Here is a 56,169-nt window from a genome sequence, read left to right as displayed (position 1 = left end):
GCTGACGGGCGTGATGCGGTGTATCAAGGCGCGAGCGAGCCCTATGACGCGATCATTCTGGACCTTGGCCTGCCCGGGCTGCCTGGGCTTGAGGTTCTGGCACAGTGGCGTTCCGGCGGGCTGGCTACGCCTGTTCTGATCCTGACGGCCCGCGATTCCTGGGCTGAGCGTATTGAAGGGCTCAAGGCTGGAGCCGATGATTACCTGACCAAGCCTTTTCACCCCGAAGAACTGCAACTGCGCATTCAGTCGTTGTTGCGTCGTGCGCGTGGCCTGGCCAACCAGCCAAAGCTGGAGTCGGCGGGTTTGCACCTGGATGAAGGTCGCCAGTGCGTGACGCGCAATGGTGAAGACGTGCAACTGACGGCGGCTGAGTTTCGGTTGTTACGCTACTTTATGCTGCACCCTCAGCAGATCCTTTCGAAGAGCCACCTGGCTGAGCACCTCTACGATGGTGAAACCGAGCGCGACTCCAATGTTCTGGAGGTTCATGTCAATCACCTGCGTCGCAAGCTCGGTCGCAGTGTGATCGAAACCCGCCGTGGTCAAGGCTACCGCTTCGGTGGAGTGGGGCAGTGAAGTCGATTCAGGCGCGTTTGAGCCTCGGCCTGGTTGGCGTATTGGTCGTCGTGGGGTTGGTGCTGGCTCAGTTGAGTTTGTGGTTGTTCGAGGTCGGGCTGCAACGCTACCTGGAAACCGGATTGCGCAAAGAGAGTGAGAACCTTCTGGTTGCATTGGGGCGCGGCCAGTCCGGCCTGGAGCTGGATGAGCGACGGGTATCCTCTGCATACAAACGGCCATTTTCCGGCTATTACTTCCGCGTTGATTTCGAGGGCGGCAGTTGGCGGTCCCGGTCCCTGTGGGACATGGACATGCCCATGCCGAAAACCCCAGGCTTGCACGCGGGGCTTCAGCTTGGCCCTGAGGGGCAGCAGCTGCTGGTACTGCGGGCAGACTATCGACGCCTGGGCCAACTGATTTCCATCAGCGTGGCGCAAGACTACACCCCCGTACGCGATGGCTTTCGGCGCATGCAGCAGATCGGATTGGGAATGGGGCTGATAGCCCTGTTGCTGGTCCTGATACTTCAGCGAATAACCGTTACCCGATCCCTGCGGCCTCTGGAGCGTACGCGTGAACAGATTGCCCAGCTCCAGCAGGGCAAGCGCTCTCAGCTCGATACGCAAGTGCCGACAGAGCTGGAGCCTCTGGTTGCGCAGATCAACCACCTGCTGGCCCACACTGAAGACAGCCTCAGGCGTTCACGAAATGCCTTGGGAAACCTTGGGCATGCACTCAAGACGCCCCTCGCGGTGTTGCTCAGCCTGGCCTCCAGCGAGAAGCTCAACGATCACCCCGAAATCCGTGAACAGTTGCGTGAGCAACTTGAGCAGATTCAGCAACGGTTGGGGCGGGAACTGAACCGTGCGAGGTTGGCAGGTGATGCCTTGCCAGGGGCTCAGTTCGATTGTGATGCCGAACTGCCAGGGCTGCTTTCAACCTTGAACATGATTCATGGCCAGGCGCTTATCCTCAACCATGTCTCGGCGCCGGGCCTGCTCTTGCCCTGGGACCGTGAAGACTTGTTGGAGCTCCTCGGCAACCTTCTGGATAACGCCTGCAAGTGGGCTTTCGCAGAGGTGTGCGTCACTATTCAGGAGTGTGCCGAGGGTTATGTGCTGTGGGTCGACGACGATGGCCCGGGTATCGCGGAACATTTGCGTGATGAGGTGTTAAACCGCGGTGCTCGGTTGGACGAGCAGGTCGATGGTCATGGCCTGGGGTTGGGCATTGTGCGCGATATCGTCGACGCCTGGGGCGGGCGCATGAGCTTGCAGGACAGTCCCATGGGAGGATTGCGTGTCAGTATTGAGTTGCCACGCCAAGGCAAGCGGCAGGTCGCCCCGTAGCGGCTGGGCAGCCGCTACGGGGTAGGTTGTCACACCCGGAACTGATCCATCAGGCCTTGCTGCTGGTTGGCCAGGCTGTTGAGTGACTGGCTGACCCGTGCCGACTCATTGGCCTGACCGGCCAACGATTCGGTAACGTCGCGAATGGTTGCGACGTTGTTGTTGATCTCTTCGGCTACCGCACTTTGCTCCTCGGCCGCGCTGGCAATCTGCAGGTTCATGTCGGTGATGACCGTGACGGCATCACCGATCTGGCGCAGGGCGATGACGGCTTGGCTGACGTGTTCGACGCTGCCCTGGGCCTGGCGGTGGCTGCTGTCCATCGCGCCCACCACGTCGTGCGTACCGGCCTGGAGCTGTTCGATGACCTGACGGGTTTCTTCGACCGACTCCTGAGTACGTCGCGCCAGGTTGCGCACTTCATCAGCGACAACGGCGAAGCCACGACCGGCTTCACCCGCCCGGGCCGCCTCGATGGCCGCGTTCAGGGCCAGCAGGTTGGTCTGCTCGGCGATCGAGCGAATCACTTCCAGCACCGAGCCAATCTTTTCACTGTTTTCGGCCAGGCCTTCGACTTGGCGCATGGCAGAGCTCATATCGGCCGCCAGGGTGTCGATGCTGCTGGTTGTCAGGTCGATAACTGCCAGGCCCTGGCGGGTGGCCTGATCCGCCTCGCGGGCCGCTTGAGCGGCTTGTGCTGCGCTGCGAGCGACGTCCTGCGCGGTGGCACTCATCTCGTGGGAGGCGGTAGCCACCTGGTCGACCTGGCGGTACTGCTGTTCCATGCCGGCACTGGTCTGGCTGGCAATCGCCGAAGACTGGTCGGCAGTATTACGGGCTGCCTGAACCGACTGTTTGACCTCTGCAATGGTCGGCTGCAACTTGTCCAGGAAACGGTTGAACCAGCCGGCCAACTCACCCAGCTCATCACGTTTGTCGTAGTTCAGGCGGCGGGTCAGGTCGCCTTCGCCACTGGCAATGTCCTTGAGCATCGCTGCAACACCGAGGATAGGGCGGGTGACGCTGCGGGCCATCAACCAGACGAGTAGCAGGCCCACCAGTGCCGCCAGCAGGCCAAGCCCCAGCTCGATCAAGGTGCCGCTGGTGTTGCGTTGATCCAGCTCCGCTTTAAGTGCTTCGGCCGGGCCTGTCAGTGCGCTTTCAGGCACATCCAGTAATACGCCCCATGACTTGGCGCCTGGGATGGGGGCAAACGATGCCAGTACCTTCAAGCGGTTGTTGTGGTGGATGCTGTGCATGGCGCTGGTATCGGCCAGCAGGCGAACCAGTTCGGCGCCGTTGGCGCTGTCGACCTGTTCAAAGCGCTGGGCCAGTTTGCTCGCGTCAGGGCTGTAGCCTGCCAACAGGCCGACAGGGCTGAGGATCCCGACCTGGGTACGGCCTTCATACAGGCTGCGGCTGGCTTGCTGGCTGAGCCCTTGCAGGCTGTTGAGATTGATGTCGACTGAGAGAGAGGCAACGACCTTGTCGGCCACGATCAGCGGGTAGACGATGCTGGTCATCAGCACCTGTTGACCGTTGATCTCATAAAAGTACGGTTCAACCACGCACGGTTGGCGAGTGCTGCGTGGGCAGGCGAACCAGGTGTTGGCGGGTTCCCCGCTCGGGCCGACGCTGGTGTCGTTGATGTCATGTTCGGGCAATGCCATGGACACCAGATTGCCTGGTGTTGGCTGTGACCAGTACAGCGCAAAACGACCTGTTTCGTTACTGCCCAAGTCCTTCTGGCCAATGAACAGCGCGTCTTTGTTATCCAGTGCATTGGGGTCGAAGACGAGCGACAGGCCCAGCAGTTCGGGGTTTGCCTGCAATGCCGAGCGCACTTGGCGGGTCATGTCTTCACGCAGGTCGAACGCATCCAGGAAGCGCTTTTCGGACTGCTCGCGCAGGAACAGGACCTGGCGGGCGAAACCGGCACCGTACTGGTAGGCGTCCATGAATTGACGACGGATGCTTGAGGCCTGGACTTCGCCCTGAGACTCGATGCGAGCCTGGGCAGCTTCAGTCAGCATCTGCATGCTGCTGGCCTTGACCAGGTCGGAGTTGTGTTCCATGCGGTACAACGAAAGTCCTACCAGCAGGGTGACAATGCTCGCGAGGCAAAGTCCGGCCAGCAGGGTGATTTTCCATTGAATGGAAAGTTGTCTGAGCGACATGGCGAAGTCCTTTGAATCAAAAATGATTGAGGCTATCGACTGTAACGGCCGCCAATACTGTTTCTTTATTTAAACGCTCAATTGAAAAGCGTCATTTTCGGATGTTCAGGCGACCCCGTTCGGGGCCCCTGCTTTGACAAGGCGGGGTGTCTGCTTCAGAGTGTGCGCCCTCCATAAAAATACTAATTCGTTCGGCCGGGCCATCCCGTTGCCGAAGCGCACGCTTTTTGTCTGGTTTTCAAGAGGTCTCTGGAATGAATGCAGTAATTGCCGCGGTCGGCATCATGCTGATATTGAGCCTGTCCCGCGTGCATGTGGTGATTGCGCTGATCATCGGTGCCTTGGCCGGCGGGCTGGCAGGTGGTCTTGGTATCGAGGGCACCTTGAAGGCGTTCAACGGTGGCCTGGGCGGTGGTGCAACGGTAGCACTGTCCTATGCATTGCTCGGAGCCTTTGCCGTGGCCATTGCCAAGTCGGGGTTGGCGCACGCACTGGCAGACAGGGCGCTGGCAATGTTCGATCAACAGCGTGGCAATGAAGGCGGCAAGGTCAAATGGCTGCTGATTTCACTGCTACTGGTGGTGGCCATTTCTTCGCAGAATATTCTGCCGATCCATATCGCGTTTATTCCACTGCTGGTGCCGCCACTGTTGTATGTGCTGACCCGGTTATCGATTGATCGTCGGTTGGTGGCCTGCGTCATGACCTTTGGCTTGATCACGCCCTACATGTTCCTGCCTGTTGGTTTCGGCAACATTTTCCTTAATGAAATTCTGTTGGCGAATGTCAGCCGCAGCGGTGTGGATGTGAGTGGCGTCAACGTGACCCATGCCATGGCCATTCCGGCGGCGGGCATGCTTTTTGGCCTGTTGCTGGCGGTGTTCTTCAGCTATCGAAAAAAACGCGCCTATGACCTGGAAAAGATCGAGCAGGTCGAGCAGGTCGCAGTACGTTACAACCCGCTGACACTGCTGGTAGCCGGCTGTGCCATCGCTGCCGCGTTCATTATCCAGCTATGGCTGGACTCAATGATCATCGGTGCCATGGCCGGTTTCCTGATTTTCTCGCTGTCGGGCATTGTCCGCTGGAAGGAGACTGACGGCCTGTTTACCGAAGGCATGAAAATGATGGCCATGATTGGTTTCATCATGATTGCGGCGTCGGGTTTTGCCGAGGTAATGAAGGCCACAGGCGAGGTGAAAACACTGGTCGAGGCATCGGCGGTCTGGATCGATCACAGTAAAGGGGTCGGTGCATTGCTGATGCTGCTGGTTGGGCTGCTGGTCACCATGGGCATCGGCTCGTCGTTTTCGACCGTACCGATCCTGGCGGCGATCTTCGTCCCTCTGTGCGTGCAGTTGGGCTTCGATCCTGTGGCTACCGTGTGCATCGTTGGCACCGCTGGCGCGCTGGGTGATGCCGGTTCGCCGGCGTCGGATTCGACCTTGGGGCCAACCTCCGGGTTGAACGTCGATGGGCAGCATCACCATATCTGGGACACGGTGGTTCCAACCTTTATTCACTACAATTTGCCGCTGTTGGCCTTTGGCTGGGTGGCGGCCATGGTGCTGTAGGTCGAACGCGACGGACCATCATTCTTGCGCGTGATACAGCGGGCAATCAAATGGACGTCTCTTTCAGACAAGACAACGGGGCCTTGGTACCTGCGCACCAAGGCCCCGTTGGTGGCCCGCCTTAGAACTGCTCGGCGGACAGCGTGTAGAGCGTCGTGCTGCCAGCGCGAATGCTGGCGTGCAACGAGAGCACGCGTGGCAGCAGGCGCTCAAAGTAGAACGCTGCGGTGGCGAGCTTGGCCTGATAGAAGGCCGGATCCTGCGCACGGTTCTCGTGTGCGGTGGCTGCCATTCGCGACCACATGTAGGCGTAGGCCACATAGCCAAACATATGCAGGTATTCAACCGAAGCAGCACCCACCGCATTCGGGTCCTTGACGGCCTGCTGGCAAAGCCACTGGCTGGTACTTTCCAGTTGGGCCAAGGCTTGCAGCAATGGCTCGCTGAACGGTGCTGCGGTTTCGCAGAAGGCGCGGATTTCCCGGGCGAAGATCGCCAGCGACTGGCCGCCATCGGCAACTACCTTGCGACCGAGCAGGTCCAGTGCCTGGATGCCGTTGGTACCCTCGTAGATTTGTGCGATCCGCACATCACGTACCAGCTGTTCCTGGCCCCACTCGCGGATATAGCCGTGCCCACCAAACACTTGTTGGCCCAGCACGCAGCTTTCCAGGCCAGTGTCGGTGAAGAACGCTTTGGCTACGGGGGTCAGCAGTGCGACCAGGCGCTGTGCAGAATCACACTCGGCGGCGTCTTCACCGTATTTGCTGATGTCCAGTTGCTGGCCGACGTAGGTGGCGAAGGCGCGACCACCTTCGGTCAGTGCGCGCATGGTCAGCAGCATGCGCCGTACATCCGGGTGAACGATGATCGGGTCGGCAATCTTGTCTTTCGCCTGCGGGCCCCCGGCGGCGCGGCTTTGCAGGCGGTCGCGGGCGTAGGTGGCGGCATTCTGGTATGAGGCTTCGGCGCAGCCGATGCCCTGGATACCGATGGACAGACGCTCGTAGTTCATCATGGTGAACATGGCGGCCAGGCCACGGTTTTCTTCACCGACCAGGTAACCAATCGCGCCGTCGAAGTTCATGACGCAGGTCGCGGAGGCCTTGATGCCCATCTTGTGCTCTACCGAGCCACAACTGACGGCGTTGGTTGCACCCAGGCTGCCATCAGCGTTAACCAGGCGTTTGGGCACCAGGAACAGTGAGATGCCTTTTGGCCCAGCCGGGGCATCGGGCAACTTGGCCAGTACCAGGTGAACGATATTCTCGGTCAGGTCCTGATCGCCACCGGTGATGAAGATCTTGGTGCCGCTGATGGCGTAGCTGCCATCGGCCTGAGGTTCAGCCTTGCTGCGGATGATGCCCAGGTCAGTACCGGCGTGAGGCTCGGTCAGGCACATGGTGCCAGCCCATTCGCCGCTGTAGAGCGGCGGCAGGTAGGTGGCTTTCAGGGCTTCGCTGGCGTGAGCGTCAATGGCCAGGCAGCAACCGGCACTCAAGGCCGAGTAAAGGCTGAAACTGCAGTTGGCGGCATACAGCATTTCCTCAAACTGCACGGCCAGCATCTTTGGCATGCCCATGCCGCCATACGCCGGGTTCCCGGCCAGGCCTACCCAGCCGCCGTCGCGGTAGGTCTGCCAGGCTTCCTTGAAGCCTTGCGGTGTGGTCACAGCGCCTGCCTCGAAGCCGACACCCTCTTCATCGCCACTGCGGTTGAGCGGGGCAATCAACTGGCCGGTAATCTTCGCCGCCTCCTCAAGGATCGCATCGGCAGTCTCTGCATCGACCGCGCCGGCCAGTGCTGGCAGTCGGGCCCAAAGGGCAGGGCCCTGGAAAACCTCATGAAGGACGAAGCGCATGTCGCGCAGTGGTGCATTGAACTCAGGCATCGCGGGTCTCGCAGAAATCGGGTGGATAGGGATCAGAGCGCTTTTGCCCAGTCACGCAGCAAGTACTTTTGAATCTTGCCGGTTGAGGTCTTTGGCAGCTCACTGAAAATCACCGTCTTCGGCAATTTGAAACCGGCCAGGTGCTCGCGGCAGAAGGCGATGATCTCGTCTTCGGTGGTGTCCTGGCAGTGGCCTTTCAGCGTGATGTAGGCGCACGGGGTTTCACCCCATTTTTCATCGGGACGAGCGACCACCGCGGCTTCAAGTACCGATGGGTGGCGGTACAGCGTGTCTTCAACCTCGATGGTCGAGATGTTCTCGCCGCCTGAGATAATGATGTCTTTCAACCGGTCCTTGATCTCGACATAGCCGTCCGGGTGCCAGACAGCAAGGTCGCCGGTGTGGAACCAGTCGCCACGGAACGCTTCTGCAGTGGCAGTCGGGTTTTTCAGGTAGCCTTTCATGACGGTGTTACCGCGCATGAAGATCTCGCCGATGGTGTTGCCATCGCGCGGTACAGGCTCCAGGGTTTGTGGGTCGGCGACCATCAGGCCTTCAAGCGTGACGTAGCGAACGCCCTGGCGTGACTTGATGCGGGCGCGCTCATACAGTGGCTTTTCGTCCCACTCGCTATGCCAGGCACACACGGTGACCGGGCCATACACTTCAGTCAGGCCGTAGACGTGCGTCACCTTGATGCCCATTTCCTCGACCGCGCCAATCACCTTGGCCGGTGGCGCTGCGCCGGCAACCATGGCATTGACGGGGTGGTCAATGGCGGCTTTGGCCGTGTCGGGCATGTTGATCAGTGCGTTGAGCACAATGGGGGCACCGCACAGGTGAGTGACCTGATGCTCGCGAATCATGGTCAGGATTTTCTGTGGGTCTACCCGGCGCAGGAATACATGGGTGCCGGCCAGTGCAGTGACGATCCACGGATAGCACCAACCGTTGCAGTGGAACATCGGCAGGGTCCAGAGGTAGACCGGGTGGTTGCCCATTGCCCAGGTGATCTGGTTGCCCAGCGAGTTCAGGTAGGCGCCCCGATGGTGGTAAACCACGCCCTTGGGGTTGCCGGTAGTACCGGATGTGTAGTTGAGCGAGATGGCCTGCCATTCGTCTTCCGGCCAGGTCCAGTCGTAGTCCGGGTCGCCTTCAGCGAGGAAGGCCTCGTAATCCAGCGTACTGACCGCACAGCCTTCGCCATACTCCGGGTCATCAACGTCAATGACCAGTGGTGGATTCTTCAACAGGGCCAGTGCTGCAGTGATCACCGAGTGGAACTCGCGGTCGGTGATCAGTACCTTGGCTTCGCCATGCTCAAGCATGAACGCGATGGCCTCGTGATCCAGGCGCACGTTAAGGGTGTTCAGTACGGCGCCGATCATTGGCACGCCGAAGTGTGCCTCCAGCATTGCCGGAATGTTGGGCAGCATGACGGCAACGGTGTCGCCTTTTCCGATGCCACGGCCGGCCAGGGCGCTGGCAAGGCGTCGGCACCGGGCATACGTGTCTTGCCAGTTACGGCGGATCGAGCCATGGATGACGGCAGGATATTGCCCATAGACAGCGGCCGTGCGCTCGATGAAACTCAGGGGAGTAAGGGCAGTGTGATTGACAGAGGCGGGCGCGAGGCCTTGTTCGTAGATCGACATGACAGTGTCCTGTGCAGGAGGCAGCCGCGCTTGGCGAACTGAAACCCCCGTTGGCTGATTGTTAGCTCTGATCAGGTTTCTACAGCGAGATCGTGGCCCGCTGGGTGTCGCATTTTTTACTCGAAACGCCATAGTATATGGAAGCTAGACTATAGCAATATGGTACTTATACTATAAAAAACGGACCTATTCTTGACGCTATCGACGACTGCCTTGTTTGCCAAGGACCCGCAGCCTACGCTCATACTCGATGCGGCGGCGCGGCTGCTCAGCGCTAATCCGGCGTTTGAGGCGCTGGCCCTGGGGCGCTCCCCGGCGACGGTGCTGCCCTCCAACTACGCCGCCTTGATCCAGGCCTGCCTGTTTCAGGATCGGGCTATTGCCGAGGTAGAAGCGCAGGTTGGCGAGCGTATTCTGCTATGGACGCTGATCCCTTCAGATGATTGCCGTCAGGTGATCGCCCGCTGCCGTGACGCGACCGCCGAGCGCCAGAGTGTGCGCGATGCCAGCCAGGCTCGACGGCTCTATCGGCTGATTACCGAGAACACTACCGACCTGATTTCTCGGCACACGCCCGATGGGTGTTTCCTTGATGCGTCGCCGGCATCCTACCGTTTGCTCGGTTACTGGCCTGAAGAGCTGCGTGGTGTTGCCGTGCAGAGCCTGTTTCATCCTCATGACTGCTTGCAGTCGCTACCCCAGGCTGGCGAGGCACTGGAGCAGGATGGTTATCAGACCATGACCTGTCGTGTCCGCCACCGGGATGGCCATTACCGATGGTTTGAGATTGCCAGCCGGGCGATCCGGGAAACCTACACCGGCGCGGTGGTGGAAGTGATCAGTGTTTCCCGTGAGATTACCCTTCGGGTTGAGGCTCAGGAGAACTTGCGACGACTGGCCGAGGTGGTAGAAGCCAACACGGATCTGGTGTTGTTTACCGACCCGGCGGGGCAACTCACCTACCTTAATCGTTCGGCACGGCGTGCACTGGGGCTGGTTGAACAGCAGGCGGCACCGGGCCTTCGTGATGTGCTCGATGATGAGGCCGTGCAGCGCCTGGATGCTGAAGGTTGGCAACAGGCCGAACGCGAGGGCGTCTGGCAGTGCGAAGCGACCTTCAAGCCTTGCGGCGGCGGCAGCCTGTTTCCGGTGTCGCTGGTACTGTTGGCTCATCGTGCCAACGGCGGTGAGCGCTATTACTCGCTGGTGGCGCGGGACATGACGGAGCGCGAACTGCGCGAAGCTCAGCAGCGTCGACATCAGGACGAACTGGCGCATACTGCGCGCTTGGTCACCCTGGGTGAGCTGGCGTCGGGGATCGCCCATGAGATCAACCAGCCGCTGGCCGCCGTGGTGAATTACGCCAGTGCCAGTCAGCGCTATCTGCAGACACTGGAGCACGACCCCAAGGCTGTGCAGCGTGTAGCCCAGGGCTTGCAGCGGATCAATGAACAGGCCACTCATGCGGCTGAAGTGATCAAGCGCCTGCGTGCCTTTTTGCGCAAGGAGCCGCGCCGCCTGCAAGCCTTGCATATCGCCGAGGTTGCCCGTGAAGCCGTGCGCTTGTGTGCGTGGGAAGCCAATCAAGCACAGGTGACGATCGACCAGCGTATGGCGCACAATCTGCCGCCGGTTTACGCCGACCGCATCCTCCTTGAGCAGGTCTTGCTCAATCTGCTGCGCAATGCGTTCGAGGCTAACCGCGAGCAACAGCCCGGGCGGCCTTCTCGTGTGCTGCTGAGTGCTGTACTAGAGGCAGGGTGGTTGACGATCCGGGTGTGCGACCAGGGGCCGGGTGTGGCTGCGGAGCGGCTCGACGGCATCTTCACCCCGTTCAATACCAGCAAGCCGGAGGGGCTTGGCTTGGGTTTGAGCATGAGCCGCAGTATCGTCGAGGGTTTTGGTGGAACGCTGCAGGCCAGTCCGGGCGATGGCGGCGGATTGATTCTGTGTTGTCGGCTGGCGCCGGCAGCTACTGTCTGAACAAGAGGTCTTGATGCAGGAACCGAAGGTTTACGTGGTCGATGACGATCAGGGCATGCTCGATTCCACGGTCTGGCTGTTGGAGTCGGTGGGCCTTCAGGCATTGCCGTTCACCAGTGGCCAGGCCTTTCTGGATGCCTGTGACGCGTGTCTGCCAGCGTGTGTGCTGCTTGATGTGCGAATGCCAGGTATGGGCGGGCTAAGCGTGCAGGAAGCGTTGCGGGCGCGTGGGCTCGATTTGCCCATCATCTTTCTCAGCGGTCATGCCGATGTGCCGATTGTGGTACGAGCCTTCAAGGCCGGGGCCTGTGATTTCATCGAAAAGCCTTACAACGATCAGCTGTTGCTGGACAGCGTTCAAGATGCTCTGGGGCGTTCTCATCGTGCGCAGGCTGGCAGCAGCCAGCGTGATGCGGTGCAGGCACGCATTGACAGCCTTACCCCGCGTGAACGTGATGTGTTCCTGCCGTTGGTGCAAGGGTTTACCAACCGGGAAATTGCTGAGCAGTTGGCTGTCAGTGTGAAGACGGTCGACTTGTACCGCTCTCGGGTCATGAAGCGCATGCAGGCCGAACACCTGCCGGAGTTGGTGGGCATGGCGATTGCCTGTGCACAGGTCGACCCGCTGCAACTGCGCGGGCCCTGACGGTCGCGCAGTTGTTGCTTGCAGGCGTTAGCCGCGACGTCCCAGCAGCAGGCCGACGATCAGGCCGACCCCGGCCGAAATCGCTACGGTCTGCCAAGGGTGGCCACCGATGTAGGTTTCAGTCGCTTCGACGACCGGTTTCGCACGCTCACCGACAGCGTTCATCGCATGGCGCGCCTGCTTGAGTTTCTGGCCGACCTGGGTTCGCAAGGTCTCGGCCTCTTCGCCAACCAGCGTGGCGCTGTCTCTCAGCAGTTTTTCCGATTCTTCAATCAGCGCCTGCAACTCACTGAAGGCCTGATCCTTGATCTGCTCGGTATCGGCTTGCACAGTGATTTTCCTGGCCATGAACGCTTCCTCTATAGGGGTGAACATTGATCAATCGATGCTGGCGGCGCGTAAAGTTGCAGGGGTTTGGCCGACGCCAGCGGCTACAGTGTAAGATAACGCCCATTTTCAAGCGGTAGGAAGTCCTCATGAGTTTCAATCTGGCCAACAAGAGTTTTGCCGAACGGGCACAGATCGAAGACGAGAAGTCCCGGCTGTTCGAACTCTGGCAGACCAGCCTGGGCAAAGCCAAGGGCGAGGCTGCACGACTGATCGGCGAAAAGCCACGCCGCAAGGGCAAGTGGGCCGAGTGGGTGCGTACGGAGCTGGACGGCATGTCGCCGCCCGAATACGCCAACATGGTGCGCAGTGAAGTCAACAAGCTGATGGCTGCGTCACGCTGACGTTGGCGACAGCCGTATCTACAACCTTGCAAAGCCTGCGGCTACCAGACACTGCTTGTGGGTTCTGGCAGGTTCAGGCGCCCGCGGTTGGTAAAGCGCACGGTACCCTGTGGCCCGCTGGCCAGTTTGCCGCGTAACTCGTACGGCAGGCCATCGAGGCTGCGCGCCTGACCTAATCCATACGCCTGGCGCAGCATGGAAAAGGCGGTGATGCTTACCGGTACCACCAGTATGTCCTCGCTGTACCGAGCAACGCTGCCGCGCTGATTACTGACCCCGGCTGCCAGTGGTTGACCATTGACCTCAAGGTTCAGGGCGATGCCGTTGTAGTTGATAGGCGTTTCGTTGGGGTTCTGGATACGCAGCTTGACGGCCATGCGCAGTTCAAGCTCTTGTCCTGGTAGCGGTTCGATACCGATGACGCTGATGTTTACCGGGTCACGCCCCTGAAACAGCGCGCACGCGCTCAAGGCCAGGATCAGCAGCACGCTCAAGGTTTGACGCAAGGTACGGAACATGGGCAGTCCTCGGTAATAGGGCACAGGCTCAGTGTGGCAAATACACCGGGGTGGTGGTAGTCGATGTGAACAGCAAACCACAGGTTTGTCGCTGAACCTGTAGTGTTCCGAGCTATCCAACGATTGGGCGCAACGCGTTGTGGAGGTGATTCGATGAACACATCATGGCTAGGCGTGCAGGTGCTTGGCTTGAGTCTGTTGCTGGCGGCAACCGCGCAGGCGCAACCGGCTGCTCCGTTGTACCTGGCTGCGCAACCCGATAATCCTTATAACAGCCCGATCCGCAGAGCCAACCCGAACAGCCGACAAGGTAGCGTGCCGGCCACGCCGCCGGTCCCTGCACCGTCTACCCAGCCCAATCCGCGCCCGCCGACCCTGGAAAACCGGGGTATCGGTAATGGCGATAACCTGCGCCGGGAACAGCAGGTGCCGAATCTGGAGCCTTCGCGTCCGCCGCGCGACTCCATTCGTGCACCGTAACTGCACTGAGGGCAGGGGAAGGCTGGCGCTCAGGCACTGCCCGGCGGTAGGCTTGGCGTTTTGCCTGAGACGCTCCTGATGTCTGGCTTCAGCGAAGCTTCACCGTTGCAGTTCTACCAACAGGCGGTCGCCTGTAACGGCTTTGTCGCCGATGCAGCCCAACTGCAGGCGGCGACAGCCCTGCAAGCTTGTTTCGACGCTGTAGAGCAGGGTGCGTCAGCACGTGGCGTCTACCTGTGGGGCCCGGTGGGGCGTGGCAAAACCTGGCTGATGGACCAGTTTCATCGCAGCCTGAAGCAGCCGGCGCGGCGCCAGCATTTTCACCACTTCATGCGTTGGGTGCACCAGCGTCTGTTCCAGCTCAACGGTACGGCTGATCCGCTACGGGCCTTGGCGCGCGCTTTGGCTGACGAGATCCGGGTGCTCTGTTTCGACGAGTTGTTCGTCAACGATATTGGTGATGCGATCATTCTGGGCGGACTGTTCCAGGTGCTGTTCGATGAGGGGGTGGTTATCGTTGCCACCTCTAACCAGCCACCGCAGCAGCTCTACCATGATGGCTTCAACCGTGAGCGCTTTCTGCCGGCCATCGCGGCGATTGAGCAGCATATGCAGGTCGTCGCTGTGGATGGCGGCCAGGATCACCGCCTGCACCCTGGGGTGGCCAAACAGCGCTATTGGGTGCGCCAGCCTGGCGAGAGCAGTGTGCTGGGGGCGGTGTTTGCGAGCCTTTGTGGTGATGCCCAATGGTCAGCCGAACCCCTGCGCGTAGAGCACCGTAGCGTGCAGGTAGTGCAGCGCAGCGACCAGGTGCTCTGGTGTCGCTACGCCGACCTGTGCGAGCAGCCGATGGCCGCGCCGGAATTCATGGCCTTGTGCGACCGCTTCCAGGCGATTCTGCTTGGCGAGGTGCCTGCCCTCGGCGCGGCTCAGCGCCCGGCAAAAATTGCCCGGGGCACTGAGGACGGGGTTGAGCGGGTTGCTGCAGGTGACCGCGAGTTGCCACAGTTATCGGTGCAGGATGATGGTGTGCGGCGTTTCATTGCATTGGTCGATGAATGTTACGACCGTCGGGTGGCGTTGTACCTGGAGGCGCAGGTACCGCTGGAAGCGCTCTACACTCAAGGGTATCTCGAGTTCCCGTTCCGGCGTACGTTGAGTCGCTTGCGGGAGATGCAACTGCAACGCTTCTGTTGAGGAGCCGATCATGGCCGAGCCACTGTCGCACCACCTGCTGACCATGGCCTACAACAATGCCTGGGCCAATCACCGCTTGTACAAAGCCTGTCAGCAATTGACTCAGGATGATTTCGTCGCGCCACGCTGCGGTTTTTTTCCATCGATCAAGGCAACGCTTGAGCACATTCTGCAGGTCGACTCGTTCTACCTTCAGGCCTTGGAGCGTGAGCACCGTGGCGAGCCGCCGGACATCGAGGCAGAAGGGCTCTTCGAACCACTGGAGGCGTTTGAGAGCTGTGACCAGTTGCAGCGCGAGCAGGCGCAGGTCGATCATCGGCTGATCGCCTACTGCAGCCAGTTGCACGATCATCAATTGCAGCGTGAAGTCAGTATCGTGCGGCCTGATCGTGTGCAGTGTGAGCAGCGCTTGCGTCTGCTGGCGCACCTGTTTCAGCACCAGATCCACCACCGTGGCCAGGTGCACGCCATGCTTGCCGAAACCGAAGTGCCGCCGCCGCAACTCGATGAGTTTTTCTGTGCGCAGGAGTCTGAGCTAAGGGCTCAGGACTTTGCCGAACTGGGCTGGACAGAGGAGCAGATCTGGGGCTAGTGCGGTGCCAGTATCAACGGTGTATCCAGCCAAGGGTGAGCAGCGCAAGTATCAGGTAGCGACCACCCTTGGCCACACTGACGAGTAACAGGAAGCGCCAGAACGGCTCGCGCATTACCCCGGCAATCAGGGTTAGCGGGTCGCCGATCACCGGCATCCAGCTCAGCAACAGCGACCATTGACCGTAACGTTGGTAGCGCTGCTGGGCCTTGTCCAGTTGCTCGGGCTTGAACGGAAACCAGCGTTTGTCGCGTAGCTGTTCGATACCGCGGCCCAGCAACCAGTTGACGATCGAACCCAGCACATTACCGAGTGTGGCAATCAGTAGCAGGCTGAGCACCGCATCGGGCTCGCCAATCAGCAAACCCACCAATACGGCTTCGGACTGCATGGGCAGCAGCGTCGCTGCCGCAAAAGCACTGAGAAACAGCCCCCAGTGGCTGAGCATGAACACGCGATCAGTACGTAGCGACCACTTCGTCAGTGCCGTCCTTGGTCAGGCCGATGACCTGGTAGGCGTCTTTGTGGTCTCCCATTTCCATGCCGGGTGACCCCATTGGCATGCCTGGGACGGCCAGGCCTTTCAGGTCGGAGCGCTTGGCCAGCAGTTTGACCTGTTCGGCGGGTACGTGGCCCTCGACGAACTTGCCGTCGATCACACCGGTGTGGCATGAGGCCAGGCGGGGGGCAACGCCCAGGCGTTCCTTGACCGCGCTCATGTTCGGCTCGACATGGTCATTGACTGTGAAACCGTTGTCACGCAGGTGGCTGATCCATTCCTTGCAGCAACCGCAGTTGGGGTCGCGGTAGACATCAATGGTCTGGCCGGCTTGAGTCAGGGTGCTGAAGGCCAGCAGGCCAAACAGGGCGATTTTCTTGGTCAGCATGGTTAATCTCCAGATCCAGACGCTGGTGTGTCACGTGTGTTCGAGTGCCCAGCGGTTAGCCGGCAGAATAGCGGAATTGGCGTTCAGGTGCAGCGTGGCCTGTTGCCGCTGGCTCATCCCCCGGTGTGGCGAAGCGGGAGACAGCGATCACGCTGAGGGCTCGATTCTAGCCCGTTTGGCCTGTCAGAAAGCTGAGCGTTGGATTACAGGTTTGTAAGGTGTTGTCAGCGGCCTGATCGGGGCGTTAGCCTTAATTAAGCAAAGGTTATTTGGGCAAGGGGTTTTCATGCAGCAAGTCATCGTCATAACCGGCGCAAGCCGTGGCATCGGTGCCGCTACCGCACGTCTTGCGGCGCTTCAGGGCTATCGGGTTTGCATCAACTATCACGCCGACGATGAGGCCGCCGAGCGTGTGTTGGCTGAGGTCCGTGAGTTGGGTGCCGAGGCGATTGCCGTTCGCGCCGATGTCAGTGTCGAAGATGAAGTCATCCAGTTGTTTCATCGGGTCGACAGTGAGTTGGGGCGGGTGACGGCGCTGGTCAACAACGCCGGGACCATCGGGCACACCAGCCGGCTTGAGGACATGTCCGAGTTCCGTCTGCTCAAGCTGATGAAGACCAATGTGGTGGGGCCGATGCTCTGCGCCAAACACGCGCTGCAGCGTATGTCGACCCGCCATGGCGGGCTGGGAGGCAGTATCGTGAACGTCTCTTCGGTGGCTGCCCGGCTTGGTTCGCCCAACGAATATGTCGATTATGCCGCCTCCAAAGGTGCGCTGGACACGTTTACCGTGGGGCTGGCCAAGGAGGTCGCGAGTGAAGGTGTGCGGGTCAACGCCGTGCGTCCTGGCTACATTCACACCGATTTCCACGCGCTCAGTGGCGACCCGGACCGGGTCAGTACGCTGGAGGCCAGCCTCCCCATGGGGCGCGGCGGGCGGGCTGAAGAAGTGGCCGAGGCCATTATCTGGTTGCTGTCGGACAAGGCGTCCTATTCCACCGGCAGTTTTATCGAGTTGGGGGGTGGGCGCTGACGCGCCTGCAGATCAGAACGAGCGGACGATTCGCCCCAGTGTCTCCATGGCCTTTTCCGATTGCTCGGTCCAAGGGCTGCCGTAGTTCAATCGTATGCAGTTACGAAAGCGCTGAGTGGCTGAGAAAATCGGCCCCGGTGCAATGCTGATACCTTGTGCCAAGGCCATCTGAAAGAGCTTCAGGGAGTCCATCTGCTCCGGCAATTCCAGCCACAGGAAGTAGCCTCCTTCCGGGTGGCTGACCCGCGTTTGTGCCGGGAAATGCCGGGCAATGGCCGCGAGCATGGCGCTCTGCTGTTCTTCCAGGGCATAGCGCAGTTTGCGCAGGTGGCGGTCATAGCCGCCGTGCTGCAGGTAGTCGGCAATGGCCGCCTGCGCCGGCATTGAGGCGCACAGCGAGGTCATCAGCTTGAGCCGTTCGATCTTCTGGGCGTAGCGTCCGGCGGCCACCCAGCCGATGCGATACCCCGGTGCCAGGCTTTTGGAGAAGGAACCGCAGTGCATCACCAGGCCATCGGTGTCGAACGCCTTGGCCGGTTTCGGTGCCTGTTGGGCATAGTAGAGTTCGGCGTAGACGTCATCTTCAATCAGTGGCACCTGATGCTGACGCAGCAGTTCCACCAACTGTTTCTTCTTCTCCTCCGGCATGCTGGCGCCCACCGGGTTCTGGAAATTGGTCATGCACCAGCAGGCTTTTACCGGATGCCGCTCCAGTGTCTGGGCGAGGACGCCAAGGTCGATGCCTTCGCGTGGGTGAACGGGAATTTCCACGGCCTTGAGTTTCAACCGTTCAAGAATCTGCAGGCAGGCGTAGAACGCCGGCGCCTCGATCGCTACCAGATCGCCGGGTTCGGTGACGGCTTGCAGGCACAGGTTCAGCGCCTCCAGGGCGCCGTTGGTGATCAGCAGCTCCTCCATCGGCAGCATCAAGCCGCCGACCATATAGCGCAGGGCTATCTGCCGCCGCAGTTGCGGGTTGCCTGGCGACAGGTCGGTGACCACCATGCGTGGGTCCATTTCCCGGCTGGCGCTGGCCAGCGAGCGGGCCAGGCGCGGCAGTGGGAACAGGTTCGGGCTCGGGAAGGCCGAGCCGAAGGCGACGGTTTGCGGGTCTTTGATCGAGTCGAGGATGGAGAACACCAGTTCGCTGACGTCAACTTCGGTGGACTCGGTGGCCTGCTCGATGATCTGCGGCTCATTGAACTGGCGTGGTGCGTGGGCGTTAACGAAATAGCCGGAACGTGGCCGGGCGCGGATCAGCCCGCGACGCTCCAGCAGGTAGTACGCCTGGAACACCGTGGACGGACTGACGCCGTGGGTCTGGCTGGCATAGCGCACCGACGGTACCCGCTGGCCAGGGCCGAGCACCCCGGAACGGATCAGTTCGGCAATATCGTCGGCGAATTTCTCGTAGCGTTTCATCATGGCTCGGCAGGTTCTGGGTACACGGAGTGTATGTGATCAGCGGTTCAAAGGCGCAACAAAGCGGCTGCGGGCCACGCTGCGTACGCTGGGTTCATCGCTGTCGACAACCTCGAAACTGATCTCCTGGGCGCTGCTGTCCGGACGGTCGGCGAGCATGGCCACCGAGACCGGCAAGTCGCTGATCTCGCCCGGTGCCAGGTTGAACTCGCTCTGGCCGTGGAGCACGAAGCCTTCGCTGTCGACCAGGCGCAGGTGGTAATGCTGGCGCTGTTGGGTTTTGTTGATGACCTTGAGGGTGTAGATGTTCTCGATCTGCCCCAGGTTGTTTTCCCGGAACAGGCCGCGGTCCTTGCTGACATCGAGCGAGACCATTGGGCGCTGGTTCAAGGCAATCACCAGGGCACCGATCATCACCACCAGCACGGTGCAGTAGCCGAGCAAGCGTGGGCGCAGCCAATGGGTTTTGCCCCCTTGCAGGGTGTGTTCGGACTTGTAGCCGATCAGGCCACGGTCATAGCCCATCTTGTCCATGATCGAGTCGCAGGCGTCGATGCAGGCCGCACAACCGATGCACTCCATTTGCAGGCCATCGCGGATGTCGATGCCGGTGGGGCAAACCTGTACGCACATATGGCAGTCGATGCAGTCGCCCAGGCCCTTGGCCTTGTGGTCGACGTCTTTCTTGCGTGGGCCGCGTGACTCGCCGCGACGCGGGTCATAGGCGACGGTCAGGGTGTCTTTATCGAACATCACGCTCTGGAAGCGGGCGTAGGGGCACATGTGCATGCAGACGGCTTCACGTAGCCAGCCAGCATTGATGTAGGTTGCCCCGGTGAAAAACAGCACCCAGAACAGGCTGACGCCGCCCAGTTGCAAGCTGAAGAGCTCTTCAGCCAATGGCCGGACCGGCGTGAAGTAGCCAACAAAGGTCAGCCCGGTCAGCACGCTTATGGCCAGCCACAGGGTGTGCTTGGCTGAACGGCGGGCCAGCTTGTTCAGGCTCCAGGGCGCAGCATCCAGTTTGATTCGCTGGTTGCGCTCGCCTTCGGTGATCTTCTCGCACCACATGAAGATCCACGTCCATGAGCTTTGCGGGCAGGTATAGCCGCACCAGATGCGCCCGGCAAACACGGTAATGGCGAACAGGCCAAAAGCGCAGATGATCAGCAATGCCGAAAGCAGGATGAAATCCTGCGGCCAGAACGTCGCACCGAAAATATGGAACTTGCTTTCAGCCAGGTCCCAGAGCACGGCCTGACGACCGCCCCAGTTCAACCAGACCGTGCCGAAAAACAGCAGGAAAAGAAAGCCGGCACCACCGATGCGCAGGTTGCGGAACAGGCCGGTGAAGCTGCGGGTGTGGATGTGTCCGTCGCTGCTGGCGGCCTTCTTCTTGACGGGGGAGGGCTCGGCAATCTCAACGATCTGGACGGGGATTCTATCGCTCATGGTTCGTCGCTCATCAGGCCTCGATCAGGCCAGAGCACTATGGCGAGCGTTCTGTTTGCATAACAGGCTCAGGTATTGCGATAAAAACCGTATCAGATTCAGTCGAGTGGGCGCGCAGGCCGCTGATTGCCTGGCTCGGGCCGTTGTGCGCGACGTGCCTGCGACTATCCACCGCACCCGTTGCAGAGGCGTGGATCTGTGGGCGATTTTTGAGGAGGCAGGAAGCACTGAGGGGAGCCTAGGCTCCCCTCAAAGATTGTTGCGTGCTCTTTTTATTATTGTGAGGGTGGCCTTTTGTTGTTTTTGTCGGCCACGACCTCTGTGTTGCGGGCGATCCCCATCCGGGATCAAGAGCAAACGTATTTTTTTGAGCGCTGATCTGCTTTCATCATTGCTGATACAACCTGACGGGCGCTACCTTGGGGTAGTTTTATTGTTCTCTGCCTGGTCGTGGGGCACGCCCCCGAAAAGCACATCATCTCCAAAAAAATCTGTTAGCTGCGTCTCTGCCGTGGTTGTTCTTGTTATGCCAGAGTCGTTACGTCTTGTTTTTATTGGGTTGTCGCATTTTTTATTGTTGTTGTACCGAACATATAGCAGGTGGCGTGCCAACTTTTTAAAACTCAATAAAATCAATGGTTTAGAGATTTTGTCGAAAAGGTTGGCCGGGAGAATTTGTCGATTTGTTTCTGTGTTACCCGTTTTTTCCCTGAAAAATGTGGGGGCGGTAACACTGGCTACGAGGCCGGCTGTTACCGCCACGGGATTACTGGGCGTTACGTGCACGCGCAACACGTGAACCGCTGGCGCGGCCCAGAACGTTGCTGATCCGCTGGCCGGCTGCAATCAGTGCATCCAGGTCGATACCGGTCTTGATGCCCAGGCCCTGAAGCATGTACAGCACATCCTCACTGGCCACGTTACCGCTGGCGCCCTTGGCATAAGGGCAGCCACCCAGCCCTGCGACCGAGCTGTCGAACACGGCAATCCCTTCCAGCAGGCTGGCATAGACGTTGGCCAGTGCCTGGCCATAGGTGTCATGGAAGTGCCCGGCCAGTTGTGCCCGTGGTACCTGCGCACCAACCACCTCGAACATCCGGCGGGTTGCGCCTGGGGTGCCGGTACCGATGGTGTCACCCAGCGAGACTTCATAGCAGCCCATGTCGTAAAGCTCGCGGGCCACCGGGGCCACTTGCTCGGCGCTTACCGCACCTTCATAGGGGCAGCCCAGTACACACGACACATAGCCACGTACACGCACGCCGTGCTGTCGTGCGGCTTCCATGATCGGTACGAAGCGTTGCAGGCTCTCGCTGATCGAGCAGTTGATGTTGCGCTGCGAGAAGGCTTCAGAGGCCGCCGCGAATACCGCGACCTCCTTGACTCCGGCGGCCAGTGCGTCCTCGAAACCGCGCAGGTTCGGTGCCAGGGCGGCGTAGGTCACGCCGGCTTTTTGTTTGATGTGCGCGAACACATCGGCGGAGCCCGCCATCTGCGGTACCCACTTCGGTGAGACAAAGCTGCCGACTTCAATGTAACCAAGCCCCGCAGCAGTCAGGTCATCGACCAGCTGTACCTTGTCTGCCACGCTGATCGGCTGGGCTTCGTTCTGCAGGCCGTCGCGTGGGCCGACTTCGACCAGGCGGACATTCTCGGGCATTGTCATTGGGAAGGTTCCTGTGAGGCCTCAACGGCGCTTTTCTGATTGTTCAGGGTGGTTGCCAGCGCCTGTATGCAGCGCTCTTCGGCGGTGTCCAGTTCCAGTTGCATCTGTTGGATGTCGAGTAACTGCTGCTCAAGCTGGGCGCGCCGCTCGGCAATCTTTGCCAACATGCTGTTGAGCTGCTTCTGGTTACCGCTGCTGGGGTCGTAGAGCTCGATCAGCTCGCGGCACTCTGCCAGCGAAAAGCCGATTCGCTTGCCACGCAGGATCAGCTTCAGGCTGACTTTGTCGCGGGCCGTGTAGATACGCTCCAGGCCCCGGCGTTCGGGGCTGAGCAGTCCTTGCTCCTCATAAAAGCGAATGGCACGGGTGGTAATGTCCAGTTCGCGGGAAAGGTCGGAAATACTGTAGGTCTGGCTACTCATGGCAAGGCTCGGCTAGGTGCATGCGCTAAACCTAAAGGCAGCTTTACGTATACGTCAAGCTGGATCGTGATTGTGCGCGCGACAGGGTTTGAGTTCAGGCGTGTACGGGCTGCGTTTCTTGCGCAACGACCCGTTGGCACAACTCGATGATCTGCTCGCGCATCCAGCGGTTGGCGGGGTCCTGGTCTGTGCTCTCATGCCAGTACAGGTGGGTTTCCAGCGGCGGAACATCGTTGACCGGCAGTGGTGTGAAATTCAGATGATGGAGCCGAGCAAAGCGTTCTGGCACGGTCATCACCATGTCGGTCTGCTGCAACACCTGCGAGGCCATCAGGTAATGTTGTGAACGCAGGGCGATCTTGCGTTGCAAGCCCATCTTGCCCAGTGCCAGGTCGACATAGCCCAGCCCGTTGCGGCGGCTGGAAATGTGGATGTGGGTCAGGCCCATGTATTCATCCAGGCTGAGTGTGTCTTTGGCCAGCGGGTGGCCCTCGCGCATGGCGCAGACGTACTGGTCTTGCATCAGTTTTACATGACGCACTTGCGGGTCGGTGTTGAGCGGCGCGTCGACGGCGAAGTCAAGGCGCCCGGCCGCCAGCTCCTTGGTGGTCTCACGGCGTTTGCAGAGGAAACTTTCGATGGCCACGGCCGGGGCCAGACGCCGCAGGCGCTGGAACAAGGGGGGCAGAATCACCGCTTCGGTCAGGTCCGTCATGCTGATACGGAAGGTCTTGTTCGCCTGCAGGGGGGTGAAGATCCGGCTCTCCTGTACAGACACACGCAGCAACGACAGGGCGTTACGCACCGGGCCGATAATGTTCTGGGCCATGGGGGTAGGCACCATGCCCTGAGCGGTACGCACGAACAAGGGATCGTTGAAGGTATCACGCAGCCGTGCCAGGGCGTTGGAGACCGCTGGCTGGGTAATGCCGACGATCTGCCCGGCGCGGGTCAGGTTGGCTTCGGTGTAGATCGCATCGAAGACGATAAACAGATTGAGATCGACCTTGTTCAGGTTCATGGGCGCTGCTCTTGTAGGTGTTATCTGCTGATCATATATCGCTTATGAATGTTTATACGCGGTGAGAATAGGCTAGGTGGATTTTGGCCGGTGAACTACAGTCTGCTCAGCCCCCTTTTTTACGCAGAAGGTACTGCCGATGGATTTCGCCTATTCACCCAAGGTCCAGGCATTGCGCGAGCGCGTCACGGCGTTCATGGATGCCTATGTTTACCCGGCCGAAGCGGTCTTCGAGCGTCAGGTCGCCGAGGGTGATCGCTGGCAGCCGACTGCAATCATGGAGGAACTCAAGCGCAGGGCTCAGGCTGAAGGCCTGTGGAACCTGTTCTTGCCTGAGTCGGAACTGGGGGCGGGGCTGACCAACCTGGAATATGCGCCGTTGGCCGAAATCATGGGCCGCTCATTGCTGGGGCCGGAGCCATTCAACTGCTCTGCGCCGGACACCGGCAACATGGAAGTACTGGTGCGCTATGGCAGTGAGGCGCAGAAGCAGCAGTGGCTGGCGCCCTTGTTGCGTGGCGAGATTCGTTCTGCGTTCGCCATGACCGAGCCGGACGTGGCATCTTCTGACGCCACCAATATGCAGGCCACGGCGGTGCGCGATGGCGACGCGTGGGTGATCAATGGGCGCAAATGGTGGACCTCCGGCGCCTGCGATCCACGTTGCAAGGTCATGATCTTCATGGGTTTGAGCAACCCCGAAGGGCCACGTCATCAACAGCACTCGATGATTTTGGTGCCTACCGATACCCCCGGGGTGAACATTGTCAGGCCGTTGCCGGTGTTCGGTTATGACGATGCGCCCCATGGTCATGCTGAAGTGCTCTTCGAGAATGTCCGCGTACCCTACGACAACGTATTGCTGGGCGAGGGCCGGGGGTTTGAGATTGCCCAGGGCCGTCTCGGCCCAGGCCGCATTCACCACTGCATGCGTTCGATCGGGATGGCCGAGCGCGCCCTGGAACTGATGTGCAAGCGTTCAGTGGCGCGCAACGCCTTTGGCAAACCGCTGGCGCGGCTGGGCGGTAACATCGACAAGATCGCTGATTCGCGGATGGAGATCGACATGGCCCGACTGTTGACGCTCAAGGCGGCCTACATGATGGACACGGTGGGTAACAAGGTGGCCCGCAGCGAGATCGCCCAGATCAAGGTGGTGGCACCAAACGTTGCGTTGAAGGTGATCGATCGGGCCATTCAAATACATGGCGGGGCTGGCGTTTCCGGTGACTTCCCGCTGGCCTACATGTACGCCATGCAGCGCACGTTACGATTGGCCGATGGCCCGGATGAGGTCCACCGCGCCGCGATCGGTAAGTACGAGATCGGCAAGTACGTACCGCGCGAGCCACTTCGCAGCGAGCCTCAGTAAACCCAGACCTCGACCCGGCGGTTGCGGATTCGGCCTTCGTCCTGGTCGTTCGCCGCCACCGGCAGTTCGGCGCCCAGGCCAAGGATCTCCCGAGCGGTCACGCCTTGCCGGGCCAGCTCGCGGCGCACGGCCATGGCGCGCAACTTGGACAGCAAGGTGGCGCGCGCCGGGTCGTTCTTGGCATCGCCGAACCCCACCAGGCTGATTTTCTGGTCGAGCTTGCCGGTGCGCTTGAGGTACGCGACCACCCGTTGCAGATCGGCTTGCGCCTTGTTGTCCAGCGTGGCGCTGCCTTCGGCGAAACGAAAGTTCACCGAGAGCCGTTGTGCCTGTTCAAGCAGACCTCGATAAGCCGCAGGCATCTCGGCATTGGCCCGTACCGGCATCGCCTGGACGGTCTGGGCAATGAATCCGCTGGCGGTGACGATGGCCTGGCCGGGTTCGCTTTGTGCAAAGCGAATCAGCGCCTGGGCCCAGGGGTTGTGCTGGCCGGGTGGCAGGTAGAAATACAGCCGACGGGCCAGCGGATAATCTTCGCTGGCGATCAGCCCGGGTGTCGGCAACATCGCACTCGCCGCGCCGTCGGCGATGGCCAGGACTTTGGCGCCGTGCACTGAGCTCAGGCTGCTGAAACCGATTGCCTGACGATCACGACGAACTTCGGCGGCCAACTGCTCACCCGACTCAAACCGTGTGGTACTGGTTGCCAGCGTCAGGTCATGGGGGTCGAGTACCAGGCTCTTGAACGTCTCGAACGTACCGGAGCGATCGTCGCGAGCGTACAAGCGGATCGGCCCGCTGCCGAGACCGAGCGCGTCCCAGGTCGTAATGCGGCCTGCGAAAATTTTTGCCAACTGTTCGGTCGTCAATTGTGGCAAGGGATTGTCCGGGTGGACGATGACCGCCATGCCATCAAGGGCGATCACCTGCTCGGCCTCGGCACTTTTCAGATCGCCAAGCGCTTCCAGGTCGACCAGTTCGCTGTCTTTTATCGGGCGCGAGGCCGCCGCGAGGTCGGCGTCACCGTTTTTAAGCGCGGTAAAACCGGTGCTCGACCCGTGGGCCGCAATATTCACCTGGATCAACTCGCCCTGAGCAGTGTGGCCTTGTACCTGGACTTCGTTGGCAACCGTGCCGGGCAGGATCTGGATGTCCTGCACGCCTTGCGCTTGCAGCATGCCGCGCACCAAGGCTGGCGCCAGCACGCTGCCGATGGTGTTGGAGCCCTGCAGGCGCAGTACCGTTTGCCCGGCGTGCGCGGCGATGGGGAGGGCGGCTAACAGGCTGAGGAGCAGCCGAAAAACAAGGGGGAACATGCCAGTGGGTGCTCGCGGCTAGAGGTCGTGCCGGGAGATTAAGACAGTACGATGACCGCAAGATGACGAAGGCTCAGAGGATTTTGGCTGAATGGTACGCCGGCAACATTGGTACTACCCTCTGAGAAACACGCATTTTGCGTGGTTCGCTGTGGCCAAACGCCTGACGTGAGGATCGACCGATGCTGCAACGGCTAAGCGTGAGGTTACTGGTGTCTTCCTTTGCACTGCTTGCGGCGTGTGCGACGCACGTCGACAGTACCAGTGAAGCATCATTTTCTGCGTCGATGTTGGCCATGAGTCAGGGTATGGACCTGGAGCAGAAAGCGGCGTTTGATCGGGCGCTGACAGTGGTCAGGGAAGCATACGGGCTTGACCGGGCGCGAATGGCCAAGGCACTGGATGGCAAGGACGCCGAGGATGTCCTGGACCTTGCTGCGGATATCCGTGAAAAACAGGATGAGGCGGCCCTGGCGCAAGCCGAAAAGGATCAGGCTGCTCATCTTGAGTCATCGAAGGCGAACCTTGCGCAGTACACGGAACACTGTGAGGCGCTTGAAGCCAAGCGCCTGGCCGAGGATCCGGACAGCCGCGGCCCCAGTCGTTTTGAGGCACACGTGTGTGCGTCCGCAGACAGCTATGAACGCACGGTCGACAATCTTGAAGAGATGACGGCGCAGCAGTACAAGGACGCTGATAAAGACACGATCAGCCAGCTCAAGCTGGACTGAACATCGGCGTTGTCTGCCACCGGGTGTCGGTGGGGTGCCTTGGCGTTCGCGGTGTTTGCATCGCGGGCAAGCCCGCTCCCACATGTGGGATGCAGGCTAGCCAGGGGCGGGGCTTAGCTCAATTCCAGCCAGATCGGTGCGTGGTCCGAGGGTTTTTCCATGCCGCGCAGTTCGTAATCGACGCCCGCATCCTTGAGCCGTGGCAGCAGCCCTTGAGAGGTCATGATCAGGTCAATGCGCAGGCCACGCTTGGGTTCATCCTCGAAACCACGGCTGCGGTAGTCAAACCAGCTGAAACGGTCGCAAACGTCAGGGTTCAGGTGGCGGAAGCTGTCGACCAGGCCCCAGTTTTTCAGCCGTGCCATCCACTCGCGTTCTTCCGGCAAGAAGCTGCATTTACCGGTCTTGAGCCAGCGCTTGGCGTTGTCCGGGCCGATACCAATGTCGCAGTCTTCCGGGGAGATGTTCACGTCGCCCATCACCACCAAGGGCTGCTGGTTCTGGAACTGGCTTTCAAGCAGGGTTTGCAGGTCGTTGTAGAAACGCTGTTTGGCCGGGAATTTGGTGGGGTGGTCGCGACTTTCACCCTGGGGGAAGTAGCCGTTCATGATGGTGATCGGTGTGCCATCGGCGTCGGCGAAGGTGCCCCAGATGAAACGGCGCTGGGCGTCTTCCTCGTCGGTACTGAAGCCCTTGAACAGGCTCAATGGCGCTTGGCGCGAGAGCAGGGCGACGCCGTAGTGGCCCTTTTGACCATGGAAGTTCACGTGGTAGCCCAGTGCTTGAACTTCAGCCAGTGGGAATTGCTCGTCAGCCACTTTGGTTTCTTGCAGGCCGATCACGTCCGGTTGGTGCTTTTCGATCAACGCGGCCAACTGATGGGGCCGGGCGCGCAGGCCGTTGATGTTGAACGAGACGATCTTCATGGAAGCAACAATCCTGGTAAAAGTCAGGATGCTAGCTGACATCGTCGGCCACGACCAGCGTGGCGGCCCAGTCGATCGCCTGCTAACGTGCTTCACGAGGGCGCGCCAGCGTAGCGAGCACCTCGCTGGCAATGAATGCCCAGGCCTGGAGGTTTTCACGATGTCCGAATCGACTGCTGTTACGGCTGAAGTCCGCTTGCTCGATGGGGGCTACAGTCATGAGACCCGCTCGTTGCTTTACCATGCCTACCGCCGCGAGCCGACCTTCGCCTACCTGTTCGAAGCGGCGCGCCCTGGTTACGACCACCGCATCCGCGCCACGGTGCGAGAGCTGGTGCAGCAGCATTTTTATCAAGAACTGCCCGCGTTGGGGTTGCTGATCGGGGAGCGCTTGATTGGCGTTGCACTGATTGCACCACCACAACGTCGGCTCAGCGTCACGGAAAGCTGGGCCTGGCGTATACGCATGTTGCTGAGCACCGGGTTCAACTGCACGCGCCGCTACCTGGATTACCAAGCGGCACTGATGGCCTGCCTACCCACTGACGCGGTTCACGTGCTGCCGCTGCTGGGTATCCATCCGCAGTTTCAGGGCCAGCACTTTGGTGAACAGTTACTGCAGGCGTTGCACGACTGGTGTGCTGAAGATGAGCATTCTCAAGGGGTTGTTCTGGACACCGGCAATGAGCATTACCTGGCGTTTTATGCGCGGCAGGGCTATCAGGAGATTGGTGAAATTGCGGTAGGGCCTGTTCGTGAGCACGTTTTTTTTCACCCGAACCCCCAGCATTCCCGGCAAATCGGGGCGTAATCGAGCAATGAGCGATGGCCGCGGTCGCCCGACTGCCGTAAAGCTCTGGTAGCATCGGTGCTTATGACGTATTCAGCACCTTTTACCTGTGGTTTGATTCTATGCATCGCCAGCTTCGCCGTCTGTGCACAAAGTGAACTGGTCGTTCGGATAAAGCCTGCCAACAGCGAGCTCAAGGACAATATCGAAGGTTACATTGGTAGCCTGGGTGACCGTGACGAAGAGGCTCTGATGCGCTTCAGTCGCGGTGCCATCGAGCAGGCCAGAAAAGCGGCCCAGGCCTTGGGCTACTACCAGCCTCATATCGAAACCGAGGTCAAACCCCCGGCCAAGGCGAACAAGGGACCACGCCTGGTGATGACCGTTGAGCCGGGCGAGCCAATCCGGATTCGTGACATCACGGTACGTATTCAAGGGCCGGCCAGTGAACTGAAAGCCTTTCGGATTCCCAATAGCCGTTACTTGCGCTCGGGCGAAGTGCTCAACCATGGGCATTATGAGGACGCCAAGCGGCTGATTCAGAACCAGGCTTCCCGCTATGGCTTCTTCAGTGGCCGGTTTCTCCGGCAACGTCTGACGGTCGATCCACTGGCTGGGGTCGCTGACATCGAGCTGGTCTACGACAGTGGCCCGCGCTACGCCCTGGGCAAGGTCCAGTTTACCGGTGACAGCCCTTTCGATGAGGACCTGCTGCGCAGGATGGTGCCGTTCCAGGAAGGTGCGCCCTATGATGCTGAGCTGATCGCCGAGCTCAACAATGCGCTGCAGTCCAGTGGCTACTTCGAGGGGGTGCGTGTCGATGCGGCACCGACGGCAGCCGTCGGCCAGACAATCCCGGTGGCGGTTCAGTTGCAGACCCGCAAGCCCCGTACCATGGGCTTGGGCCTGGGTTTTTCGACGGACGTCGGGCCTCGTGCCAAGGCTAACTGGACGCGCCATTGGGTTAACCCTGAAGGTCATAGCTACGGTATCGAGACCGAGGTATCGGCCCCACGGCAGAACGTCGGGCTGTGGTACGACGTGCCTCTGGACCCGCCGCTGACCGACAAATTTCGTTTTGCCGGTGGCTACCAGAACGAAGAGATCGCCAATACCGACAGCCTCAGTAAACTGCTGACGGTAGGCCCGGAATGGCACAGCAAGTTGCCCAGTGGTTGGCAGCGGGTGATCTCGCTGAAATGGCAGCGTGAAGAGTATCGCCTGGGTGACGACTCCGGGTTGAGCAACCTGCTGATGCCCGGTGTCAGTTATGCCTACCTGCGCAGCGACAACCGCATTGATCCGCACAATGGCTACCGCCTGCAGTTCGACACGCAGGTCGCGAAGGAAGGCCTGCTCTCGGACACCAACCTGGTGCATGGCAATGTCCTGCTCAAGGGCTTGACCACCCTTGGGCAGAACCACCGTTTCCTGGGCCGGGTACAGTTTGGCGGCAGCGCCACCAACGGCTACAAATCAATGCCGCCGTCGTTGCGTTTTTTCGCCGGTGGCGATCAGAGCGTGCGCGGTTACGACTACCAGACGCTGTCGCCGAAGAACTCGGACGGTGACCGTATCGGTGGCCGCTACCTGGTGGCCGGCAGTGTTGAGTACCAATACTCGATTGCCGAGAAGTGGCGCGTGGCGACCTTCGTCGATCAAGGCAACTCATTCAACAGTCTGGAACTGCCCAGCCTCAAGACCGGCGTCGGTCTTGGTGTGCGCTGGGTATCTCCGGTGGGCCCACTGCGCCTGGACCTCGCCCACGCGCTGGATGACGAGGGCGGTATTCGTTTGCACTTTTCCATGGGGCCGGAACTGTGAGTCGTGTGTTTAAAGGGATTGCCATCGGCCTGGTCGGCGTACTGCTGATTGTGGTCTTCGGTGTGGCCGCTGTATTGGGTACGCAGGCGGGCAGCCGTTGGGTACTGAACCGGGTGCCAGGGTTGCAACTGGACGACTTCCAAGGGCGGCTGGCAGGGCAGTGGCAGGCCAAGCGCCTGTTGTGGGAGCAGTCGGGTAACCGGGTCGAGTTGACGCAGCCGTTGCTGGCGTGGTCGCCCGCCTGCCTGTTGCGGATGACGTTATGCGTAACCCAGCTACGCGCCGAGCGGGTGGACCTGGCGTTTGCCCCCGGTGAGCCCTCGACAGACAGCGGCCCGCTGCAGTTGCCGGCCCTGGTATTGCCGCTGAACATCGAACTGGGTGAGCTACAGGTTGGTCGACTGACGTTGGATGGCAATGAACAGTTGAGTGAGTTGCAACTGGCGGCGCGTTGGAGCGTCGAGGGCCTGCGTATTGATCGCCTGCAGGTTCAGCGCGAGGATTTGCACCTGGCGCTGCAGGGGATGCTTAAGCCTGAAGGCGACTGGCCCATGCAGGCCAGCGGCCAACTGCAATTACCTGCAGTGGATGGGCAGCCGTGGCAATTGGCTGTGACGGTGGACGGTGACCTGCAGCAGACGTTGCGGGTGAGCGCGGACAGTACGGGCTATTTGCAGGGACGACTCGATGGGCAGTTGCAGCCGCTGGCGGCGAACCTGCCGGCCAAGGTGCGTATCAGCGCCGACGCCTTCAAGGCGAGCGCCGACCTGCCGGATACCCTGCAGCTCAATCAGGTGTTGCTGACCGGTGAAGGCGACCTGAGCGCGGGTTACCGGCTCGCGGGCAATGCCAGCCTGCCGGCCTCGCAGGGCCCGATCGCCTTGGCCCTGCAAGGCCGGGTCGATGCCCGTGGTGCCGAACTGTCAGCGCTCGACCTGAACGCCGCCGCAGAACAGTACCTCAGGCTCAAGGCCACTGCCGACTGGCAACAGAGCATCAAGGCCAGCGCTCAGCTTGAGTGGCTGGACTTCCCCTGGTTGCGCCTTTACCCGCTGGATGACGCGCCGCAGGTCACCCTGCGTCGTTTCAATGGCCAGGTCCGTTACCAGGAAGGGCGTTACGAAGGGGATTTTGCCGGTGACCTGGACGGCCCGGCCGGTGCGTTCAAGATCAGCAGCCCGTTCAAGGGCGATCTCAAGGCTATCGACTTGCCGCAGCTTGTTCTGAGTGCGGGTCAGGGTAAGGCCGCCGGTAACCTGCGGGTGCAGTTCGCTCAAGGCATTGCCTGGGATACGGCACTGGAGTTGTCCGCGCTCAATCCTGCGTATTGGCTGGCCGAGTTGCCCGGTACATTGGCTGGGCCGTTGCGCAGCACGGGCGAGTTCAAGGATGGCCACCTGCGTCTGGATGCCGACGTAAACCTCAAGGGCCGCCTGCGTGGCCAGCCGGCGCTGCTTCAGGCCAAGGCTGGCGGTGCAGGTGAACAGTGGACCTTGGGCACCCTGGAGGTTCGGCTGGGGGACAACCGTATCAACGGTAGCGGCAGCCTTCAGCAGCGTCTGGCCGGCCAGCTCGACCTCGACATGCCCCGTTTAGGGCAGCTCTGGCCGCAACTGCAGGGGCGTTTGAAAGGGCGCCTGGACGTTGCGGGCACACTCAAGGCCCCACAAGGGCAATTGACCCTGCAAGGGCAGCAGTTGGCCCAGGCCCAGAACCATCTGCAACGCCTGGATCTCAGCGCGCAGATGGACTCGGCACAACGTGTACGGATTGAGTTGGAGGCCGGTGCGATCCAGTTGGGTGAAACGGGAATGGGTACGCTTACTGCCAAGGGGCAGGGCGACAGGCGTCAACAGCAATTGCGCCTGGGCCTGAAGGGGCCGCAACTGGTGCTTGACCTCGAATTGGACGGTCAGCTGGACAAAGACAACTGGCGGGGGCGCCTGGCCAGTGGGCGTATCCAGGCCGGAGGCCAGGATTGGCAGTTGCAGGCCCCGGCCCGGCTACAGCGCCTGGCGAATGGCCAGATTGACTTCTTTGCTCATTGCTGGCGTTCGGGTGATGCCAGCCTGTGCGGCGAAGACCAGCGCCTGGCCCCCGAGCCCAAGCTGCGTTATCACCTCAAGCAGTTCCCGTTGCAGAGCCTGGCCCAATGGTTGCCGAAAGACTTTGCCTGGAACGGCCAACTCAATGCCGATATCAACCTTGACCTGCCGGCCAGCGGGCCCAAAGGACGGGTTCAGGTTGATGCCAGTGGTGGCACCCTGAGGCTGCGCGAGAAAGGCCAGTGGCTGGATTTCCCTTACCAGACCCTGCGCCTGGACAGCACCTTGGGCCCACGGCGGGTAGATTCCCGTTTGGCGTTTCGTGCCGAGCGACTGGGTGAGCTGACCTTGGACACGCGTCTTGATCCGCTGGCGAAAAACAAACCTGTCAGTGGTACGTTCAGTTTGAATGGCCTGGACCTTTCCATCGCCCGGCCTTTTGTTCCGATGGTCGAGCGCTTGGCCGGCCAGTTGAATGGCAGCGGCAGGTTGTCCGGCACGTTGCTGGCGCCACAGGTCAACGGTAGCCTGACCCTTTCGCAGGGCGAGGCCAGCGGTGCAGAACTGCCCATCAGCCTGCGTGAGCTGACCTTGCGTGCCGTGATCGCCGGTGAGCAGGTTCAGTTGCAGGGTGACTGGAAAAGTGGCGAGACTGGCCAGGGACAGTTGAGTGGTCAGATCGGCTGGGCGCGCGCGTTGGCGGTCGACCTGCGTGTTCATGGTCAGCGCTTGCCAGTCAACGTCGAGCCCTACGCCGTGCTGGAGGTAGCCCCGGACCTGAACATCGGCCTGCAAGGCGACAAGTTGGCAATCACAGGCAAAGTGCTGGTGCCCAAGGGCAAGATCAGCATCCGCGAGTTGCCGCCATCCACCGTCAAGGTATCCGATGATACGGTGATCGTCGGCCACCAGACCGAAGCGGGTCAGGCCCCCTTGGCGATGGCCATGAACGTCGACGTCGAGGTAGGGCAGGACAAGCTGTCGTTCAGAGGGTTTGGTTTGAGTGCCAACCTGCGGGGTGCCGTGCATATCGGCGACAACCTCGATACCCGTGGTGAGCTGAGCCTGGTTGATGGCCGTTATCGCGCCTATGGCCAGCGCTTGACCATCCGCCGCGCAAGATTGCTGTTTGCAGGCCCTATCGATCAGCCGTATCTGGACATCGAGGCCGTACGCAAAACCGATGACGTGATCGCGGGTATTCGCCTCAGTGGCAGTGCTGAACAGCCGACCACCCAGGTGTTTTCCGAGCCGGCCATGAGCCAGGAGCAGGCCTTGTCGTATCTGGTATTGGGGCGGCCATTGGGCAGTACCGGTGAGGACAACAACATGCTTGCACAAGCGGCGCTGGGCTTGGGGCTGGCGGGCAGTTCGGACCTGACCGGTAGCCTGGCGAAAAGCCTCGGTATCGACGACTTCCAGCTCGACACTCAGGGGAGCGGCGCCAGCACCAGCGTGGTCGCCAGCGGCAACCTGACGGAACGCCTGAGCTTGCGTTATGGCGTGGGCGTATTCGAACCGGCCAACACCATTGCCTTGCGCTACCTGTTGAGTAAAAAGCTCTACCTGGAAGCCGCCAGTGGGATCGCCAGTTCGCTTGATCTGTTTTACAAACGCGACTTCTGAGTCAGCGAACGGTTGCAGCGGCGATGAACTCGTTGTCCGCGGATGGCGGTGCAGGATCGGGCTGGCGGCAGGGGGTAATCAGTTGGGTGTACTCTTCGATCAGACGATTCAATGCCTCGGGCGGTTCGCAGGCCTGAAACTGCATGCGAATCTGTACTTCGTCCGGGTCACGATGATCGCCTTGGCGCTTGTTCTGAGCGCCTACGGTGACCATGAACCGTTCGTGCTTGAGTGCGCTGTTTTCCAGTACATGGCTTGCATCGGCCAGTTCGGTGTTCTGGATCTTTACCGAGAGGTCGACTTGCATCCGCTCCAGGGCCAGGCCGCGTGGTGACACCAGCGTGATCAGGGGGATGCTCAAGGTATGTCGGTCATCCATGGCGACATCAACCATCTTGGCTTTCATCGGGGCGCCCAAGGCTTCGGCGTCATAGTCAAAAAACTGGTCAAACAGCTTGATGTACTGTTGTGCGATCAGGTTGTTCGCCGCCGCTGCGGCGTCCTGCAGACCTCGGGTAATGTCAGCCAGGTCGCAGGTGGCAAGGGGCTCTTTGTCGTTAGGACTGCGTTCCAAGAGGCTGGGCTCCTTTGGCGAGGGACGGGGAGGCTCCGCTCATCAGAGCGGAACCTGTTGTCGCGTGTCAGTTAGTGGTTTGTTGTACCTGGTCTGGCATTGGCAGTTTGGATTCAGGCAAGGCGTCCTTGTTCTGCGCCTCGGTGTTGGGAAGCATGACCGGCTTGGTGGCGGCATCGGTCAGGAAGTCGATGACGCGCATCAAGGCTTCTGGCGGATCCTGGCGTTTGACGCGGGTGTTGAACGCGTAACGCGCGCGGGTGTCGGTCTTGCGGGTTTGTGTTGACTTGTGGCTGACCTGGCCTTTGACGCTCATCTTGAACGGGCCCCAGCCAATGGAGGCGCCAAACTCAGCGCTGCCACCGGTTTCAGAGCTGCTTTCGGCCTGCTGGCTGATGGTCAGCTCGAACTCGATGTTACCTTCTTCAATGGCGATGTTCGGGTGGGTGATGGCCGCCAGCAGAGGGATCTGCATTTTCTTGGCGACGGTACCCTGATAGACACCCTGTTCGTCTGTGAGGGTTTCTTCATAGTCGAATTGGATGGCGACAGCCTTGCCATCCTGGATACAGACGCCCATGAGGAAGTCTGCGTAGGATTTACTGGCGCTAACCTGCGCCTGAATCATGGCCTGCAGTGGCCCGGAGATCATCCGGTCCAGTGGCAGTGCGTTCATGACCGAGCCGATGAGGCTGTTATCGATAGTTGCCATGTTGAGATTTCCTTATCGTGAAGTGCGCGTGAGTGCGCGGTTACCGTTACGCGGTGTGGCGGGCGTGAGCTTCTTGACGCCGGATATTGCCGATCTGGCGCAGGCTCAGGCCGTATTTGTCGGCCAGCACGCTACGGGACAGGCCGTGCGAGCTTTCCTGTTGAATCTGTTGGTTGCGCAGTTGCCGGTTGAAGTGGTCGGGTTTGGGAATCTCCAGGGCCGTACCGGCATAGCGTTTGATCAAGGCCTCAAGCTGTTCATTGGGCAGTACGTCGGCCAGCGTCGTGCGGCCTGGGTGCTTGGGAATGTACTTGGGCCTGCCGCCGTAGATGCAGGTCAGGCGATACGCGCTTTCCAGCCCGACACACGCGATCAAGGCTTGCAGGGAATGAGGCAGTTGGGTGATGTCGATGCGGTTCAGGTCGCAGAGTTCCATGATCACTTCCTTGTCAATGAGCAAGCCATTTGGGCCTGCGGTAGGTGTTAGCCGTCAGCAATCAGCGTGATCAGCAGTGCCGTACCGGCTGGCTGCGTTGGTCGGCGTCATGGGTTGATTCTCGGGCACTGCGCGACAAAAGATCTAGGTAGCAAGCGGGTCTGTACCAGTAGCTGTTCCTGCTTATGTTCGGTGGGAAAAATGGCGAAGGGGTGTGGGTATTCCGCGGCGTAACAGGCGCAAAGCCCCGGTTTTCGGCCTGCCACCACAACGGCATAGCCGCTGCTTGGCGCTACCAGCGTCAGTCGCAAGGGTGGGTGACCAACAGGCTGACCTGAGCCATCAATGCGGTTTGGCGAGGCAGCGCATTGTCGGGGAAGGAACGCCAATCAACCCACAGGCAGACAGCGGTGAGTGGGGTGCCGCCGCGTGCGCCGACGACCTGAGGTGCGAAGTCGCGTCGGTACAACGCCTGGGTTTTTTTCAACCCTTGAACACGTTCAGCCGAGGCCAGCGTGGCTTTTACCAGTGACGGTATTTCCTGCATGGAGATGGTGAAGGCTTCGCGTGTTTCCGGGCTACCCAGGTGCCCGGCCTGTCGAGAACGTTGCCACAATTGCTGCCATTGGCTGTTGCCTGCGCTGTTCGCCAGGCTGGTTCCGAGTGCTTTCAGGTGCGAGGGGTCGAGGTCTATGGTTTGCAGTGCTTGAGCCTCAATACAGACCAGCAGGCCGACTGTACTGAGCAGGTGGGGTATGCGCATGAGGATGCTCCGCGAGGGACGTTAGTGCTTGAGCGCTCATGTTTGCAAGTTGGTCGGTAGGGCAGAACCGGGAAAATATCCTTGTGAGAGGATTGGACGTTGTATTATTCGCGTTTGATTTTTGTCTTCCACGCGTCAAGGAAACCCACATGACTCAAGGCCAACGCCTTAAATACTCCATCCTGTTGTCCCTGCTGGTGCTGGCAACCATGCTGGGGCTGTCCTACCTGCAGAAAGACGGTGTGATCAGCGAAAAGGTGTTCCAGTACATCGCCATCGGTGTGGCGGTCGTCGTGGTCATCGTCAACGGCATCATGCGCCGCAAGGTCAAACTCTGACTCCAGGTCGGCCAGCGCTAAGGCTGGCCGACACCGGCCGTTACAGGGTCAGGTCACGCAGCAGGAGGCCGTACTCCAGGTTGACCTGCTCAGGAATCGGCAGGTAGACGGTATGGCCATCGCCAGGGGCAACCTCGATCGGTTGGCCCTGGCGATTGCGCAACTGATGCAGGTCGAAATGGTAGTTGCCACGTGGCGTCATCAGTTCAAGGTGATCGCCAAGGCCAAAGCGGTTTTTCACCTGCACTTCGGCCAGCCCATCGACCCGCTCACCGGTCAGCTCGCCAACGAACTGCTGGCGCTCAGACTGCGAGTTGCCACGTTGGTAGTTCTGATACTCGTCATGCACATGGCGGCGCAGAAACCCCTCGGTGTAACCCCGTTGCGCCAGTGACTCCAGATTGAGCATCAACGAGCGGTCGAACTCGCGGCCTGCTACGGCATCATCAATTGCCTGGCGGTAGGCCTGAGTGGTGCGTGCGCAATAGAAGTGCGATTTGGTGCGGCCCTCGATTTTCAGCGAGTGAACGCCCATCTTGGTCAAGCGCCCGACGTGCTGTACCGCCCGCAGGTCCTTGGCGTTCATGATGTAGGTGCCGTGCTCGTCTTCGAATGCCGGCATCTCTTCGCCAGGACGGTTGCTTTCTTCCAGCAGGAAGACTTCATCGGTCGGCGCGCCCAGGCCCAGTGTCGGCTCGACTTCGCGGACGATCTCACCGGTTACATTTTCCGTGGCCGGTGTGGCGCTGTACTTCCAGCGGCAGGCATTGGTGCATGAGCCCTGGTTGGCGTCACGCTTGTTTAGGTAGCCTGACAACAGGCAGCGCCCGGAATACGCCATGCACAGCGCGCCGTGAACGAACACCTCCAGTTCCATTTCGGGAACCTGCTGGCGAATTTCCTCGATCTCCTCCAGCGACAACTCGCGGGACAGGATGACCCGGGTCAGGCCCAGCCCGCGCCAGAACTCCACGCTGGCCCAGTTCACCGTGTTGGCCTGTACGGAAAGATGAATCGGCATCTCGGGGAAATGCCGACGAACCAGCATGATCAGGCCGGGGTCGGACATGATCAGTGCATCCGGGCCCATGGCGATCACCGGCTCCAGGTCCTTGAGGAAGGTTTTCAGCTTGGCGTTATGCGGTGCGATGTTGACCACCACATAGAATTGCTTGCCCTGGGCCTGGGCTTCCTTTATGCCGATGGCCAGATTCTCATGGTCGAATTCGTTGTTGCGCACCCGCAGGCTATAGCGCGGTTGCCCGGCATAGACCGCGTCGGCGCCATAGGCGAAGGCATAGCGCATGTTCTTTAGGGTGCCGGCAGGGGCAAGTAATTCGGGTTTGGCGAGGCTGGTCATGGGAGATCGGGTCGCAGCTGAAAAAGGCGCAGAGGCTACCTCACTGCGCCGCTGCTTTTATTGATCTACAGCAATGCCCGGGTGCGGGGCCACAGGATCAGGTGGCCCCACTATGGGTAATGGTTCAGCGCAGGCTGTAGGACACGCCAACGTAGGCCCCGAAGCCCTCGCCGGGTGTCGAGCGGGCGATGTCATTGCCGTGGTCGTTGTAGCCCGGTGTCACGGTGGCGGCATACCGCTTGTTGGTCAGGTTGCGCAGGTCCAGCCAGGTTTGCCAGTCGTTTTTCGGCGCGTTGAAGCCAAATGTCGCCCCCAGCAGTGCATAGGCGTCGGCGGGGTAAGAGTTGGCGTAGTCGACCTGTACCTTGGAGGCCATCTGCGTATTGAGCCCGGCATAGAAGCCCGTCGGGTGATCGAAGCGCACTTCGGCCTGGTAGAAATGCATCGGAATGCCGGGCAAGCGGTTGTCACCGAAGACGTCGTCATCACGGTAGTGGAAATCGCTGAAGGTGTAGGCCTGACGCAACGACACCTTGCCCACGGCAGCACGCTCCCAGAGCAGGCTGTCCAGGCCGGCTTCGATGCCCTGATGAACCGTAGGGCTGGCGTTGATTTCGGTGGGTGGATTGCCAGGCACCGTTTCGACTGCCAGTAGTTCATGGCGTACCGCAGCGTAGTACCAGGCCAGATCCCAGCGCCCCAGTGCCGAGTCGCCACGAGCGCCGAGTTCAAGGGTGGTGGCGGTCTGATTCTGCAGTTCGACGGGGGTTTTCTGAAGTTTGGCGGCCGGGCCGCTGGTGAAGCGTTCGTTGGCACTCCAGATCAACGCCCATGGGTGTGGCGGCTCGACCGAGCGGCTGAGGTTGCCGTAGACCTCCAACTGCGGGTTGAAGGCATAACGCAGACCGACGCGCGGGGCATAGTCCCAGTCGTGCTGGCTGACCTTGCCGCCATCGGCGGGATAGCTGACATCGCTTTCCCGGCGGGTGTAGATCAGCGCCAGGCCGGTGGTCAGCCACAGATCCGGCACCAGCTCCAGCTCGTTGCTGGCGTGCAATACGTTGTCAGAGCCCTGATAGCTGAAGTCGCGGGTTTTGGTACCGATTGGGGTGTTGAGGTTAGTACCCTGTTGCACCCGTACATACTCGGATGCGCCGCTATTGGGCAGATGCTTGGTCGACCGCCAGCCGATCGAGGTGTTGCTCTCGCGGTCGAACAGGGTGTCTCGACGGAAGTAGTTCAACGTACCACTGACATCGGTGTAGGCCACCTTCAGGCGGTTCAGGCCTTCACGCAGGTCCATCGGGTAGTCGTGATACACCAACCCGGCCTCCAGGCGTGAATCGTCATCCAGAAAGAAGGTAGTCTTGTTCGCCAGCCAGGTGCTGCCCGGCTGTGGGCGGCTGGCGTCACGGGAGAGGTAGGTCGGGTTTGCAGCCCGTGGATCATGCTTGATCTGTGCTTTGGTCAGGCGCCCGGCCAGGTCGTTCTCGGTTTCCCGATAACGCAGGTAGAAGCGGGTTTCCAGGTTCGGGTTGAAGCGGTAGCCGACGTTGGCGGCGATGCCTTTGCTGCTGCCGCTGCTGTGATCCTGATAACCGTCGTATGCCGAGTCAGTAGCCGCCACGTAGTAATCCAGGTCGCCCAGCACCTGGCCGGAACTGATCTGGCGCTTCATGTAGCCACGGCTGCCGGCTTCATAACGAACTTGCAGGGGCGCAGCGTCATACCCGGTGTGGGTGATGTAGTCGATGGCTCCGCCCAATGCCAGCGCGCCCTTGTCGAAGCCATTGGCGCCGCGCAGCACTTCGGCGCGGCTCAGCCACAGCGGTTCGAACAGTTCGTAGGGGGTACCACCGGGGGCCAGTCAGTGGCAGACCGTCGAGCAGGGTGTACACCCCCGAACCGTGGCTGCCCGGTGCGCGGTTGATGCCCGAGCCTCGAATCGACAACTTGACCCCATCATTACCGGCGGATTGCGCAAATACACCGGGCTGGTAGGCCAGCACATCCTGGTTGCTGGCAACCCGGCCTTGCTCGACCTGCTGCATATCCACCAGATTGGTCCCGCCCGGCACCCGCTGCAGGCGCTCTTTGGCCGAGGCCAGTTCGCTCTGTTCCTGCTCCTGAATCAGCACCTGACCCAGTTCGACAGCGTCGTCGGCCTGTACCGTGGTGGCGCAGACGAACAGCAGCGCCAGTGGAGAGCGGGGGAGGGTGGATCGCATTATCAAGAATTCCAGGTTATGAGGCGGCTATCTGACGCCGCAACTACAAGACGAAGCACAGTCGTTGCCCGGAAAACAAAACACCCCGCCGAGGCGGGGTGTCTGTTGTTACTAAAGCGATTGTTACCTGGGCGATCAACCGATCAGCTGAAACCCGGCGTGTTGGACCATGTCCAGCAGCGGCTGCGGGTACACGCCCAGCACGAAGGCCAGGATCGCGATGGCCAGCAGCATGACGCCGCCAGTGCGCTGTTCCCAGTTCAGCGGGGCATCGTGACGACGCAGGTTTGGTTCGATCAGGTACAGGGTAACCATGACACGCAGGTAGTAGAACACGCCGATGGCGCTGCCCAGTACCAGGGCGCCGACCAGCCACCACAGCTGCGATTCGACACCGGTCGCAATGATGTAGAACTTGCCGATGAAGCCTGCGGTCAGCGGGATACCTGCAAGCGACAGCATCATCACGGTCAGTACGGCGGTCAGGTACGGACGGCGCCAGAACAGGCCGCGATACTCGTACAGGGCGTCAGCGTCACGGCCGTTGTACGGCGACGACATCAGGGTGATCACACCGAAGGCACCGAGGCTGGTGATCACGTAGGTGACCAGGTACACGCCGATGGCTTCCATCGCCAGGCCCTTGCTGGCCACCAGGGCAATCAGCAGGTAACCGAAGTGGGCGATGGACGAGTAACCGAGCAGACGCTTGAGGTTGCTCTGGGTCAGCGCCAAGAGGTTACCGATCAGGATCGAGGCGACGGCGATCACCGACAGCACGGTGGTCAGTACGCCGCTGCTGGCCGCCGGCGAGATCAGGAACAGGCGTACGACGACGGCGAACACTGCAACCTTGCTGGCGGTGGCCAGGAACGCTGCGACCGGTGCTGGCGCACCTTCGTAAACGTCCGGGGTCCACAGGTGGAACGGTACCAGCGACAGTTTGAATGCCAGGCCAACCAGCATCATGCCCAGGCCCAGTTGAGCCAGCAGGCTTGGCATGCCAGTGGCTGCCAGTGCCTTGCCAATACCGGTGAAGGTCAGGCTGCCAGCGTCAGCGTACAGCAGGGCCATACCGAACAGCAGGAAGGCCGAGCCTGCGGCCGACAGCACCATGTACTTGATGCCGCCTTCCAGCGAACGCTTGTTGAAGAACGCGTAAGCCACCAGGCCATAGACCGGTACCGAGAGCAGCTCCAGGCCGATGAACAGGCCGGCCAGGTGCTGTGCACAGACCAGTACCAGGCCACCGAGGGCAGCCATCAGGATCAGCAGGTACAGTTCTTCACGGTTGCCCGGGTAGCCTTTACCGCTTTTACCTTCACCCAGGTAGGCGTGGGCGAGGGTAACGCAAGCCAGGGTGGCGACCAGGATCAGCGCCATGTACAGGCAGGCGAAGTTGTCGACGGTCAGCAGCGGGGTGACCGCCAGGGGTGTGACTTTCAGGGTTGGAATAATCGACAGCAGGGCCAGGTTCAGGCCCACGGTCGACAGCAGGAAGGTTTGCGAGTGATTGCGGCGCCAGGCGATGGCCAGCATCACCACAACAATGGTGATACTGGTAATCAGCAGCGGCGCAAGCGCGATAAAGTGTTGAATCGTCAGGTCCATAGCGCTCTTACCGGGCCGAAGCGAGTTGAGTGAAAGCGGTGCCGAGCCACTGCTGCACACCACTCATGGTAGCGGCAGAGGTGTCGAGGAACGGCTGCGGGTAAACGCCCAGCAGGATCAGCAGGCCAGCCAGGCCCAGCACCATGATCATTTCGCGAGTGTCCATACCAGCCAGGACTTCATCGGATTTCGCCGGACCGAAGTAGGCACGGTGGATCATGATCAGCGAGTAGACCGAACCGAAGACCAGGCCGCTGGTAGCGATCACAGTCACCCATGGCGAGCTGACGAAGCTGCCGATCAGGATCAGGAATTCACCAACGAAGTTACCGGTACCTGGCAGGCCCAGCGACGCGGCGGCGAAGAACAGGCTGATGGCTGGCAGGTAAGCGATACGGTGCCACAGGCCGCCCATCTGACGCATGTCACGGGTGTGCAGGCGTTCGTACAGTTGGCCACTCAGGATAAAGAGTGCCGCAGCCGACAGACCGTGTGCGAGCATCTGGATCACAGCACCTTGCAGTGCTTGCTGGCTGCCGGAGTAGATACCGATCAGCACGAAGCCCATGTGCGAGACGCTGGAGAACGCGATCAGGCGCTTGATGTCGGTTTGGGCGAAGGCCAGGAATGCGCCGTAGAAAATCCCGATCAGACCGAGGGTCATGGCGATTGGCGCGAATTCCGCCGAGGCATTCGGGAACAGCGGCAGGGCGAAACGCAGCAGACCGTAGGCAGCGGTTTTCAGCAAAATACCCGCCAGGTCCACGGAACCTGCGGTAGGTGCCTGGGCGTGAGCGTCAGGCAGCCAGGAGTGGAACGGTACAACCGGCAGTTTCACCGCGAAGGCGATGAAGAAGCCCAGCATCAGCAGGTACTCGGTACCGGCTGGCAGTTCGGCCTTGAGCAGTGTGCTGTAGTCGAAGGTCAGTACGCCGGTGGTGTTGTAGTTCACCAGTACCAGGCCCAGGATCGCCACCAACATGATCAGGCCGCTGGCCTGGGTGTAGATGAAGAACTTGGTTGCTGCGTAGATCCGGGTCTTCTTGCCGTCTGCCGAGCTGTGACCCCAGAGCGCGATGAGGAAATACATCGGCACCAGCATCATTTCCCAGAAGAAGAAGAACAGGAACAGGTCCAGGGCCAGGAACACCCCGACCACGCCGCCCAGGATCCACATCAGGTTGAGGTGGAAGAAGCCGACGTGGCGCTGGATCTCTTTCCACGAGCAGAGGACCGAAAGCACACCGAGCAGGCCGGTGAGCAAGATCATCAGCAGCGACAGGCCGTCCAGGCCCAGGTGCAGGCTGATGCCGAAGCGCTCGATCCAGAGCACTTTGTATTCGACAGTCCAGGCAGGCTCGGTACCCGGTGCCGGGGCGAGGGTGTAGTCACCGTGTGCCCACAGCCAGAGGCCGATACCGAGCAACAGGGACATGGTCAGCAGCGCAATCCAGCGTGGCAGGGTGGCGCCGAAGCGCTCACCCAGCCAGCACAGCAGGCCGCCGATGAAGGGGATCAGGATCAGCCAAGGCAAAATCATGACGGGCTCAATTCCTTTCGCAAAGTCGCAAGGTTCATATCAGACCGCAGCCAACAACACAGCGCCGAGAACAATCACGGCACCTGCGGCGATCGAGGCGGTGTACCAGCGCAGCTGACCGGTTTCGGTACGGCTCATGGCAGCGTGGCCACCACGTGCCAGACGCGGCACCAGACCAATGCTGCGGTCAACCGGGTCCTTGCGCAGCACATGGCTGATCAGCAGGTAAGGTTTGACGAACAGCTTGTCGTAGATCCAGTCGAAGCCCCAGGCAGCGAACCACCAGGCCGACAACACGCGACCGATGCCGCTGTTGGCGATGGCCGTTACCAGGCGACGTTTGCCCAGGAACAGCACGGCTGCCAGCAGGATACCGGCGATGGCAATGGCGCCCGAGGCGATTTCCAGGCTGTGCTTGGCTTCGCCACCGGCATGGCCGGCGCTCTGCGGCAGTACACCGGCCAGTGGTGGATGAATCCAGGCACCGACGAAGGTGGACAGTACGATCAGCACGCCCAGCGGCAGCCAGTGGGAAATCCCGTGGCCAGCATGGGCTTCGGTCTTGGCTTCGCCGTGGAAGGCGATGAAGATCAGGCGGAAGGTGTACAGCGAGGTCATGAAAGCACCGACCAGGCCGGCGTACAGCAGACCGTTGTTACCACTGGCGAAGGCTTCCCAGAGGATTTCGTCCTTGGAGTAGAAACCGGCGGTCAGCAGCGGCAGGGCAGCCAGGGCGGCACCACCGACGATGAAGCTGGCGTAGGCCAGCGGCAGCTTCTTCCACAGGCCACCCATCTTGAAGATGTTCTGCTCGTGGTGGCAGGCAACGATGACCGCACCGGAGGCAAGGAACAGCAGGGCCTTGAAGAAGGCGTGGGTCATCAGGTGGAAGATCGCGCCTTCCCAGGCGCCAACGCCCAGGGCCAGGAACATGTAGCCGATCTGGCTCATGGTCGAGTAGGCGAGGATACGCTTGATGTCGGTTTGAACCAGCGCGGCGAAGCCAGCCAGTACCAGAGTGACACCGCCGACCACGCCGACCAGGTGCAGCACGTCCGGCGCAAGGGCGAACAGGCCGTGGGTACGGGCGATCAGGTAGACACCGGCGGTCACCATGGTCGCGGCGTGGATCAGTGCCGAAACCGGGGTTGGGCCCGCCATCGCGTCAGCCAGCCAGGTCTGCAGTGGCAGTTGGGCGGATTTACCGACCGCGCCGCCCAGCAGCATCAGGGTGGCCATGACGATCCAGAAGTCACCGGCCTTGAAGTGCTCCGGTGCGCGTACCAGCAGTTCCTGGACGTTCAGGGTACCCAGTTGCTGGAACAGGATGAACAGGCCGATGGCCATGAACACGTCGCCGATACGGGTCACGATGAAGGCTTTGAGTGCGGCATTACCGTTGTTGCGGTTGCTGTAGTAGAAACCGATCAACAGGTAGGAGCACAGGCCCACGCCTTCCCAACCGAAGTAGATGAACAGCAGGTTGTCGCCCAGGATCAGGAACAACATGCTGGCAATGAACAGGTTGGTGTAGGCGAAGAAGCGCGAGTAGCCCGCTTCACCGCGCATGTACCAGGAGGCGAACAGGTGGATCAGGAAGCCGACGCCGACCACCACACCCAGCATGGTGACCGACAGGCCATCCAGGTACAGGGTGAAGTTGGGTGCGAAGCCGTCTACCGACATCCACTGCCACAGCAGCTGGCTGTACGCACCGCCTGCAGGCGGTGCAACGTTGAACTGCCAGATCACGTAGGCCGCGACGATGGCCGAGAGGCCTACCGAGCCGACGCCGATCAGCGCCGAGAGGTTCTCCGAGAACCGTCCGCGCGAGAACGACAGCAGCAGGAAGCCGATCAGGGGAAATACGAAAGTCAGAAAGAGAAGGTTCATCCGCGCATCTCACTGGCTACATCGATATCGAGAGTGTGGAAGCGGCGATACAGCTGCAACAGGATCGCCAGGCCAATACTGGCCTCGGCCGCTGCCAGGCTGATCACCAGGATGAACATGATCTGTCCATCCGGCTGCGCCCAACGGCTGCCCGCGACAATGAACGCCAGTGCCGAGGCGTTCATCATGATTTCCAGGCTCATCAGCACGAAAAGAATGTTGCGGCGCACCATCAGCCCGACCAGACCGAGGCAGAACAGGATGCCGGCGACGGCCAGGCCATGTTCGAGAGGAATTGCAGGCATGTCGTTACTCCTTCGCCTCGTTGCGGCCGAGGTGGAATGCCGTTACCGCTGCAGCGAGCAGCAGCATCGAGGCCAGTTCCACCACCAGCAGGTAAGGGCCGAACAGGCTGATGCCGACGGCCTTGGCATCGACAGTGGTGTGGCCGATGCCAACACCACTTTGATTGCCGAACAGCACATAGAGCAGTTCCAGCAGCAGCAGGGCGCCGAGGAACACCGGCCCCGCCCAGATACCGGGCTTGAGCCAGTCGCGCTCCTGGCGAACCGAAGCCGGCCCCAGGTTGAGCATCATCACCACGAAGACGAACAGCACCATGATGGCGCCAGCGTAGGCGATCACTTCCAGTACGCCGGCAAACGGCGCGCCGAGGGCGAAGAAGGTCATCGCCACGGAGATCAGCGAAATGATCAGGTAGAGCAGGGCGTGTACCGGGTTGGTGTTGGTGATCACCCGAAGGGTGGACACCACAGCGACACCGGATGCGAAATAGAAAGCGAATTCCATCTTTCTTCCTTAAGGGAGCAAGCTCTTCACGTTGATCGGCTCGGCTTCGTTCTGCGCAGCGCCTTTCGGCTTGCCGGCAACCGCCATACCTGCAACACGGTAGAAGTTGTAATCAGGGTTCTTGCCGGGGCCGGAGATCAGCAGATCTTCTTTCTCGTACACCAGGTCCTGACGTTTGAACTCGGCCATTTCGAAATCCGGCGTCAGCTGGATCGCGGTGGTCGGGCAGGCTTCCTCGCAGAGGCCGCAGAAAATGCAGCGCGAGAAGTTGATGCGGAAGAACTCGGGGTACCAGCGACCGTCGTCGGTTTCGGCTTTCTGCAGCGAGATGCAACCGACCGGGCAGGCCACGGCACACAGGTTGCACGCTACACAGCGCTCTTCACCATCGGGATCGCGGGTCAGGACGATGCGACCACGGTAGCGCGGTGGCAGGTAGACCGGCTCTTCCGGGTACTGCAGGGTGTCGCGTTTGCGGAACCCGTGGGAGAACACCATCACCAGGCTGCGCAGCTGGGTGTAGGTGCCTTTGATGATGTCAAAAATGTACTTCATGCTCTATATCCTCACTGAACCGCGCCGGCCGGCGTGTTCAACAACACGAGCGCGGCGGTCACCAGCAGGTTGATCAGGGTCAGCGGCAGGCAGAACTTCCAGCTGAAGTCCATCACCTGGTCATAGCGCGGGCGCGGGATCGAGGCGCGCAGCAGGATGAACAGCATGATGAAGAACGCGGTCTTCAGGGCAAACCAGAGGAACGGCAGTTGCGGCAGGATGCCGAACGGGCCGTGCCAGCCACCGAAGAACAGCGTTACCAGCAGTGCCGAGATCAGGATGATGCCGATGTACTCACCGACGAAGAACATGCCCCATTTCATACCGGCATATTCAATGTGGTAACCGTCGGCCAGTTCCTGTTCCGCTTCCGGCTGGTCGAAGGGGTGACGGTGAGTCACGGCAACGCCGGCGATGAAGAAGGTGCAGAAGCCAAAGAACTGCGGAATGATGAACCACAGGTTCTGCGCCTGGTAGTCGACGATATCGCGCATGTTGAACGAGCCAACCTGCGCCACGATGCCCATCAGCGCCAGGCCCATGAACACTTCGTACGACACGGTCTGGGCCGAAGCCCGCAGGCTGCCGAGCAGTGCGTACTTGTTGTTCGACGACCAACCGGCGAACAGTACGGCGTAGACCGACAGGCCGGCCATGGCGAAGAAGAACAGCAGGCCGATGTTCAGGTCCGCGACACCCCAGGTCGGGGTGATCGGGATGATCGCGAAGGCAATCAGCAGAGCACTCATGGCCACGACCGGCGCCAGGGTGAAGATCACCTTGTCGACGAAGGGTGGGTTCCAGTCCTCCTTGAAGAACATCTTCAGCATGTCGGCAGCGATCTGGAACATGCCGAATGGGCCGACGCGGTTCGGACCGTAACGGTCCTGCCACCAGCCCAGCAGGCGCCGCTCGACGAAGCTGAGCAGCGCGCCGCAGACCACCACGGCCAGCAAGACTACGATGGCCTTGACGACGGTGATGATCACATCGATCACTTCAGGGGTGAACCAGGTCATTGTGCTGCCTCCTGCAGGCCTTCGACGGTGTGACCGAAGATGGCTGGCGGGATACCGGCCAGGCCTTTCGGCAGGGCAACCAGGCCAGCGCCCAGTTCCTCATTGATACGCAGCGGCAGACGCAGGGTCTGGCCGGCGACGTTCAGGCTGAGCATGGCGCCGTCGTTGACACCCAGGCGGTCGGCTTCGGACTTGGCCAGGGCGACGTAGGCTTGCGGGATACGCTCTTGCACCGGTGCTGCGCGCGAAGAGTTCTCTTCACTGCCGAACAGGTGATAGAACGGCACCGCTTGCCAGGTACCACGAGCCGGTGCGAAGGCGCCAGGAATGTTGGCGAACCAGTTCAGCTTGTCGCCTTGGCTTTCGATCAGGCGGGTGCCCGGATCGCCAGCGCGCAGGTGACCACCGACTTCGTCCTGGAACTTGTTCCAGGCTTGTGGCGAGTTCCAGCCCGGCGACCAGGCAAATGGCACTTGCTGACGCGGTTCAACCGAACCCGAATAACCTTCCATGGAGAAGGCGAATGCGGTGTCCTGGTCTTGTGGAGTACGCGGCTCGTGTACGCTGATGTTGGCGCGCATGGCGGTACGACCGGAGTAGCGCAGCGGCTCGCGGGCCAGTTTCAGGCCTTTGATACGGAATGCCGCCGACGGTGCCGCGTTGACGATGCCCGCCAGTTGCGGGGCCGCTGTTGCGCAGGCGCTGGTGACATGGTCCAGTTGGGTCCAGTCCACCGGCTTGTTCAGCAGGGTCGAGCGCAGGGCGTGCATCCAGCGCCAGCCTTCGTGAACCAGGATCGAAGCATTCATGTAGGTCGGATCGAACACCTGGAAGAAACGCTGGGCGCGGCCTTCGAGGCTGACCAGGGTACCGTCGCCTTCAGCGAAGGTAGCCGCAGGCAGCACCAGGTGGGCGCGGTCAGTGGTCGGAGTCTTCTGGTGGTCCGCAACGATGACAACCTTGGCGGCCGCCAGCGCAGCATCGACCTTGGCCGCTGGCAGGCGGCTGTACAGGTCGTTTTCCAGTACGACGATGGCGTCGGCTTTGCCGGAAATCACGGCATCCAGCGCGGCATCGGCCGAGTCACCGCCGAGCATGGCAAGCCCGAGGCTGTTGGCTTCAGGGACGACCAGGCTCAGGGAGCCGTTCTTCTCGCGCAGCTTCAGCGCCTTGGCGATGTTGGCGGCGGCTTCGATCAGGGCCTTGGAGCCCAGCGAAGTACCGGCAACGACCAGTGGGCGGTTGGCAGCGACCAAGGCATCGGCGATGCGCTTGGCCAGGGCCAGGGCTTCGGCGTCCAGGCCTTCAACGGCAGGGGCGCTTGGGTCGATGGCGTGGGCGACGGCGAAACCGAGGCGAGCTAGGTCATCCGGGGATGCGTGTACGCATTCTTCGGCGACGTCATCGAGCTTGGTTTCGGCCAGGCTGGCGATGAACAGCGGGTACATGGCGTGTTGGCCGATGTTTTTCACGGCAGCGTCGAGCCAAGGCTGAACACGCATGGCGTCGGCCATGGCCTCGGCCTTGCCCTTGACCGACTGGCGCAGGGCCAGGGCAACGCGGGCAGCTGTTTGGGTCAGGTCTTCACCGAGGACGAACACGGCATCGTGGTCTTCCATCTCGCGCAGGGTTGGCACCGGCAGCGGGCTGTCGTTCAGCACCCGCAGAACCAGACGCACCTGCTCAAGTTCAGCGGCTTCCATACCCGAGTAGAAGTGTTCGGCACCGACCAGTTCGCGCAGGCCGTAGTTGCTTTCCAGGCTGGCGCGTGGCGAGCCGATACCGACGATGTTGCGACCACGCAGCATATCGGCCGCTTGATCGAGGGCGGCGTCCAGGCTCAGTTTCTGGCCATTGGCGAGCAGCGGCTGGCGTGGGCGGTCTTCACGGTTGACGTAGCCATAGCCGAAGCGGCCACGGTCGCACAGGAAGTACTGGTTAACGGAACCGTTGAAACGGTTCTCGATACGGCGCAGTTCGCCATAACGCTCACCCGGGCTGATGTTGCAACCGCTGGAGCAGCCATGGCAGATGCTCGGGGCGAACTGCATGTCCCATTTGCGGTTGTAGCGCTCGGAGTGCGTCTTGTCGGTGAACACGCCGGTCGGGCAGACCTCGGTCAGGTTGCCGGAGAATTCGCTCTCCAGGGCACCGTCTTCGACGCGGCCGAAGTAGACGTTGTCGTGGGCACCGAAAACGCCCAGGTCAGTACCGCCTGCGTAGTCCTTGTAGTAACGCACGCAACGGTAGCAGGCGATGCAGCGGTTCATCTCGTGAGCGATGAACGGGCCGAGTTCCTGGTTCTGGTGGGTACGCTTGGTGAAACGGTAGCGGCGCTCGTTGTGGCCGGTCATTACCGTCATGTCTTGCAGGTGGCAGTGACCGCCTTCCTCACAGACCGGGCAGTCGTGTGGGTGGTTGGTCATCAGCCATTCGACGACGCTGGCGCGGAACACCTTGGCTTCTTCGTCGTCAATGGAGATCCAGCTGCCATCGGTGGCGGGGGTCATGCAGGACATGACGATACGACCACGCTTGTCGTTTTCGTCGGTGTACTGCTTGACCGCGCACTGGCGGCAAGCACCGACGCTACCGAGCGCCGGGTGCCAGCAGAAATAAGGAATGTCGAGGCCGAGCGACAGACACGCCTGTAACAGGTTGTCTGCGCCGTTGACTTCGAGCTCTTTGCCGTCTACGTGGATAGTGGCCATGGTTCAAAGTTCTTCGTTGGCCCGCGTCTGCGGGCGTGGCTAATGGAAAACTGTGTGCTTGCAGCCCGCGACAGGCGGACCCGGGCGAGCTGTGCAAGCAGCGGGTGGCACGGACCACCCGCGTTCTATTCGTTATGCGCCGACGACAATCGGCTTCGCCAGGTCCGGGCGCACGCCTGCGTTCGCAGCAATGCCAGCCTCGAATTCCGGGCGGAAATATTTGATCGCGCTGCCCAATGGCTCCACGGCACCCGGTGCGTGCGCACAGAAGGTCTTGCCTGGGCCGAGGAAACCGACCAGACCCAGCAGGGTCTCGATGTCGCCCTGCTGGCCCTGGCCTTTCTCGAGGGCGCGCAGGAGCTTGACGCTCCATGGCAGGCCATCGCGGCACGGGGTGCAGAAACCACAGGATTCACGGGCAAAAAACTCTTCCATGTTGCGCAGCAGCGAGACCATGTTGACGCTGTCGTCCACGGCCATGGCCAGGCCGGTACCCCATACGGGTGCCAACCTTGGCGATGCCACCGGCGTACATTTGTGCGTCCAGGTGCTCTGGCAGCAGGAAACCGGTACCGGCACCACCAGGCTGCCAGCACTTGAGCTTGAAGCCGTCGCGCATGCCACCGGCATAGTCTTCGAACAGTTCGCGAGCGCTGACGCCGAAGGGCAGTTCCCACAGGCCAGGGTTCTTCACCTTGCCGGAGAAGCCCATCAGCTTGGTGCCATGGTCTTCGCTGCCTTCGCGGGCCAGCGATTTGTACCAGTCGATGCCGTTGCCAACGATCGCCGGCACGTTGCACAGCGTCTCGACGTTGTTAACGCAGGTCGGCTTGCCCCACACGCCAACGGCGGCAGGGAAGGGCGGCTTGGAGCGCGGGTTGGCGCGGCGACCTTCGAGGGAGTTGATAAGCGCGGTTTCTTCACCGCAGATGTAGCGACCGGCACCGGTGTGGACGAACAGCTCGAAGTCGAAGCCGCTGCCGAGGATGTTCTTGCCCAGCAGGCCGGCGGCCTTGGCTTCTTCGACCGCACGGTTCAGGTGCGCGGCTGCGGTGACGTATTCGCCACGCAGGAAGATGTAGCCACGGTAGGCTTTCAGCGCGCGGGCGCTGATCAGCATGCCTTCGATCAGCAGATGGGGCAGTTGCTCCATCAGCATGCGGTCTTTCCAGGTGTTGGGTTCCATTTCATCCGCGTTGCACAGCAGGTAGCGGATGTTCATGGATTCGTCTTTGGGCATCAGGCCCCATTTGACGCCGGTCGGGAAGCCCGCACCACCACGGCCCTTGAGGCCGGAGTCCTTGACGGTCTGGACGATGTCGTCCTGGGACATTTGCCCCAGCGCCTTGCGGGCGGCAGCGTAGCCGTCCTTGGCCTGGTACTCGTCGAGCCACACCGGCTGGCCGTCATCGCGCAGACGCCAGGTCAGCGGGTGGGTTTCGGCGGTGCGGGCAATGCGGTTGGCAGGCCCGAAGGAGGTAAGGGTCATACGTAGCCCTCCAGCAGTTTGGAGACGCCAGCCGGCTGTACGTCACCGAAGGTGTCGTCGTCGATCATCAGCGCCGGGGCCTTGTCGCAGTTACCCAGGCAACACACCGGCAGCAGGGTGAAGCGACCGTCCGGGGTGGTCTGGCCGAGGCCGATGCCCAGCTCGCTCTGGATCTGGCTGACCACCGACTCGTGGCCGCCGATGTAGCAGACCATGCTGTCGCAGACGCGGATGATGTGCCGGCCGACAGGCTGACGGAAGATCTGGCTGTAGAAGGTTGCGACGCCTTCGACATCGCTGGCCGGAATGCCCAGGATCTCGCCGATGGCGTAGACCGCACCGTCAGGCACCCAGCCACGTTCTTTCTGAACGATCTTCAGGGCTTCGATGGACGCCGCGCGCGGGTCCTCGTAGTGATGCATCTCGTGCTCGATGGCCGAGCGCTCGGTTTCGCTCAGGGCGAAACGGTCGGTTTGGATAAGCGTGCTATTCATGCTTAGCGGTCCACGTCAGCCATAACGAAGTCGATACTGCCCAGGTACGCAATGAGGTCCGCGACCATGCTGCCGCGGATCACCGAAGGGATCTGCTGCAGGTGCGGGTAGCTCGGGGTACGAATCCGGGTGCGGTAGCTCATGGTGCCGCCATCGCTCGTCAGGTAGTAACTGTTGATACCCTTGGTCGCTTCGATCATCTGGAAGGATTCGTTGGCCGGCATGACCGGGCCCCACGAAACTTGCAGGAAGTGCGTGATCAGGGTTTCGATGTGCTGCAGGGTGCGCTCTTTCGGTGGCGGCGTGGTCAGCGGGTGATCCGCCTTGTACGGGCCTTCCGGCATGTTGCGCATGCACTGGTCGATGATGCGGATACTCTGGCGCATCTCTTCAACGCGGACCATGCAACGGTCGTAGGCATCGCCATTGTGAGCCAGCGGCACTTCGAACTCGAAGTTCTCGTAGCCCGAGTAAGGGCGGGCTTTACGCAGGTCGAAGTCCAGGCCGGTGGAACGCAGGCCAGCACCGGTGACACCCCACTCCAGGGCTTCCTTGGTGTTGTACTGGGCAACGCCGATGGTACGGCCGCGCAGGATACTGTTCTGCAGGGCGGCTTTTTCGTACTCGTCCAGGCGCTTGGGCAGCCATTCGACGAAGTCCTTGACCAAGCGGTCCCAGCCACGTGGCAGATCGTGGGCGACGCCACCGATGCGGTACCAGGCCGGGTGCAGACGGAAGCCGGTGATCGCTTCGATCACGGTGTAGGCACGCTGGCGGTCGGTGAAGGTGAAGAACACCGGGGTCATGGCGCCGACGTCCTGGATGTAGGTACCCAGGAACAGCAGGTGGCTGGTGATCCGGAAGAACTCGGCCATCATGATGCGGATGACGTCGACCTTCTGTGGCACCTTGATACCGGCCAGCTTCTCGACGGCCAGTACATACGGCAGGTTGTTCATCACACCGCCGAGGTAGTCGATACGGTCGGTGTAAGGAATGAAACTGTGCCAGGACTGACGCTCGGCCATCTTCTCGGCACCACGGTGGTGGTAACCGATGTCCGGAACGCAGTCGACGATCTCTTCGCCGTCCAGCTGCAGGACGATACGGAAGGCACCGTGAGCCGAAGGGTGGTTCGGGCCCAGGTTGAGGAACATGTAGTCCTCGTTGGCACCGGAACGCTTCATGCCCCAGGCTTCAGGGTTGAAGCGCGCGGCTTCTTCCTCGAGCTGTTGCTTGGCCAGGTTCAGGCTGTACGGATCGAACTCGGTGGCGCGGGCAGGGAAGTCCTTGCGCAGCGGGTGACCTTCCCAGGTCGGTGGCATCATGATGCGGGTCAGGTGCGGGTGGCCGGCAAAGTTGATGCCGAACATGTCCCAGACTTCACGCTCGTACCAGTTGGCGTTCGGCCAGATACCGGTGACGGTTGGCAGGCTCAGGTCGCTCTCAGACAGGGCGACCTTGATCATTACGTCACTATTACGTTCGATCGAGAGCAGGTGGTAGAACACACTGAAATCGGCGCCCGGCAAGCCACGGCGCTGGGTGCGCAGACGCTCGTCCACACCGTGCAGGTCATAGAGCATGACATACGGTTTGGGCAGGTTGCGCAGGAACGTCAGTACTTCGATCAGCTTGGCGCGGGTCACCCACAGCACTGGCATGCCGGTGCGGGTTTCCTGGGCGGTGAACGCCTCTGGGCCAAAACGATTGTTCAGTTCGACGACCACATCCTGGTCGTCAGCCTTGTAAGGCGGGATGTAAATAGCGGTGTCCGCTGTCATGGTCTCGGTCGCTTTCGGTCAACGTAGAGAATGAAGCCAGGCCGCCTGTTCCGCAGAGCAGGCAGCAGGTCGCTGGATCAGACTTCGTCGGGGCTGCGCAGGTTGGTGACCTGGATGCGCTGTTCACGACGCTGCTCTTTCTGTGACGGCATCTCGGCGCGGTATACGCCTTGATCACCGACAACCCAGGAAAGAGGGCGACGCTCCTGGCCAATCGACTCCTGCAGCAACATCAGGCCTTGCAGGAATGCTTCAGGGCGAGGCGGGCAGCCAGGCACATAGACATCCACGGGGAGGAACTTGTCGACCCCCTGAACGACCGAGTAAATGTCGTACATGCCGCCAGAGTTCGCGCACGAACCCATGGAGATGACCCACTTGGGTTCGAGCATCTGCTCGTACAGGCGCTGAATGATCGGCGCCATTTTGATGAAGCAGGTGCCAGCGACGACCATGAAGTCGGCCTGACGCGGTGATGCCCGGATGACTTCGGCGCCGAAGCGGGCGATGTCGTGGGGCGCCGTGAAGGCCGTGGTCATTTCCACGTAGCAGCAGGAGAGGCCGAAGTTATAAGGCCACAGGGAGTTTTTACGCCCCCAGTTCACCGCGCCACTGAGCACATCTTCAAGTTTGCCCATGAAGATGTTCTTGTGGACCTGGTCCTCTAGCAGCGAATCGGAGACGGTTTCCCGTTCTCCGATGGGGTACTGCTCGTTAGGCGCATCCGGATCGATTCTGGTGAGATTGTATTGCATTGCCAAAGCCTCATTGTTTCAGCTTCGCTTGCCGCTTGCGACGACCTACGGGAGCCCAATCGAGCGCCCCCACTCGCCAAAGGTAGACAAGACCTGCCAACAGAATTGCTATGAAAACGAGTGCTTCGACGAATCCGGTCCAGCCGCTTTCGCGAACAGACACAGACCATGCAAAGAGAAAGAGGGCTTCGATATCGAAGATCACGAACAGCATCGCGACCAGATAGAATTTTGCCGAGAGGCGCAGACGTGCGCTGCCGGTAGGCAGCATGCCGGATTCAAAGGGTTCGTTCTTGCTGCGGCCCCAGGCCTTGCTGCCGAGCAGGCTGGACAGACCGAGCATGAAGGCGCACAGGCCGACGACACCCAAAAGGAAAATGGCAAAGCCCCAGTTGTGGGCGATGAGTCCTGTCGAATCGGGCATGCTGAAAATCCTTAACAGAGCGCTTGGGTCTCTGAGCTTGAAAGAAGTAGAGCAGTGACGATATGTCGCAGCGGGATCTATCGGGCTGATTTTATGGGTAAAGCGGGTGCAAGTAAAATTTCTGCAGCAAATTAATTCGTTAGATTAAGAACAAAAATCTTTCGTAACACGCTGCAGGCCGCATAGGCTGGGCATTGCCTCACCTTTTGTTAATTATGTTTCTTGCTTGGTGTAATGAACGACAAGATTGTTAATGATAATTGATATCATTTGGCGCGACTGTTTTTTAGCGCCTTCTGTTGCCTGGAAGTTCCTGCTCATAGTGCAGTGTCCATAATTTTTTGCGTTTACCTATTTAGCAGCTTTTTTCCTGGGTTGTGCCGCCTTGGATCAATGCTTCGGTGCGTTGGTTGGTGGCTCATGAGGCAGCCCACCCTGTATGAGCAGGGCTTGCCCGCGATGCAGTCACCGCGCACTCATGGGCACTCCGCCGAAGCCATCCCAGGCGAACCTGTAGGGAGCGCTGATGGGTCTAGCTGGCTCTCGCTCATGGCAGGTGTAAAAAAACCCGGAGCCCCATCACAGGCCCCGGGTTTTCAGTGCTACCCGAATATCAGCTACTGATCATTGATCAGTGGAACTGCTCTTCTTCGGTGGAGCCGGTCAGTGCGGTTACCGAAGACGAGCCGCCCTGAATCACGGTGGTCATGTCGTCGAAGTAGCCGGTGCCAACTTCCTGTTGGTGAGCAACGAAGGTGTAGCCTTTGGACGCGTCGGCGAACTCCT

General features: G+C 60.7%; 48 protein-coding genes and 3 pseudogenes (2 of these 51 cut by a window edge). 16 read left to right on the top strand and 35 right to left on the bottom strand.

Annotation, left to right across the window (positions count from 1 at the left end):
- Nucleotides 1-579: the 3' portion of a response regulator transcription factor gene (locus ACZ9H3_RS07360; protein ID WP_476220220.1), read on the top strand. Its footprint begins 90 nt before the window's first position; the window shows 579 of its 669 coding nt (coding positions 91-669); the start codon falls outside the window, past its left edge; its stop codon occupies nucleotides 577-579.
- Nucleotides 576-1,910 (top strand): ATP-binding protein, encoded by a 1,335-nt coding sequence (locus ACZ9H3_RS07355; RefSeq protein ID WP_476220219.1) that lies wholly within the window; start codon nucleotides 576-578, stop codon nucleotides 1,908-1,910. Before ACZ9H3_RS07360 ends, ACZ9H3_RS07355 begins: the two co-directional genes overlap by 4 nt.
- A 29-nt stretch (nucleotides 1,911-1,939) precedes the next feature.
- Here ACZ9H3_RS07355 and ACZ9H3_RS07350 read toward each other — a convergent pair whose 3' ends face one another.
- Nucleotides 1,940-2,695: a methyl-accepting chemotaxis protein gene (locus ACZ9H3_RS07350; protein ID WP_371917235.1), complete on the bottom strand. Its 756-nt coding sequence runs from the start codon at nucleotides 2,693-2,695 to the stop codon at nucleotides 1,940-1,942.
- Between the two features lie 102 nt (nucleotides 2,696-2,797).
- Nucleotides 2,798-3,766, bottom strand: a pseudogene (locus ACZ9H3_RS07345) (methyl-accepting chemotaxis protein); the annotation flags it as partial.
- A 575-nt stretch (nucleotides 3,767-4,341) separates the two neighbouring features.
- Here ACZ9H3_RS07345 and ACZ9H3_RS07340 point away from each other — a divergent pair.
- Nucleotides 4,342-5,661 (top strand): Na+/H+ antiporter family protein, encoded by a 1,320-nt coding sequence (locus ACZ9H3_RS07340; RefSeq protein WP_476220218.1) that lies wholly within the window; start codon nucleotides 4,342-4,344, stop codon nucleotides 5,659-5,661.
- 121 nt (nucleotides 5,662-5,782) lie between these two features.
- On the opposite strand, the gene ACZ9H3_RS07335 is transcribed toward ACZ9H3_RS07340, so the two are convergent.
- Both ACZ9H3_RS07335 and ACZ9H3_RS07330 read right to left on the bottom strand, forming a co-directional pair.
- Nucleotides 5,783-7,552, bottom strand: coding sequence for an acyl-CoA dehydrogenase C-terminal domain-containing protein (locus tag ACZ9H3_RS07335; protein WP_454241974.1), 1,770 nt, complete (start codon nucleotides 7,550-7,552; stop codon nucleotides 5,783-5,785).
- A 32-nt stretch (nucleotides 7,553-7,584) separates the two neighbouring features.
- Nucleotides 7,585-9,207: an acyl-CoA synthetase gene (locus ACZ9H3_RS07330; RefSeq protein WP_330523543.1), complete on the bottom strand. Its 1,623-nt coding sequence runs from the start codon at nucleotides 9,205-9,207 to the stop codon at nucleotides 7,585-7,587.
- 192 nt (nucleotides 9,208-9,399) lie between these two features.
- Between ACZ9H3_RS07330 and ACZ9H3_RS07325 the strand changes: the two genes are divergently transcribed.
- Nucleotides 9,400-11,190 carry a PAS domain S-box protein gene (locus ACZ9H3_RS07325; protein WP_099775302.1) on the top strand — a complete coding sequence of 597 codons (1,791 nt, stop codon included), beginning with the start codon at nucleotides 9,400-9,402 and terminating at the stop codon, nucleotides 11,188-11,190.
- A gap of 13 nt (nucleotides 11,191-11,203) precedes the next feature.
- On the top strand, nucleotides 11,204-11,836 hold the full coding sequence (locus tag ACZ9H3_RS07320; protein WP_065758503.1) for a response regulator transcription factor: 633 nt from the start codon (nucleotides 11,204-11,206) through the stop codon (nucleotides 11,834-11,836).
- Between the two features lie 27 nt (nucleotides 11,837-11,863).
- Here the strand turns inward: ACZ9H3_RS07320 and ACZ9H3_RS07315 are convergent, their stop codons facing one another.
- Entirely contained in the window at nucleotides 11,864-12,184 is a 321-nt protein-coding gene (locus ACZ9H3_RS07315; RefSeq protein ID WP_102053076.1) for an ElaB/YgaM/YqjD family protein, read from the bottom strand.
- A gap of 128 nt (nucleotides 12,185-12,312) precedes the next feature.
- Between ACZ9H3_RS07315 and ACZ9H3_RS07310 the strand changes: the two genes are divergently transcribed.
- On the top strand, nucleotides 12,313-12,567 hold the full coding sequence (locus ACZ9H3_RS07310) for a hypothetical protein (protein ID WP_065758505.1): 255 nt from the start codon (nucleotides 12,313-12,315) through the stop codon (nucleotides 12,565-12,567).
- A gap of 41 nt (nucleotides 12,568-12,608) precedes the next feature.
- Here ACZ9H3_RS07310 and ACZ9H3_RS07305 read toward each other — a convergent pair whose 3' ends face one another.
- The gene (locus tag ACZ9H3_RS07305) at nucleotides 12,609-13,085 is read right to left on the bottom strand and encodes an LEA/WHy family protein (protein WP_065758506.1); all 477 of its coding nucleotides are present in this window, start codon (nucleotides 13,083-13,085) and stop codon (nucleotides 12,609-12,611) included.
- A gap of 153 nt (nucleotides 13,086-13,238) precedes the next feature.
- On the opposite strand from ACZ9H3_RS07305, the gene ACZ9H3_RS07300 reads away from it, so the two are divergent.
- The 3 genes from ACZ9H3_RS07300 (at nucleotide 13,239) to ACZ9H3_RS07290 (ending at nucleotide 15,354) form a co-directional block, all read left to right on the top strand.
- A complete protein-coding gene (locus tag ACZ9H3_RS07300; RefSeq protein ID WP_102053074.1) occupies nucleotides 13,239-13,565 on the top strand; it encodes a hypothetical protein in 327 nt (108 codons plus the stop codon).
- A gap of 78 nt (nucleotides 13,566-13,643) precedes the next feature.
- Nucleotides 13,644-14,762 carry a cell division protein ZapE gene (zapE, locus tag ACZ9H3_RS07295; protein ID WP_065758508.1) on the top strand — a complete coding sequence of 373 codons (1,119 nt, stop codon included), beginning with the start codon at nucleotides 13,644-13,646 and terminating at the stop codon, nucleotides 14,760-14,762.
- 10 nt (nucleotides 14,763-14,772) lie between these two features.
- Nucleotides 14,773-15,354, top strand: a complete 582-nt coding sequence (locus ACZ9H3_RS07290; RefSeq protein ID WP_330523546.1) for a DinB family protein — start codon at nucleotides 14,773-14,775, stop codon at nucleotides 15,352-15,354.
- 13 nt (nucleotides 15,355-15,367) lie between these two features.
- On the opposite strand, the gene ACZ9H3_RS07285 is transcribed toward ACZ9H3_RS07290, so the two are convergent.
- Both ACZ9H3_RS07285 and ACZ9H3_RS07280 read right to left on the bottom strand, forming a co-directional pair.
- Nucleotides 15,368-15,802, bottom strand: a complete 435-nt coding sequence (locus ACZ9H3_RS07285; protein WP_065758510.1) for a YqaA family protein — start codon at nucleotides 15,800-15,802, stop codon at nucleotides 15,368-15,370.
- A 10-nt stretch (nucleotides 15,803-15,812) separates the two neighbouring features.
- Nucleotides 15,813-16,241 carry a DUF411 domain-containing protein gene (locus ACZ9H3_RS07280; RefSeq protein ID WP_330523547.1) on the bottom strand — a complete coding sequence of 143 codons (429 nt, stop codon included), beginning with the start codon at nucleotides 16,239-16,241 and terminating at the stop codon, nucleotides 15,813-15,815.
- 286 nt (nucleotides 16,242-16,527) lie between these two features.
- Between ACZ9H3_RS07280 and ACZ9H3_RS07275 the strand changes: the two genes are divergently transcribed.
- Nucleotides 16,528-17,274: an SDR family oxidoreductase gene (locus tag ACZ9H3_RS07275; protein WP_102053070.1), complete on the top strand. Its 747-nt coding sequence runs from the start codon at nucleotides 16,528-16,530 to the stop codon at nucleotides 17,272-17,274.
- A gap of 12 nt (nucleotides 17,275-17,286) precedes the next feature.
- On the opposite strand, the gene mapR is transcribed toward ACZ9H3_RS07275, so the two are convergent.
- From mapR to ACZ9H3_RS07250, 5 genes are all read right to left on the bottom strand, one after another.
- Nucleotides 17,287-18,696 (bottom strand): GntR family transcriptional regulator MpaR, encoded by a 1,410-nt coding sequence (gene mapR / locus ACZ9H3_RS07270; RefSeq protein WP_476222722.1) that lies wholly within the window; start codon nucleotides 18,694-18,696, stop codon nucleotides 17,287-17,289.
- Nucleotides 18,697-18,735: 39 nt separating this feature from the next.
- Nucleotides 18,736-20,148, bottom strand: coding sequence for a cytochrome c oxidase accessory protein CcoG (gene ccoG / locus ACZ9H3_RS07265; protein ID WP_476220217.1), 1,413 nt, complete (start codon nucleotides 20,146-20,148; stop codon nucleotides 18,736-18,738).
- A gap of 766 nt (nucleotides 20,149-20,914) precedes the next feature.
- Nucleotides 20,915-21,814, bottom strand: coding sequence for a hydroxymethylglutaryl-CoA lyase (locus tag ACZ9H3_RS07260; protein ID WP_065758514.1), 900 nt, complete (start codon nucleotides 21,812-21,814; stop codon nucleotides 20,915-20,917).
- Nucleotides 21,811-22,236 (bottom strand): MerR family transcriptional regulator, encoded by a 426-nt coding sequence (locus ACZ9H3_RS07255; protein ID WP_065758515.1) that lies wholly within the window; start codon nucleotides 22,234-22,236, stop codon nucleotides 21,811-21,813. The genes ACZ9H3_RS07260 and ACZ9H3_RS07255 overlap by 4 nt, the downstream gene beginning before the upstream one ends.
- Before the next feature lie 94 nt (nucleotides 22,237-22,330).
- Nucleotides 22,331-23,257, bottom strand: coding sequence for a LysR family transcriptional regulator (locus tag ACZ9H3_RS07250; protein WP_099775301.1), 927 nt, complete (start codon nucleotides 23,255-23,257; stop codon nucleotides 22,331-22,333).
- 139 nt (nucleotides 23,258-23,396) lie between these two features.
- On the opposite strand from ACZ9H3_RS07250, the gene ACZ9H3_RS07245 reads away from it, so the two are divergent.
- The gene (locus ACZ9H3_RS07245; protein WP_454241964.1) at nucleotides 23,397-24,629 is read left to right on the top strand and encodes an acyl-CoA dehydrogenase; all 1,233 of its coding nucleotides are present in this window, start codon (nucleotides 23,397-23,399) and stop codon (nucleotides 24,627-24,629) included.
- On the opposite strand, the gene ACZ9H3_RS07240 is transcribed toward ACZ9H3_RS07245, so the two are convergent.
- On the bottom strand, nucleotides 24,623-25,945 hold the full coding sequence (locus tag ACZ9H3_RS07240; RefSeq protein WP_476220216.1) for a substrate-binding domain-containing protein: 1,323 nt from the start codon (nucleotides 25,943-25,945) through the stop codon (nucleotides 24,623-24,625). The genes ACZ9H3_RS07245 and ACZ9H3_RS07240 overlap by 7 nt on opposite strands.
- A gap of 182 nt (nucleotides 25,946-26,127) precedes the next feature.
- Between ACZ9H3_RS07240 and ACZ9H3_RS07235 the strand changes: the two genes are divergently transcribed.
- Nucleotides 26,128-26,676: a hypothetical protein gene (locus tag ACZ9H3_RS07235; RefSeq protein WP_476220215.1), complete on the top strand. Its 549-nt coding sequence runs from the start codon at nucleotides 26,128-26,130 to the stop codon at nucleotides 26,674-26,676.
- A gap of 113 nt (nucleotides 26,677-26,789) precedes the next feature.
- Here the strand turns inward: ACZ9H3_RS07235 and xthA are convergent, their stop codons facing one another.
- On the bottom strand, nucleotides 26,790-27,602 hold the full coding sequence (gene xthA, locus ACZ9H3_RS07230; RefSeq protein ID WP_330523552.1) for an exodeoxyribonuclease III: 813 nt from the start codon (nucleotides 27,600-27,602) through the stop codon (nucleotides 26,790-26,792).
- Between the two features lie 160 nt (nucleotides 27,603-27,762).
- Between xthA and ACZ9H3_RS07225 the strand changes: the two genes are divergently transcribed.
- From ACZ9H3_RS07225 to ACZ9H3_RS07215, 3 genes are all read left to right on the top strand, one after another.
- Nucleotides 27,763-28,413, top strand: a complete 651-nt coding sequence (locus ACZ9H3_RS07225) for a GNAT family N-acetyltransferase (RefSeq protein ID WP_330523553.1) — start codon at nucleotides 27,763-27,765, stop codon at nucleotides 28,411-28,413.
- A gap of 63 nt (nucleotides 28,414-28,476) precedes the next feature.
- Nucleotides 28,477-30,216 carry an autotransporter assembly complex protein TamA gene (locus tag ACZ9H3_RS07220; RefSeq protein ID WP_476220214.1) on the top strand — a complete coding sequence of 580 codons (1,740 nt, stop codon included), beginning with the start codon at nucleotides 28,477-28,479 and terminating at the stop codon, nucleotides 30,214-30,216.
- The gene (locus tag ACZ9H3_RS07215; protein ID WP_476220213.1) at nucleotides 30,213-33,887 is read left to right on the top strand and encodes a translocation/assembly module TamB domain-containing protein; all 3,675 of its coding nucleotides are present in this window, start codon (nucleotides 30,213-30,215) and stop codon (nucleotides 33,885-33,887) included. The genes ACZ9H3_RS07220 and ACZ9H3_RS07215 overlap by 4 nt, the downstream gene beginning before the upstream one ends.
- 1 nt (nucleotide 33,888) lies before the next feature.
- On the opposite strand, the gene ACZ9H3_RS07210 is transcribed toward ACZ9H3_RS07215, so the two are convergent.
- The 4 genes from ACZ9H3_RS07210 to ACZ9H3_RS07195 form a co-directional block, all read right to left on the bottom strand.
- The gene (locus ACZ9H3_RS07210; protein ID WP_065758523.1) at nucleotides 33,889-34,461 is read right to left on the bottom strand and encodes a DUF2589 domain-containing protein; all 573 of its coding nucleotides are present in this window, start codon (nucleotides 34,459-34,461) and stop codon (nucleotides 33,889-33,891) included.
- 67 nt (nucleotides 34,462-34,528) lie between these two features.
- Nucleotides 34,529-35,173 (bottom strand): DUF2589 domain-containing protein, encoded by a 645-nt coding sequence (locus ACZ9H3_RS07205; protein ID WP_065758524.1) that lies wholly within the window; start codon nucleotides 35,171-35,173, stop codon nucleotides 34,529-34,531.
- 46 nt (nucleotides 35,174-35,219) lie between these two features.
- Nucleotides 35,220-35,609 (bottom strand): Mor transcription activator family protein, encoded by a 390-nt coding sequence (locus ACZ9H3_RS07200; protein WP_065758525.1) that lies wholly within the window; start codon nucleotides 35,607-35,609, stop codon nucleotides 35,220-35,222.
- Between the two features lie 301 nt (nucleotides 35,610-35,910).
- Nucleotides 35,911-36,372 carry a hypothetical protein gene (locus ACZ9H3_RS07195; RefSeq protein ID WP_476220212.1) on the bottom strand — a complete coding sequence of 154 codons (462 nt, stop codon included), beginning with the start codon at nucleotides 36,370-36,372 and terminating at the stop codon, nucleotides 35,911-35,913.
- A gap of 149 nt (nucleotides 36,373-36,521) precedes the next feature.
- Between ACZ9H3_RS07195 and ACZ9H3_RS07190 the strand changes: the two genes are divergently transcribed.
- Nucleotides 36,522-36,710 carry a hypothetical protein gene (locus ACZ9H3_RS07190; protein ID WP_065758527.1) on the top strand — a complete coding sequence of 63 codons (189 nt, stop codon included), beginning with the start codon at nucleotides 36,522-36,524 and terminating at the stop codon, nucleotides 36,708-36,710.
- Nucleotides 36,711-36,750: 40 nt separating this feature from the next.
- Here the strand turns inward: ACZ9H3_RS07190 and trhP are convergent, their stop codons facing one another.
- The 16 genes and pseudogenes from trhP to aceA all read right to left on the bottom strand — a co-directional run.
- Nucleotides 36,751-38,070 (bottom strand): prephenate-dependent tRNA uridine(34) hydroxylase TrhP, encoded by a 1,320-nt coding sequence (trhP, locus tag ACZ9H3_RS07185; protein WP_099775296.1) that lies wholly within the window; start codon nucleotides 38,068-38,070, stop codon nucleotides 36,751-36,753.
- 124 nt (nucleotides 38,071-38,194) lie between these two features.
- Nucleotides 38,195-40,298: pseudogene (locus ACZ9H3_RS07180) on the bottom strand (TonB-dependent receptor family protein).
- Nucleotides 40,299-40,433: 135 nt separating this feature from the next.
- A complete protein-coding gene (nuoN, locus tag ACZ9H3_RS07175; RefSeq protein ID WP_065758530.1) occupies nucleotides 40,434-41,909 on the bottom strand; it encodes an NADH-quinone oxidoreductase subunit NuoN in 1,476 nt (491 codons plus the stop codon).
- A gap of 7 nt (nucleotides 41,910-41,916) precedes the next feature.
- Nucleotides 41,917-43,449, bottom strand: a complete 1,533-nt coding sequence (gene nuoM, locus ACZ9H3_RS07170) for an NADH-quinone oxidoreductase subunit M (protein ID WP_065758531.1) — start codon at nucleotides 43,447-43,449, stop codon at nucleotides 41,917-41,919.
- Nucleotides 43,450-43,488: 39 nt separating this feature from the next.
- Nucleotides 43,489-45,342: an NADH-quinone oxidoreductase subunit L gene (gene nuoL, locus ACZ9H3_RS07165; protein ID WP_065758532.1), complete on the bottom strand. Its 1,854-nt coding sequence runs from the start codon at nucleotides 45,340-45,342 to the stop codon at nucleotides 43,489-43,491.
- Nucleotides 45,339-45,647 (bottom strand): NADH-quinone oxidoreductase subunit NuoK, encoded by a 309-nt coding sequence (gene nuoK, locus ACZ9H3_RS07160; RefSeq protein WP_476220211.1) that lies wholly within the window; start codon nucleotides 45,645-45,647, stop codon nucleotides 45,339-45,341. The genes nuoL and nuoK overlap by 4 nt, the downstream gene beginning before the upstream one ends.
- Nucleotides 45,648-45,651: 4 nt before the next feature.
- Nucleotides 45,652-46,152 (bottom strand): NADH-quinone oxidoreductase subunit J, encoded by a 501-nt coding sequence (gene nuoJ / locus ACZ9H3_RS07155; RefSeq protein ID WP_065758533.1) that lies wholly within the window; start codon nucleotides 46,150-46,152, stop codon nucleotides 45,652-45,654.
- Between the two features lie 9 nt (nucleotides 46,153-46,161).
- Nucleotides 46,162-46,707, bottom strand: a complete 546-nt coding sequence (gene nuoI, locus ACZ9H3_RS07150; RefSeq protein ID WP_065758534.1) for an NADH-quinone oxidoreductase subunit NuoI — start codon at nucleotides 46,705-46,707, stop codon at nucleotides 46,162-46,164.
- A gap of 11 nt (nucleotides 46,708-46,718) precedes the next feature.
- Nucleotides 46,719-47,726 carry an NADH-quinone oxidoreductase subunit NuoH gene (gene nuoH / locus ACZ9H3_RS07145; RefSeq protein WP_065758535.1) on the bottom strand — a complete coding sequence of 336 codons (1,008 nt, stop codon included), beginning with the start codon at nucleotides 47,724-47,726 and terminating at the stop codon, nucleotides 46,719-46,721.
- A complete protein-coding gene (nuoG, locus tag ACZ9H3_RS07140; RefSeq protein WP_476220210.1) occupies nucleotides 47,723-50,437 on the bottom strand; it encodes an NADH-quinone oxidoreductase subunit NuoG in 2,715 nt (904 codons plus the stop codon). Before nuoG ends, nuoH begins: the two co-directional genes overlap by 4 nt.
- A gap of 132 nt (nucleotides 50,438-50,569) precedes the next feature.
- Nucleotides 50,570-51,926, bottom strand: a pseudogene (gene nuoF / locus ACZ9H3_RS07135) (NADH-quinone oxidoreductase subunit NuoF).
- Nucleotides 51,923-52,420, bottom strand: a complete 498-nt coding sequence (gene nuoE, locus ACZ9H3_RS07130; RefSeq protein WP_065758538.1) for an NADH-quinone oxidoreductase subunit NuoE — start codon at nucleotides 52,418-52,420, stop codon at nucleotides 51,923-51,925. The pseudogene nuoF and the gene nuoE overlap by 4 nt, the downstream one beginning before the upstream one ends.
- A gap of 2 nt (nucleotides 52,421-52,422) precedes the next feature.
- Nucleotides 52,423-54,204: an NADH-quinone oxidoreductase subunit C/D gene (nuoC, locus tag ACZ9H3_RS07125; protein WP_099775292.1), complete on the bottom strand. Its 1,782-nt coding sequence runs from the start codon at nucleotides 54,202-54,204 to the stop codon at nucleotides 52,423-52,425.
- A 77-nt stretch (nucleotides 54,205-54,281) separates the two neighbouring features.
- The gene (locus ACZ9H3_RS07120) at nucleotides 54,282-54,959 is read right to left on the bottom strand and encodes an NADH-quinone oxidoreductase subunit B (protein WP_065758540.1); all 678 of its coding nucleotides are present in this window, start codon (nucleotides 54,957-54,959) and stop codon (nucleotides 54,282-54,284) included.
- A gap of 10 nt (nucleotides 54,960-54,969) precedes the next feature.
- Nucleotides 54,970-55,383 (bottom strand): NADH-quinone oxidoreductase subunit A, encoded by a 414-nt coding sequence (locus ACZ9H3_RS07115; protein WP_065758541.1) that lies wholly within the window; start codon nucleotides 55,381-55,383, stop codon nucleotides 54,970-54,972.
- Nucleotides 55,384-56,014: 631 nt separating this feature from the next.
- Nucleotides 56,015-56,169 carry the 3' portion of an isocitrate lyase gene (aceA, locus tag ACZ9H3_RS07110; protein ID WP_065758542.1) on the bottom strand. 1,171 nt of this gene lie beyond the right edge of the window, so 155 of the gene's 1,326 nt are visible here — the last part of the coding sequence; the start codon falls outside the window, past its right edge; it ends in the stop codon at nucleotides 56,015-56,017.

This window comes from Pseudomonas sp. TE3910, assembly GCF_056279025.1.
This window is presented reverse-complemented; position numbering and strand designations above follow the sequence as displayed.

Excerpts from the sequence above, each read along its gene's own strand:
- ACZ9H3_RS07350 (WP_371917235.1), bottom strand. The coding sequence starts at position 2,695 with ATGGAACAGCAGTACCGCCAGGTCGACCAGGTGGCTACCGCCTCCCAC.
- ACZ9H3_RS07340 (WP_476220218.1), top strand. The coding sequence starts at position 4,342 with ATGAATGCAGTAATTGCCGCGGTCGGCATCATGCTGATATTGAGCCTG.
- ACZ9H3_RS07335 (WP_454241974.1), bottom strand. The coding sequence starts at position 7,552 with ATGCCTGAGTTCAATGCACCACTGCGCGACATGCGCTTCGTCCTTCAT.
- ACZ9H3_RS07330 (WP_330523543.1), bottom strand. The coding sequence starts at position 9,207 with ATGTCGATCTACGAACAAGGCCTCGCGCCCGCCTCTGTCAATCACACT.
- ACZ9H3_RS07320 (WP_065758503.1), top strand. The coding sequence starts at position 11,204 with ATGCAGGAACCGAAGGTTTACGTGGTCGATGACGATCAGGGCATGCTC.
- ACZ9H3_RS07315 (WP_102053076.1), bottom strand. The coding sequence starts at position 12,184 with ATGGCCAGGAAAATCACTGTGCAAGCCGATACCGAGCAGATCAAGGAT.
- ACZ9H3_RS07310 (WP_065758505.1), top strand. The coding sequence starts at position 12,313 with ATGAGTTTCAATCTGGCCAACAAGAGTTTTGCCGAACGGGCACAGATC.
- ACZ9H3_RS07305 (WP_065758506.1), bottom strand. The coding sequence starts at position 13,085 with ATGTTCCGTACCTTGCGTCAAACCTTGAGCGTGCTGCTGATCCTGGCC.
- ACZ9H3_RS07300 (WP_102053074.1), top strand. The coding sequence starts at position 13,239 with ATGAACACATCATGGCTAGGCGTGCAGGTGCTTGGCTTGAGTCTGTTG.
- zapE (WP_065758508.1), top strand. The coding sequence starts at position 13,644 with ATGTCTGGCTTCAGCGAAGCTTCACCGTTGCAGTTCTACCAACAGGCG.
- ACZ9H3_RS07290 (WP_330523546.1), top strand. The coding sequence starts at position 14,773 with ATGGCCGAGCCACTGTCGCACCACCTGCTGACCATGGCCTACAACAAT.
- ACZ9H3_RS07285 (WP_065758510.1), bottom strand. The coding sequence starts at position 15,802 with ATGCTCAGCCACTGGGGGCTGTTTCTCAGTGCTTTTGCGGCAGCGACG.
- ACZ9H3_RS07280 (WP_330523547.1), bottom strand. The coding sequence starts at position 16,241 with ATGCTGACCAAGAAAATCGCCCTGTTTGGCCTGCTGGCCTTCAGCACC.
- ACZ9H3_RS07275 (WP_102053070.1), top strand. The coding sequence starts at position 16,528 with ATGCAGCAAGTCATCGTCATAACCGGCGCAAGCCGTGGCATCGGTGCC.
- mapR (WP_476222722.1), bottom strand. The coding sequence starts at position 18,696 with ATGAAACGCTACGAGAAATTCGCCGACGATATTGCCGAACTGATCCGT.
- ccoG (WP_476220217.1), bottom strand. The coding sequence starts at position 20,148 with ATGAGCGATAGAATCCCCGTCCAGATCGTTGAGATTGCCGAGCCCTCC.
- ACZ9H3_RS07260 (WP_065758514.1), bottom strand. The coding sequence starts at position 21,814 with ATGACAATGCCCGAGAATGTCCGCCTGGTCGAAGTCGGCCCACGCGAC.
- ACZ9H3_RS07255 (WP_065758515.1), bottom strand. The coding sequence starts at position 22,236 with ATGAGTAGCCAGACCTACAGTATTTCCGACCTTTCCCGCGAACTGGAC.
- ACZ9H3_RS07250 (WP_099775301.1), bottom strand. The coding sequence starts at position 23,257 with ATGAACCTGAACAAGGTCGATCTCAATCTGTTTATCGTCTTCGATGCG.
- ACZ9H3_RS07245 (WP_454241964.1), top strand. The coding sequence starts at position 23,397 with ATGGATTTCGCCTATTCACCCAAGGTCCAGGCATTGCGCGAGCGCGTC.
- ACZ9H3_RS07240 (WP_476220216.1), bottom strand. The coding sequence starts at position 25,945 with ATGTTCCCCCTTGTTTTTCGGCTGCTCCTCAGCCTGTTAGCCGCCCTC.
- ACZ9H3_RS07235 (WP_476220215.1), top strand. The coding sequence starts at position 26,128 with ATGCTGCAACGGCTAAGCGTGAGGTTACTGGTGTCTTCCTTTGCACTG.
- xthA (WP_330523552.1), bottom strand. The coding sequence starts at position 27,602 with ATGAAGATCGTCTCGTTCAACATCAACGGCCTGCGCGCCCGGCCCCAT.
- ACZ9H3_RS07225 (WP_330523553.1), top strand. The coding sequence starts at position 27,763 with ATGTCCGAATCGACTGCTGTTACGGCTGAAGTCCGCTTGCTCGATGGG.
- ACZ9H3_RS07220 (WP_476220214.1), top strand. The coding sequence starts at position 28,477 with ATGACGTATTCAGCACCTTTTACCTGTGGTTTGATTCTATGCATCGCC.
- ACZ9H3_RS07205 (WP_065758524.1), bottom strand. The coding sequence starts at position 35,173 with ATGGCAACTATCGATAACAGCCTCATCGGCTCGGTCATGAACGCACTG.
- ACZ9H3_RS07200 (WP_065758525.1), bottom strand. The coding sequence starts at position 35,609 with ATGGAACTCTGCGACCTGAACCGCATCGACATCACCCAACTGCCTCAT.
- ACZ9H3_RS07195 (WP_476220212.1), bottom strand. The coding sequence starts at position 36,372 with ATGCGCATACCCCACCTGCTCAGTACAGTCGGCCTGCTGGTCTGTATT.
- ACZ9H3_RS07190 (WP_065758527.1), top strand. The coding sequence starts at position 36,522 with ATGACTCAAGGCCAACGCCTTAAATACTCCATCCTGTTGTCCCTGCTG.
- trhP (WP_099775296.1), bottom strand. The coding sequence starts at position 38,070 with ATGACCAGCCTCGCCAAACCCGAATTACTTGCCCCTGCCGGCACCCTA.
- nuoN (WP_065758530.1), bottom strand. The coding sequence starts at position 41,909 with ATGGACCTGACGATTCAACACTTTATCGCGCTTGCGCCGCTGCTGATT.
- nuoM (WP_065758531.1), bottom strand. The coding sequence starts at position 43,449 with ATGATTTTGCCTTGGCTGATCCTGATCCCCTTCATCGGCGGCCTGCTG.
- nuoL (WP_065758532.1), bottom strand. The coding sequence starts at position 45,342 with ATGAACCTTCTCTTTCTGACTTTCGTATTTCCCCTGATCGGCTTCCTG.
- nuoK (WP_476220211.1), bottom strand. The coding sequence starts at position 45,647 with ATGCCTGCAATTCCTCTCGAACATGGCCTGGCCGTCGCCGGCATCCTG.
- nuoJ (WP_065758533.1), bottom strand. The coding sequence starts at position 46,152 with ATGGAATTCGCTTTCTATTTCGCATCCGGTGTCGCTGTGGTGTCCACC.
- nuoI (WP_065758534.1), bottom strand. The coding sequence starts at position 46,707 with ATGAAGTACATTTTTGACATCATCAAAGGCACCTACACCCAGCTGCGC.
- nuoH (WP_065758535.1), bottom strand. The coding sequence starts at position 47,726 with ATGACCTGGTTCACCCCTGAAGTGATCGATGTGATCATCACCGTCGTC.
- nuoG (WP_476220210.1), bottom strand. The coding sequence starts at position 50,437 with ATGGCCACTATCCACGTAGACGGCAAAGAGCTCGAAGTCAACGGCGCA.
- nuoE (WP_065758538.1), bottom strand. The coding sequence starts at position 52,420 with ATGAATAGCACGCTTATCCAAACCGACCGTTTCGCCCTGAGCGAAACC.
- nuoC (WP_099775292.1), bottom strand. The coding sequence starts at position 54,204 with ATGACAGCGGACACCGCTATTTACATCCCGCCTTACAAGGCTGACGAC.
- ACZ9H3_RS07120 (WP_065758540.1), bottom strand. The coding sequence starts at position 54,959 with ATGCAATACAATCTCACCAGAATCGATCCGGATGCGCCTAACGAGCAG.
- ACZ9H3_RS07115 (WP_065758541.1), bottom strand. The coding sequence starts at position 55,383 with ATGCCCGATTCGACAGGACTCATCGCCCACAACTGGGGCTTTGCCATT.